The organism is Aliiglaciecola sp. M165, from assembly GCF_007197995.1.
Taxonomy (GTDB): Bacteria; Pseudomonadota; Gammaproteobacteria; order Enterobacterales; family Alteromonadaceae; genus Aliiglaciecola.
This window is the reverse complement of sequence record NZ_VKKH01000006.1, coordinates 346,028-403,698: the sequence shown is the minus strand read 5'-3', so window position 1 is coordinate 403,698 and position 57,671 is coordinate 346,028. Positions and strand designations below refer to the sequence as shown.

Genomic DNA, 57,671 nt, shown 5'->3' with positions numbered 1-57,671 from the left:
AGAGTGAGCGGGACTCCCTACGAATTGGGCCATTAATTTCAGAAACACTACCTCCTGGCTTTAATTTCCCATGCGTATCTGAATTATCCTAATAGCTGCAGCGCTGACTGAGGACGCTGATTAGCCTGAGACAATACGGTTAAGCTTGCCTGTTGGATGATCTGATTACGTGTTAACTCAGCAGTTTCAGTTGCAAAGTCAGTATCTTTGATACGTGAACGCGCACCTGCAACATTTTCAGAAATATTACTTAGGTTTCTGATAGTGGATTGGAAACGATTCTGCAATGCACCTAAATCAGCACGCTGCGCACCAATAGTTGAAATCGCAGCTGTGATAGATGTCAAAGCAGCTGAAGCATCGGCAATGTTCTCTACACTAAGCGAACCGATACTCAAACCCGAAGCTCCAAAGCCGCCGCTACGAGATAGGTTGACAGAGATAGTCTGACCACCGTTAGCACCAACAAGGAAAGCTGCAGAGAAAGTTCCGGTAAGAATATCTACACCACCAAACTGAGAATCTGTGGCGATACGCGAGATTTCAGATTTAAGTGCAGAGACTTCTGCTTGCAAGGCTGTGCGGTCGGCAGATGTATTGATACCGTTTTGTGATTGAACGGCTAAGGTACGAATACGCTGTAGCGAATTAGTCACTTCTGATAACGCGCCTTCCGCGGTTTGCGCAAGTGAAATCGCATCGTTAGCGTTACGAACAGCTTGGTTAAGACCTTGAACCTGAGTGGTTAAACGGTCAGTAATTTGAAGACCAGCCGCATCATCTGCAGCACGGTTTATACGAAAACCGGAAGACAAACGCTCGAACGACGTGCCTAATCGGTTAGATGAATCAAAAAGTTGACGTTGCGCATTTAAAGACGAAACGTTGGTATTTACGAATAATCCCATGGGACCTCTCCTACACTCTCTGTCCAGCGTTTCGCTGGCAACCGAAAAACTCGGCGGTTAAAAAACACATTCAAGAACATCAACTTAAAAATGCATAAGTTGGTGTTACTGGCTCTCTCGAATTAGGGTATCGACGATTTCAAAAAACCCTTTAACAAAAAATCACGAAAAAAATCATAAAGAGGCAAATGATTGCCGCTTTGCATTCTGTAATCATTTGAGATTCAATGGTTTTTTAGCGATAGGATTTTTTATAAAAAATGACACTTTTGTGGACAAAAACGCTTTATAAAAGCCATAAACATGCGGCATTTACTGACTTGATCAGTTTTGACGACAAACTTTTTTGCTCGTTTCGTGTTGCCTATGATCACATGAGTCAAGATGGTCAGATTCGAGTTTGCTGTTTAGATCGAGCATCAAATGTGCTTTTCTCTACACAGCTTGCTATGCGTCACTACGACCTAAGAGATCCAAAACTCAGTATCATGCCAGACGGAAAATTATTGATGAATGCTTATGCCAGGTGTTATGACAAATCGGGCAAGTGGACACATAGTCGCAGTTTGTGCTGGTTTTCCGACAATGGAAAAAGTTGGTCAAGTCCCCATTGGTTCGGTGAACATAATTGGTGGATTTGGCGATTGACCTGGCAAAACAGCAATGCTTTGGGCATTGCATATAATCGTCATCAACAAGCGCTTAACCTATACCAAGGTAATCCACTACGGAGTTTCCATTGTACTGACCGTTCAATATTGGGGTTAGCCTCTCATGATTTAGGCTATCCCAATGAAACGGATATTTGTACAGATGATAATGGGACAATTTATGCGATTGCTCGTCGGGATGCAGATAGTTTTACGGCTCAGTTCGGCACCTCGTCGCCGCCTTATAAAAAATGGCAATGGCATGATTTGGGTTGCTATATTGGCGGGCCCGCGATGATCGCATTAGATGATTCCAAATATTTAATCTGCGGTCGAATTTGGACAAAAAAACGTTTTAAAACTGCGTTAATGGAATTTGATCTCGCTACAAAAAGGCTCAAACTGTTATCGATGTTGCCATCTGGAGGAGATACCAGTTATCCGGGTATGGTGAAGGAAGCTGAACATCTTTGGATAAGCTACTATTCAAGTCACATAGACAATACTAGCGCCATCTATTTGAGCAAAGTTTTATTGCCAACCTAACGAATAAAGTCGAACAGGGTTAATCCCGTGACTCGTGAAAAGGTTGCCTGTGCTGCCTGTAATGCTGTTTCCTGTTTACTCAATTCCGACACCGCTTCGGCATAGTCAACGTCTTCGATAACCGAACGCGCAGACTTATGAGCAATTTCCAGATCTAAATTGGACTCCAAAACCGATTGGGCGACGTTAATTCTTCCCCCTAACGAAGACGTTGCATTGGCTAGGGATTTTGAACCATTGTCCAAAGCGACCAGTGCGTCAGCAATGGATTCTTGAAAATCCGCATCAGACAAACTTTCATCGTTTAATGCTTCAAAGAATTGGTTTAGTGTTTCGGCGACATTATTTTTTTCAGGTTCGTTTAACTCAAAATCAAAGGAATCTCCGACTCCACCAGAGACGGTAAATTCGATCCCCTCAAACACGAAGGGTTGTCCGGATTCAAAGCTCAGTGTATCGACAGTCGTACCCAGTCCAATATTATCAATTTGGATTTGATTGCCGGCTAGTATGGTCGCCCGATAATCGTTGTTTGCTGGGGTCACAGCATCATAATTTTGTGTAAAAAACCGGTCAAACGCTGCTTGCTCGGATATCCGCGAATCAACAGAGGTGGTCCCGGCTTGAGCAGTAATCGAAACATTGAACCGAGCCAGCACATCTTCAAAAACGCTTTTTCCTGAACTATTGCTCTGGATAGAAACAGCATCGGATACTTGAATGCGTTTTACCCCATCATCGCCAGAAAATGTGTATTTCTTCCCTGTCGAAGATGGATCAAAACTGAAAGCTTGGGTTTGAGATTGGTAGCCCGCAAATATATATTCGCCATTGGAGTTTTGCGTGTTCATCAATCCAAAGACTTCGTCTCGAATCGAACCAATCTCTATACCTATGGCCTGCAAGTCCGTTTTGTCATAAACACCATTCCCCGATTGGATCATCAACACCCGAGCGCGATCTAACGCGTTATTGATATTTTGCAATACCACTTCTTCTTGCTCCAACGAATTTTGCAGCAAATCATTGTTGCGTTGATATTGAGTAATTTTGTCTAATTCTTCTGTTAGACGAACCACTTGCGCCGCACCAACAGGATCATCAGAAGGCCGAAGCAACTTTTTACCCGACGATAACTGCTGCTGGATATCTGAAAGGTCGCCCTGATTACGGGTGATTGCGTCAATACTTCGATCAAAAATCTGATTGGTGGATATTCGAGTCATGATGAATAATTACCTTGTTGCACTGAAGATAGTGTCAAACAATGATTGGGCAGTTGTCAAAATTCTAGCCGCAGCAGAGTATGTTTGTTGATACCTAACCAGATTGGCCGCTTCCTCATCCAAGTTCACTCCGGACACCGATTGGAACCAATTTTCAGATTGAGATTGCATGGCTTCTGCGGCAGTTAACGAAATATCAGCCGAAGCAGTTTTTGCACCGATGTCGCTAACGATATTAGCGTAAGATTCTTGGAACGAAATGAGCGTAGTACCATTATTATTCTGCAACATCGAATCTTCATTTTGCAATGCTGCCAGTTCCAATCCATTGCGGTTGTCATCAACACCATTGGTATTGTAACCGATGGTAAAAGCGTCTCCAGCGACCGGCGTTCCTTGAAGACTGAAGTCAAATCCGGGGAAGTCCGTTTGTGCACCAAAAGGCCAACCTGCTGCGTTGGCGGCTTGGTTCATTAAATCGGTGTAATTTGTCACCCCAGACACGGTAACAAGCAAGTTATTTGCTTCATCATATAACGCAAACTCCGTTTCACTATTAAACTCTATTCTTGCTGGGCTGCCAGCAACAAAGCCTCCCGCCCCGTCAAAGGCAGAAGCATCTGGATCTGTCAACGTCGTATCAACAAAGGTGTTAGTGACAGAAGATGCAGTAAGCACCGCATCACCGAGGTTGGCGAGTTCACTGTCCACGCGAAATGGTGATGCCAGCGCAATATCTTCGGGCCTTGTCATGATCACATCAATCCGCTGAGCACCCGATTTTGTTGGCTGTATAACAAACCGGTCTCCCGCTGCGTAGGTTGCGCCATCGGGAAAATCCAATTCCAATCCACCAATAACTTCGGTGAACGTGCCGCTTGCTGCTTCGACTCCAGTGTAAGTCTGGGTGATGACATTCCCACTGGTGTCCGTCACTTCAGTACCATCAGGGTTAACTAAGGTTACGGTAAAATCAACCGTATCGGGCGCACCGGCGGTTGTACCCGTGATCTCGACAAGGTAATCAGCACTTGTGATTTGTGATGCTGCGGATTCAGTCATACGCCCATTAATGGTAAGCGCCAAGTTTGAGTTTGCGGCATAATTGAGGCCCTGAAACTCTGGATTGGAGAATACATTGCCGCCAAGTTGTAGATCGAAGTCCATGCCCAATCGATTTTGTTCGTTAACGGCAGAAGTTAGAGCCAAAGCAATTTGCCCTAGTTCTCTTTGTCCTTCAGCCAGGATCTCGTCCCTATAACGAAATAACCCGCCGATCTCACCGCCCAGATTCATTTCCGGCAAACGCAAGGTAGTCGGTTTACCAGTGCTAGCGAGATAAAGATTGCGATAAGCCGGATCGGGATCGCCACTGAGTTGAAATAAGTTAAACGAACCATCCTCTAACACCAATGATTCACCGGATGACAAATTCACCATTACCGAACCGTCTTCACGTCCATTGTCTCTTGTCTCAATCGACATCATTTTGGAGAGTTCCAAAATCGCCTGATCACGCTCGTTTTTTAAAACGCCGGGTTCATCAAATAAATTATTCCCTTCTGCAACAACGATGTTTTTGTTCAAATCAGCGATCGTTTGAATAAGGTTATTGGCACGATCAGTCATCGCATCCATTTCAAGATTGAGTTCTCTTTCTTTGTCGTCCATAAACCGTGAGAGTGTGCTTACCTGGCCAATAAGAGCGTTGGCTTCACCTAACACCAATTGTCTGGCGGCCATATTAGTCGGCTCGTCTGTTGCGGTCTGAAGCGAGCTAAAAAAGCGGCTCATGCTGCTGGAAAAACTATTTGCTTCGCTGGCAAAGATGTTGTCAAGCACTGACGCCCGCTGAAAGTAGGTTTCAAACTCTCCGACTTGGGTGGTGTCCCGACGCAATTGATTTTGTGCAAAGGTATTGATGACCCGCTCCGTCATACCGCGACCGACACCGCCCACAAGTTGGCTCTCGAAGGTAGTTCGCTCGCGCACATAGCCTTCGGTATTCACGTTGGCAATATTATTACTGGTTGTCGACAAAAGTTGGTTACTAGCTCTAACGCCACTTGTTGCAATGGTGAATAAATCTGCTGCACGGATCATGACAAAAACTTCCAATCAGACATATTATTCGCCTCCGCCGCTGCCAAACGAAAGTGCTGATTTGAAGGTGTCACTGTTCAACACAGACATAATTTTTTCAGCATAATTTGGATCCGTAGCGTATCCAGCGCCCTGTAAATGCTCAAAGTAGCTTTTAGGGTCGGTTGTGTTTTGCAAGGCCTCTTTGTAACGCGGGTTTTCTGTGACAAATGACACATAGTCTTTTAATGCGTCAGTAAAAGAGTCGTAACTTCTAAAGCTGGCTTTTTGCTGCTTTGCTACACCTTGTTCAAACTCAATAGTATTGATTGAAGTTTTTTCGCCATCCCAACGACTATCTGCTTTGATACCAAAGAGATTGTGAGAATTTTCGCCTTTGGCATCATGGATCATGTAACGCCCCCAGCCAGTTTCCACCGCTGCCTGCGCCAACAGAGCTTTGGCGTCTATACCAATTTGTTTGGCGAAGTTTTGTGCATGCGGCAATAACGTGGCAATAAATTCAGAAGGTGACGAAAAAGCAGCCTGTTTGCTGGCGTTTTGATTAACCTGCTTCTCTGCTCCTTCGGCGGTAGTAGGCGTTTGATATTGCATACTTTCCTGACGGCTTAAACCGGCCAGGTTGGCGTTTTCACGCAGTGCACTGGCGGGCATAAAACCATCTTTGCCAGGGCTGAGCTGTTGAACAATCAGTTCGGCAATGCCCATATTGCCGCGAGTGGATAAATCTACCGCGAGCTGCTGATCGTGCATGTCTCGATAAAATTTAACTTGTTGAGAATTAAACGGACTATTTTCATCAGCGAGTGCGTCTTGCGCTTTACGCATAGACTTGAGCATCATTTGTACAAATATCGCTTCAAATTGCTTGGCAGCCTCTTGCAAGGCGTCTTTGTCACCGCTTTGAGCCGCCTGACGCAATTTATCAATGCCTTGCATGTCATGCACATTTCGTGACATTTCCATTTGGCTATTGATGTGATTTTTCATATCCATGGTAATGAAATATCCTGGGCCTAAATGACCACAAGCTCGCCCTGAAGTGCTCCCGCTTCGCGCAGCGCCTCTAAGATTGCCATTAAATCACCCGGTGCAGCGCCCACTTCATTCACCGCTCTTACGAGTTGATCAAGGGTGACTCCCGGATCGAATTTAAACATCCGGCTGTCATCCAAATTAACGTCAACGATAGACTGGTTAGTGACCACGGTTTCCCCTTCTGCCAACGCATTGGGCTGAGAAACGGTTTGGTATTCAGATATTGTTACTGTCAGACCGCCATGGGTGATCGCGGCAGGTAATAGCCTTACATCTTTACCGATGACGATGGTTCCCGTTCGACTGTTTATGATCACTCTTGCCGGCGCATCGGCTGGGGTGAATTCAAAATTCTCTAGGGTGGCAACAAATCCTACTCTTTGTCCCACGTCTCGTGGGGCTGTCACCCGAACAGAGGCAGCGTCTATGGGCGTTGCAATCGCAAAACCATTGCTTGGCTCTGCACCCAAACGCATGTTAATGGTGTCGGCGAGTGCTTTTGCCGTGGAAAAATCTGGAGAGTCCAGGTTCAGTGTCAAAAAGTCGTTTTGCATTAAACCACTAGGTACAGCACGCTCGACTAACGCACCATTGGCAATTCGGCCTACGGTAGGGGTATTGGATACGATCCGTGAGCCATCAGCCCCTTCAACACCAAAACCACTGACTACCAAACTTCCTTGGGCAATAGCATAAACATTGCCGTCTAATCCTTTCAAAAATGTTTGCAAAAGCGTTCCACCTTGCAAGCTGGCAGCTTCTCCTACAGAAGAAACCGTTACATCAATTTTTTGCCCAGGTTTGATAAAAGCAGGAAGCTCTGCATGCACGGCTACGGCTGCGACATTTTTAATCTTGGGTTTAATGTTAGAAGCTAAACTAATACCAAAATTTGACAACATAGTCCGAAAACTTTGCTCTGTGAAAGGGCTTTGTTCGCCCGTACCTGGTAGACCGACGACCAAGCCATAACCGACTAACTGGTTGCTTCGAACACCTTGAATTGAGACCAGGTCTTTTATGCGCTGAGCTTGACTAAACGGGCTGCACAATATCAAGATTAATGTGTAAACCAAAACAGTTTGGCGCTTAAATAATTGCATTAAAATGGCCACCATTCAGAAGAGAAAAATTTTGTTAACCAGCCTTGTTGTTGTGCGCTGGCGAAGGTTCCTGTTCCGCTATATTGAATCCGTGCATTGGCTATTTTTGTTGAGACAATTTCGTTGGTTGGGCTGATGTCTGCCGGGCGTACAATACCTGTTAAGCGGATGTATTCGTCACCATTGTTTAAAGTAATCCACTTTTCACCGCGTACCAGCAGGTTTTGATTGGACAATACTTGGATCACAGTTACAGAGATATTGCCACTCAAATTGTTACTTTGATTGGCTTGAGCGTCACCAGCAAAATCGCTTTCAGATTCCAAATCAAATTGAATACCTCTGCCACCAATATTTACTACATTGCCGCCAAGTCCCAATAAAGGATCAACGCTAACTTCAGTTTCACGTGAAGTTGTCGTGCCTGCGGATTTTGTCGCGCTGGTGTTTTCCCTCAAATTAACAGTAATGATGTCCCCTACTCGTCTGGCTTTTACATCTGAATAGATGCTATTTGCCATATCAGCCTGAAAAATCGATCCATCTTCGGCAAGATTTTGCCGTGGCATGTCCGGTATTACCGGAGCATAAAACGGATCATTGGGCAAAGGCCCAACATGCTGATTTGACGCGCACCCAGAAAGTCCACATAGCGCGATAACAACGAATAGAAAAAGCTGTTTGCTCATGACAAACCTCGTTAAAGTTGCTGAATAACCTGACCCAACATTTGATCCACTGACGAAATAACCTTTGAATTCATTTCATATAAACGCTGGCTCTCGATTAAGTTAACCAGTTCCTCGGTCACATTAACATTGGATGTTTCCAGAGCGCCTTGCACAATAGACCCCAAACCTTCTAATCCCGGTACACCTTGTAATGGCGCACCACTCACAGCGGTTTCAACATATAGATTTTGACCGATTGGCTGCAAGCCAGTTGGGTTGATAAAATCTGATAAGCTAATTTGGCCCAAAACTGCCGGGTCGGCCTGACCACGCAATGTAGCTGAGACTTCGCCATCTTGAGAAATAGTGATCTGTTGAGCATCTTCAGGAACAGTGATATTTGGCTGTAACAAAAAGCCCGCACCGGGTGTGACAATTTGCCCCTGATCATCTAAGGTGAACTGCCCATTTCGGGTATAGGCTAAGGTGCCATCTGGTTGTAAAATCTCAAAAAATCCGCGGCCTTGAATTGACATATCCAGAGAGTTTTCGGTTGTGAGCATATTGCCTTGCGTATGGGATTTCTGTGTAGCAACAACCTTACTCCCTGCGCCTAGCATCAAGCCTGAAGGTAATTCAGTATCCGCTGACGAGCGACCACCGGGCTGATTGATGTTTTGATATAACAAGTCTTCAAAAACGGCTCGATCTTTTTTAAAACCAACCGTGCTGGCATTCGCCAGGTTGTTCGATATCACGGCAACATCAGTTTGTGCCGCATCGAGTCCGGTTTTGCTAATCCATAATGCTGGGTGCATTGTTCACCTCCGCTAATTAATTCTGAAAATAACTTAAATAATTCTGAGTAACATGTTGCCGCGCATGTCCATGGTGTCGGCTTTTTTCATCAATTTGACTTGCATCTCGTAGTGCCGTTGTAGGCTGATCATGTTGACCATTTCTTCAATCGCATTGACGTTGCTGCCTTCTAACATACCGGTACGTACCCGGACATTGATGTCTTCATCAGCTTGCTGACCATCTTTAAGACGAAATAAGCCATCCTCTCCGCGTTCCATGTTGCGAACATTAGGATTGACAAACTTTAGCCGCCCAACTTCTTCTAAAACGGTTTCTGGCGCGCCCTGGGGACGAACTGAGATAGTGCCATCATTGGCAATATTGATGTTTGATAGCGGTATAGGTAGAAAAATAGCACCGACATCACCTACCACAGTATTACCGTGCGCATCTTCCAGACTGCCATCGGCGCCCATTTGCAAGCTACCGGCACGGGTATAGGCCTCGTTACCTTGTGAGTCTAAAACACTGAACCAACCGTCACCTTGAATAGCAACATCTAATTCACGATTAGTTTGGATCATGGCTCCGCCTTCATAGTTATTTGAAGGCGACTCTGTCATTGAAAATACCCGTGAAGGCGTACCCTCACCATATGCCGGCATGGCACGAGCATTTTCCAGCATAGCTTTAAAGCCAGTGGTTTGCGCATTGGCCAAATTATTCGCGCGAACTGCAGTCCCTAATAGATCTTGTTTAGCACCGCTTGCCGCAATATAAAGTAGCTTGTCCATGACATCTTATTGACGTTGATGATTCATGCTTAAATCTTTGCAATAAAGGTGCCAGAAACTGCCTAATTGTGTGGATTTTTAGGTGAGGATAATTTTGATATGAGGTATGGCTTAGACATGGCATTAAAAAGACCGCAATAGCGGCCTTTATCATCGTTTTATACTTTAGCGATTATCGGATGTTCAGTATTGTCTGGTTCAACTGGTTGTTGACTTCCAACGCTCGAGAATTCGCTTGGAAGTTTCGCTGAGCAATGATCAAATCAATCAGCTCTGTGGTCAAGTTAACATTGGCTTGCTCCAGGGCTGAGGAGTTGATATCACCGAAAGTCCCCGTTGTCGCTTCACCCGCTAAGGCTTCACCTGACAGAATACTTTCCTGCCATTGGGTATTACTTTGCTGGGTCAACCCTTGCTCATTGGAAAAACGCACTAGCGCAACACGAACAACAGGTTCAGACGTACCATTTGAAAAGGTTGCTCGAACCAATCCATCAGGGCCAATATCGATGCCGGTTAATCGCCCTACTGGCAAACCGTCTTGCTCTAGCGAGGTGACTTCAAATGCTGAGGCAAACTGTGTAGGCTCATCTGGCGTAGCGTTAGTTCCATCTAGGGCAAAATTGGTGGTAATAGTTTGCGTTGCATCCGAGCCGTTGGTAAGCGGTGGATTACCCAATTCAACGGTGGAGATATCGCCCGTAGCGACGGCGGTACCATCGCCATTTTCAATACCAATAAAATCTCCACCACTGCTAAATTGCATTCTAAATCCTGATACTGCGTCGGCACCCAATGATGTTGCACCGGCGATGTTATCTGGATCAGCTCCGGCCACGTTTGCTGTATCACCAGCCGTATCAATAGGCGTATCGTCAATATAGGTTACAACCACCCATTCGTTAGTGACAGCAGGATCCGCGTCTTTCATAAAGTAATAGGTCATGACATGACTATCACCTAACGAATCGTATACAGTGATAGAAGTTGCTGCGTTATAAGTAAGTGGGTCATTTGGATCGAATAAATCTACATCTACCGCATCATCGCCTGCTGGTAGGTTAAATCGAGGCGACACTTCAGATGTAGGCTGCGGAGAACCCGACGAATCAGGTATACGCACAGGCACAGTCGTACTGAGTGCGACAGAAGCGGATGTACCATCTGAATTAACAGGGAACCCCATTAAGTTGTCGCCGTTTGAATTGACCACAAAGTTGTCTTGGTCTAGCTTGAATTGACCTGCGCGAGTAAAGGAAAAATCACGTGAGGTAATTTCTGGCGTAGTGGCAAAAAAACCATTACCGGTAATGGCCAAATCCAATGCCGTATTGGTAAATTGTAGGCTACCTTGAGAAAACTGCTGAGCGACCTCTTGGGTCAACACACCATCACCGACTTTGGTTCGTCCACCAGAAAGCAAGGATGCGGCATAAACGTCGCCAAACTCGGCACGGGACTCTTTAAAACCAACAGTGTTCACGTTGGCAATATTGTTTGCGGTGACATCTAAGTCTCTTTGTGCGGCGGAAACACCACTTAATGCTATATTAAAAGACATTGCTTATTCTCTCCTAAACTAATCGGACTAACATGTTGGCATTAGCCCCCGATTTGAATGACTTCACTCAAATTGACACTGGTTTCGCCATCCAAATTTAAAATGACACCTTGGTTATTGCCTGCAAGGCTCACACTATCCACATGGCGATTAACCGCTGTGGGTAAGGTTGTTGACTCGCCAAATTGACTGCCCTGCGCTTTGATTATGTAATTGCCGGGAGGCAACGGATTGCCGTTGGCATCTTTACCATCCCAATTAAACTCAATATTACCGGCAGGCTGTGTGCCTACATCAAAGGTTCTCAAAATTTCACCAATCTCACTTTCAATGGTAATTTGCAGATCTTGTGTAGACTTGTCGGTTATCACGACACCTGAAACGTTCTGTTCGGCGCCGCTTAGGTATCCCACATTTCCTGGAAGCAGCACATCTTGTCCAATCAGACTCGATGCTTGAAGGGCTTGATTGGAGGTCATTGACGAAGCGAACCCTTCAAACTGAACATTGAGTTCATCTATGCCTTCTGAAATGCTAAAGCTTGTCATTTGCGATACCATCTGATCATTATCCACCGGCTTAGTCGGATCCTGATTGGCTAACTGCTCTGTTAACAGGGCAAAGAAATCTTCCTGAGTTAGGCGCTGGTTACTACCATCATCAATAGGCTTGCCTTCAGGTTGTAAATATAAATTAGGATCTAAACCGGTGTTTTTTGTTAGTTCCACGCTGTTATCCTCAATGAATTCTAGACTTATTGGCCTTGGCCTAGCTGCAGAACACGACGGAATATCCGTTTTGTTGTGTCAGCAAGTTGTACGTTTGTTTCATACGCTTTGGACGCAGACATCATGTCTGCCATCTCTTCAATGACATTGACGTTGGGCTTATAAATGTAACCATTCTCGTCGGCCATTGGGTGACCCGGGCTATACTCCACTTGTAGTGGTTTTTGGCTCTCTACAATGCCTAAAACCTGTACGCCTGACCCTTCAGAGTATTTTTCAGTCGCTTTTTGTAATTCGGCAGCAAATACTGGATGTCTTGCTTTGTAGGTGGCGTCATAGCTGCTGCTGACACTGTTAGCATTAGCTATGTTACTTGCCGTAGTATTCAGACGAACGCTCTGAGCGCCCATACCAGTGCTCGCAATATCCATGACTCTAAATAAACTCATCCGCCTTGACCTCCAGGACCTAGTGCTTTTTTCATACCTTTAATTTTACCGTTTAGAAACTGCAAACTCGCTTGATAACGCATACCGTTGTCGAGAAAAGCGTTACGTTCGGCTTGAACTTCAACTGTGTTACCGTCACCTGTATCAGGCTGCTGCGGAATTCTGTATTCCAGATTTGCTTGGGATTGCATGCGCCCTTCAAAGTGTTTTTCATGGGTGCGCGTCATATGCTGCTGACGGTCTTGTTGCGCAGATTGCATGGCTTTTTGAAAATCTAATCCCTTAGCCTTATAGCCGGGTGTGTTCGCATTGGCCAAGTTGCCAGCGATCACCTCCATCGCGTTGGTTCTTACTTGAACCGCACGATGATGTAACCCTACTAATTTGTCTAAGCTGATTGCCATCTTTTGCCTGTTTCCAAAAAATCGTTATCGAACACTATCGGAAAATTAGCAAGCTATATGCCAAAAAATTAGAAAGTGACTTGATTGTGTTTGAATGTAGGCTTAAGGCCGCGGATTAACTGGTGTTTTTTTGGTAATACAATCCGGGATTGTTACGTACCAGGGTGAAAGATTTGCTCAGATCGGCAATAGATTCGGAAGCACCCAAAAACAAAATCCCCTCTTTTTGCAGGCAGGCGGCAATTTGTTGCAGGATTTTTGCCTTGTTTTTTGGCGAGAAGTAAATCAATACGTTTCGGCAAAATACAATATCAAACTGACCTAATGCGGTGTAGCTGTCGAGTAAATTAATGAGTTTGAATGTCACCATTTTTGCAACATTTGGGACAAGCTCCATGTGCTTGTCAGCTGCAACTTTAAAAAAACGTTGTTTGCGCTCTTCAGATAAACCTCGGCCAATGGACAGTGGGTCATAACAAGCTTTTTGAGCCCGAGCCAACATGTCAGTAGAAATATCCGTTGCGACAATCTCAACACCTGCGGGAAAGGCCCCTGGATTGCGCTGCTTGTATTCCTGAACCAACATTGCAATGGAATAAGGTTCTTGACCTGAAGAACAAGCAGCACTCCAAATTCTCACTCTTTTTCGACTCTTCGCATAGCGCTCAAACAAGGTATTGGAGAGAATATCGAAAGGGTATTTGTCTCTGAACCACAGAGTTTCATTGGTGGTCATCGCGTCCACAACACGATCTCTGAGCCTGGCCTGCCCATTTGAAATGGTGCTTTTTATTAGTTCGGAGAGTGTGCCAAAATTTCCTTCGCGGACCAATGGCATTAATCGACTTTTCACCAGATAACTTTTATTCTGGCTAAGCAAAATACCACATTGGCGCTCTAGAAATTGCGCAAACTGAGAAAACTCGTGATGGGTCAACTCATCCTTATTCAAGCTATCCTTCCGCCCCAGATTTATTTATCAAACCATTTCTGTACGGCAGTCGCCAATTCATCAGGATGAAATTTAGCAATAAAATCGTCTGCACCGACTTTCTTCACCATTGCCTGATTGAAAACGCCACTCAAGGAAGTATGCAATACAACTTTCAAGTTCTGTAATTCGGGGGTGTTTTTAATCTCGGCGGTTAAGGTATATCCGTCCATTTCTGGCATTTCAATATCAGATACAATTACTCCAACTTTATCCGTGACATCACCAGTCTCAGCAGCGATCTCTTTCAATCGGTTGAGTGCCTCAAGACCATTCTTGGCCGCCTCAATTTTCAATCCAAGCGCGGTAAGGGCCTTCTTGACTTGGTTTCTAGCAACTGATGAATCATCCGCAATGAAGATAATCTTGTCATGCTGCGCATCCTCGGACATATCCAAATCTGCAGCTAGGTCTTCACTCACTGTGGTATTCAGCGGAGAAATTTCGTTTAGGATTTTTTCTACATCAAGGATTTCGATTAACTCGTTTTCTACCTCTGTTACCGCTGTCAGGTAACTTGCTTTGCCCGTTCCTTGCGGCGGGGGCATTATTGCGTCCCAGTTAGTATTGATAATGCGTTCAACTGAACCCACTAAAAAGCCCTGAACAGAGCGGTTGTATTCCGCAATAATAATGAATGCATCACTTACGTTTTCAATTTTTCTTCCACCAGTGGCCATGCTCAGATCGATAACTGAAATGGTTTGCCCGCGAATATGTGCAACCCCTCTAACTAAGTGGTTTTGCTTTGGAATAGATGTTAAGGGCGGGCATTGAAGTACCTCGCGGACTTTAAACACGTTGATCCCGAAACGCTGACGTCCATTGAGCTTAAACAAAAGCAGTTCAAGTCGATTTTGCCCAACGAGCTGTGTTCGTTGATTAACTGAGTCAAGAATTCCTGACATAGACCACCCCAATAAATATTTAAAACAGGCACAAATATTGCGTTACAGCCCTCATCAGAGCAGAAATTGTGCACGATTGTGCAACATTCCTAAGATGGCGACTGAATATTGACGCATATCCATGTGATTACTTTCAATTTCTAAGCATAGACAAAATGGCGGCAACTGAACATGAAAAAATTAACAATTGAGTTAACTATTAGAAGATTATCCATTGCAACGGCATTCTGTTCATTGTTTCTTTCACTGAATGTAACGGCATCCGAGGAAAAAAATTTAGCTCATCAGTCACTTACTTCAGCAGTTGAAGAGTATGTATTTCAACAATTAAGCGATGGAGATATTACGCTGGGCAACCAACTAACGGTTAAGGCTACGCCATTGGACGACCGTATTCAGGTACCCAATTGTGCCAGTCCATTTATCATTTCTGCCAGTCAAGAAGCGCTTAAACAAAGTAACATCACTGTTCGCGCTAGTTGCCCAGATAACAACTGGTATCTGTACTTGATGGTCAAAGCTTCTCGAGTGCAGCCCGTTGTCGTCCTCACCCGTGCTGTCGGTCCTGGTACGGTGCTAAATGAACAAAATGTCAAAATTGTCATGATGGATAAGAATTTAATCCGTACCAGCACTTATTCAAACATTGATACTATTGTCGGTGCCAGAATGAAAAAACGCAGCCGCCCAGGCTCGCCAATCGTTCCAGGGCAACTGTGTTTTGTTTGCAAAGGGGACAACATAGCCATAACGGCCGACGCCGGTGGGGTGAACATAAGAACATCAGGCATAGCTCAACAAGACGGAAATTTAGGCGATACAATAGCCGTTAAAAACAGTAAATCGAAGAAGCTTGTGCATGCGCAAGTGGTTGATACACGTCAAGTAAAGGTGCAGATTTAGATTATTTAGCGTAACATATTAAATACGTCGATATTATTCGTAGAAAAAATCGTAATTTTTATAAATTTATACTAAAGATGCTGGTTGCGCTGCCGATAAGTTAGGTGAGGAAAATTAGGTATTCGAGGTCATTATGGCAATTAACAACATAAATAACGGCAATCAAAAGCCGCCAGTAGATAATCAGAGGCTTAATCAACAACAAGCCCAAAACCAAAATAATGCGCAGTCTGCGAGCAGTCAAGCGCAAGCAGCCACGACAGCGCCACGTCAGGATTCTGTTTCTTTAACTCAGTCTGCGCAGCAGTTAAGCCAGGTTCAAAAGAAATCAAATGACGCTCCTGTGAACCAGGAAAAAGTCGACAAACTCAAAAAAGCCATACAGAATGGTGAGTATCGTGTTAACCCTGAAGTGTTAGCACAAAAGATTAGCAAACTCGAAGCACAAATATTTGGTATCAAAAGTTAGTCACATACCTTTGCACCTATGACATTTGGCTTCAAATAACAAAAGCAAAGCTAAATGAATGACTTAATTTCTCTCCTCGAAACGCAGAAAGAACAACTCGACTCCTTAGCTGGAATGCTGGAGTCGGAACTCCACTTAATCAGTACTAGAGATGCAGAAGCTTTAACAAGAGTATTGCAGGACAAGACTGATTTGTTAGACAAAATTAGCGTCACGGACCAGACTCTCAAAACTACTTTTGAGAGGCAAAACGACCCAATGAGCAATGATGATGTCGCTGGGTTATTCGAGCAGATTAACCATTCCCTTGCACAGTGTAAATTCAGAACAGAAATCAACCAAAAAGCCGTTGAGCAGGGTCAACTCAGACTAGAGCACTTACGTTCATTACTTCTCGAATCTCGTGCTAAGGAAACCATGACTTACGACAAAAGTGGCAAACCGAAAGGGGGAACCGCTGGCAAAGGGATTAGTGCATAAACAACAATCCCTGCACTGATTAAGATAGCGAATATATTTGGTTAGGTGTTAAAAAAGCAGGTTCAAAGTTCCTATCTTAAATTAGGCAGCTGATATTGCGTCAATCCTGTTTAGTAATATCTTACTTTTTTCACTTTCTTAGGTTTTGCCGTACTTAAATAGATATCGTGAACGAGGGCAAAATCCAGCTCCAATTCCGTCGCATAGGAATCCTCACCAACTGGATAAGATTTAATCACTTTTGCGCCTCTAATCACTCCTTGCACCGTTGCTTCAAGTTGGTCATCCCGCAACACGAGATTAGCCAGAGATTGCTCACCGTCAATTTTTTGGCCATAGACTTGCTCAGTCAGTTCACGATAAGCGTCCAATTTCGAAGCTTTTATCGCCATTAACATTTTACTTGATCGATTTGCTCCCTGTTGAGCGTCGATTGGCGCATAACCAATAGACCGAATAACTGGATAAGTCTCAGGTTCGATGGTCTCCCACTCTACTTGTTTGTCGACAAGGCTCTGACAACCACTCAACATCGACATAAGCAAGATGATAAATAGGGTATTGAACTTTTTCATTGGCCTTCTCTATTGTAATTGAACAAGTCATTCGCTTGGTTAAGTGAGCTATCTGCCAACTATTAGCAAATTGTCTACAATCTATCTGCAAAATTTGTTCCCGCTTTAAGAGTTACTACGACAGAACCTAAGTAGAATGTCCAAATTATGCCTACCAGAGGCTAGGTTAGCCGTGAAACACCTTTTCTTTATTTGACTACTTGTCACCTTCCCTGCGTTATTTAAAAGACACTGAATAGTGTCGGTACGAATGATGCATTGCGATACCATTAGTAATATTGCTGTCAAGGTTTCAACGCTATGCTGTAGGCCAGTTGTTGAGTGAATTGACAGGAGAATTTAGACCTGACGAGAGTAAAATGCGGGAAGAAATCACCTTATGCATATGAAAAACAACCTATTTCCATACGGGCATCGCGGCTTGATATTAGTGTTAATAACGCTTTTTTTGCGTGCTGGTCATGTGTCGGCAGCTTGGTTCGAATCGTCAGGCCAAGCGGCAATCAGAGATGGCAATATTGAGCATGCCCGGCAAATTGCTACCCAAGAGGCAATTAGACAAGCATTGTTGTTTGCCGGTGCATCGGTTAAGAGTGTGCAAAAAATGGCAAATGGTGTTTTACGAAATGATGATCTTGAAATTAGGGCTTCAGGGGAAGTCAACAGTATTGAATTGATTGATGAAGTACACGCCGATGGGATAATAAGCGTGTCGATTCGAGCCGATATATTTTCACAACAACGCACTTGCAAGGCGTCTGATTATCACAAATCTATCGTCACTGCCTGGCAACCTTTGATGAATCGAATGCAGGCGACAACGGGCGGTTTGTTTGACTTAGGTGCTGTTATACCGCTAAAACTTATGAAAAGTTTCGAAACCTATTCTCAACATAGCAATATCGATAAAGTGGAGCCTCGCTATGTTTTTGATTCACTGCAACCAGTGTCCAATCAAGCTGTTGAACTTGCAAAGATTTCCGGTGCTCAATATGTTGTTTTAGCAAACATCAATGACCTCAGTATTTCGCAACCGCAGGTATCCAAGTGGCAGCCATGGAAAGACAGCACGCCTAGCAGAGCATTTGGCTATCACGTTTCACTCTATGACGGTTTTACAGGTACACAAATCTGGCAAAAGCACTATCAAGTCACAGCACCCTGGCAATTTGATTTGTACCAACAATTGGACCCCAACAGTAACGCGTTTTGGGAAAGTACTTATGGGTTTGAAGTGCAAAACGTATTGCATGACGCCGCACAAAATATTGATGAAGCGCTTGCCTGCTCTCCCGCCTATGGCCGCATACTGCAAGTTAGAAATGAGCAAATCTTGCTTAATATTGGACAAAACCACGGTATGCAGATCGGTGATCAGTTGACACTTTTCCAAGTTCAACAAGTTCATGACACCAGAGGTCAAATTCATTCAAGATTTAACCTACACCCCATGACCGTCACCGTCAGAGAACTTCATCCAAACTCGGCACTTGCCGTCTCGACAGATGGCAGCCTTTTGGCGAATATTCAAGCAAACGATTTTGTTTCGCGACAATAGAGGTTTTAATGTTGAATTGCCTACGTCATAATCGTTTTGTTAGTTAATTTCCAATAGAAATAATTTCATAAATACGCTGTCCCTGTAGCTCAGCTGGATAGAGCAAGCGCCTCCTAAGCGCTAGGTCGGATGTTCGAATCATCTCAGGGACGCCACTTTACCTTATTTTCGTCGCTCAATATTTGGCCACGCTTCGGCAAGAATTAGACTGACTATTTTCCAATCTGCCTTAGGCTCTATCTTTGTGTTGGAGGTAAACATGTATATTTTATTGTTGGTATCAAAAGCACAAAGTTTCAGCAATTTGTCATCATACTTTTGATTGTAGTCCTCAATCGTGAAGCTGTCTGACAACCGTGTGGTTTTAATGGTTGCACCTTTGGCCACCCAACTGGCAAGCTTTCCATAGGTTATGTTGTCACCAAAAAGGTTAAGCGTCTTAGCATAGGATTCAGAAACTTGGTGGCTAGGACGCTGTTGCTGTTCATTGTTTGTCAATGCCAATACAGTCCCTTTACCTAATTCATCTTCGAAATGAAACGTCACCATCGGATTGAGTTGACGATAAGGTGACATGACAAGCACATTACCAATCAACGAGAAATCGAGCGTTCGAGCAGCGTGCTCAGACATTGGGTTGCCAAAATAAGTCGGAATATTTTCCATTCTTGCAGCACTTATTGAATCCCAGTTGGTATCTGCCATACACACCTCAATATTGTGCTCCTGTAATTCTTTGGCAAACATCCGACAAAATGGACTACCACCAAAAATCAAATAACCATTTGGAACCGCGGCTCTTTGCCCCAACAATTTGGCGACAGGGACAGATGTAAGGCTTTGTAAAACAACGGTAGAAATGATGACTAGAAATACCAGTGGCACGAGGAGCTCGATTTGAGGATATCCTAAGGTCTCAAGCTTTAAAGAGAATAAAGCAGAAACCGCAGCGGCAACAATGCCTCTTGGCGCGATCCAACTCAATAGCGCCATTTCTTTAATATTTAACCCGGTTTTAAACGAGGAGAATAATACCGACAGGGGCCGAGCAACAAACATGATGGCTAATAAAACGACGATCGCGCCCAAACCAACGTTCATAATGGAGGCAAGTTCAATTCGTGAAGCCAACAAGATAAACAAACCAGAAATCAGTAATACGCTGAGCGTTTCTTTAAATTCCAGAATATCGTCGACTTCGACATTTTTCATATTCGCCAGCCATATTCCCATAATGGTAACCGTCAACAGGCCAGATTCGTGGGCGATCATATTCGAGACTGCAAATGCACCAAGCATCAATGTCAACACCGCGGTGTTACGCAAGTAATGAGGCAACCAATTATTTCTGAGCATCAGACCGAGTAAATACCCCATGATCGCACCGATCCCCAAACCAACGGTAACGGTCAAACCAAAAGCAAACATCGTTTGGCTTATGGCATCTTTTGTCGAAATGATATATTCGAAAACCAGTACCGCTAACAGAGCCCCAATGGGGTCAATCACGATCCCTTCCCACCTTAAAATATTGGCGATTTTTGAACTGGGTCTGACAGTTCTTAACATAGGAACAATGACAGTAGGTCCGGTTACGGTCACGATAGCACCAAATAAGAACGCCAGTTCCCAGGGAATACCTAACGCATATTTAGCGGCCAGTGCAGCGACCATCCAGGTTACCAAGGTACCTACCGTGCAGAGGTTTCGAACCATTGAACCATGACCACGTAGATCATCGAAGCGCAACGTCAACGCACCTTCAAACAGTATTATCGCCACCGAAAGCGAGACCACAGGGAATAGCAAATCTCCAAACAATGCATCGGCGTCAATTACCCCCGTTACAGGACCGGCAACTATACCCACAATTAATAGCGGTAATATGGCAGGAAGTTTAATTTTGTATGCCAGATACTGACATGCAATGGATAGGATACCAACTAAGACGAGTATAGCTGTGATATCAATCAAATGGACTCCTTGTAAACGTGATCTCAAAAGCAATGCGATAAAGCGATACTGTGACCTAGATAGTAGACAGCTTCAAGGGGGTTGCAAACTTCTTTTATAATTTGAGCAACAACAATTTAATGTCTTTAGCCCCTAACCCAAGATAAGAACTAGGCTTTACCGATGTTTTAAGCTCAGAATTCTGTTTCACTTTTACTGGCCTAAAAGTTCTTAGGTCATATCGTCAATTTTTTGCTGATCTAAATCAATCAAAGTCTAATCGGCAATGCAGCCGTTAGTTATCCCGTCTAGACTGTAATCTAGTCCCCCAAACACGAGAAGATGCGATGCAAACTCCGGAAAATACCAGTACTGACAATGTCAAAGCCATTAAAAATAGTGACTCTGTTGTTCCGTTGGAACAAGAACACAGTCGTGGTGAAACCCTGCATGAATTGGCCGAACATCGTCATGATCCCGAGTTTATCGCGCGTTCATTTCGCTCTGGTGAATATCCCTACAAATCAAAGATTTCTAAGTCTGTATACGAGCAGCGCAAAAAAGAATTGCAGGTAGAGCTGTTAAAAGTCCAAAAATGGGTGAAAGATACTGGGCAAAAAGTGGTTATCTTGTTTGAAGGTCGCGATGCAGCGGGGAAAGGTGGCACGATAAAACGATTCATGGAACATATGAATCCTCGTGGAGCAAGAGTTGTAGCGTTAGAAAAACCCTCAGATAGTGAACGTGGGCAATGGTATTTTCAACGATATATTAAACATTTACCGACCAACGGCGAGATCGTGTTGTTTGACCGCTCCTGGTACAACCGAGCGGGCGTTGAAAGGGTCATGGATTTTTGTGAACCCAATGAGTATCTGGAGTTTATGCGACAAACGCCTGACCTGGAACGTATGTTGGTTAGAAGTGGGATTCGCCTATTCAAATACTGGTTTTCTGTCACCTCAGAAGAACAACATTTACGCTTTAAAAAACGTGAAACTGATCCATTGAAGCAATGGAAACTCAGCCCGATTGACAAATTAGCGATCGAAAAATGGGATGAATACACTGAAGCCAAAGAAGCGATGTTTTTTTATACCGATACAGCAGACGCGCCTTGGTATGTTGTCAAATCAGATGATAAAAAACGTGCGCGATTGAATTGCATGCGCCACTTTCTATACACTTTACCTTACGATAATAAAAATACTCATTTAGTGAGGGGGGCCGATCCGTTGATCGTAGGCCAGGCCTCTACTGTTATCAGCACCGACAGTCATATTTTAGGGAAGTCATTGCATCCAAACCAAAAAAAACGGGATGATTAATCCCGTTTCCTTTACTTTTAATGATTATGCTATTCCACATAACCTTGGTTAGCTTTAACAGTGAGTGGGTGATAACCCGGCTTCGCCTGCTCAAAAGCACGCTTGGCAAAGGCTTTCCCATCTGGCGTTTTTGATAATTCTCTGTACAGAGGCCTAACCAATTTGTTTCGACCAATTGAAGTTAAGTAATCGAATAAACGTTCGTAAGCAGGCTGATATTGGTTTTTAACCGCCATCATTAACCAGCTATGCGCAATCTCATTGTTCTTGCTTTGCGTTAGGCCAAATGCGCTGTCTAGTTCTACCATTTGCGCTTCAGATAATGTTTCCGGCATGTTGTTTAAGAAGTACAACCACTGGTGCACTGTCCATTGTTCAGTGTCAATTTCATTAGCGGTGATAGTCGCTTCCAACCATTGTGTTCTGAAATTGTCCACGGAACTAAACGCATCAGATTCAGGAACAGGTGCCCCCTCAGGGATACCCGGTGCAAAAATCCATTGTTCAATACGGCTTTTATCAAGAGCACCTGCGTAGTCTTTTAGTAACGTTGTTTCAAGATAGGCAATGAATTCATCAGTGGTAATACTCTTAAACGCAAACTCGTCAAAATAATCCAGTAAAAACTTATCAAAGTTTTCTCGGCCGACTTTTTGCTCCAGTTCTCTTAAGAACAAAGCACCTTTTTCATACGGAATATTAGAGAACACATCATCAGGATTACGACCACGTAAATCTATAGCGAGGATCTGATCGTTTGCAGGTAAAGACGCGATGTCAGCCTGCAAATCTTGGTAGCCTAACACGGCTTCCATCTTGTAACGGTCGGTACCAAAGATCATTTCCATGATCCGGTAAGTTAGATAGGTTGTGAACCCTTCATTCAACCACAAATCTCGCCATGTTGCGTTGGTCACAGTATTTCCTGACCAACTATGCGCTAATTCGTGAGCAATCAGCGCAACTAAACTTTTATCTCCAGCGATGACTGTAGGTGTGATAAAGGATAAACGAGGGTTTTCCATCCCACCAAAGGGGAACGAAGGCGGAAGAATAAGTAAATCATAGCGGTCCCAGCTATACGGGCCATAGGTCTTTTCTGTTACTTCAAGCATACTTTCGGTATCACTGAATTCCGCAGCAGCAGATTCAAGTAATGCAGGTTCTGCGTAGACCCCTGTTCTTTGCCCCATCGCTTTAAATTGTAAATCGCCAATAGCCAAAGCAATCAAATAGGAAGGTACAGATTGCGGCATCGTAAACTCATAAACGCCATCACGTTCTGTATCCGGATCATTTGCCGCACTCATCACAGCCAATAAATCTTCTGGTGTACGAATAACGGCATCATAGGTCACTCTCACTTGAGGAGAGTCTTGCAGAGGAATAAAACTTCTTGCGTGGACCGCTTGAGCTTGAGTAAACAAAAACGGATGCTTTTTGCCGGCAGTTTGCGCAGGGGTAAGCCATTGTACACCTGAAGCATCTTCTGAAGTACGATAATGAACATCAATAATATTGCCGTCGCTTGGCAGTGTAATTGATAATGCAGCACCAAGCTCCGCATCAGGTTCCGCAAGTTCAAACCCCAACTCTTGTCCATTAGCCAGCACTTTCTCTATCACCAGTCCGCGTGTATCAAGCACTAAGGTCGTCGCCGTTTCATCGACTCTGGTAATCGTTAATTTGGCAACACCAATTAACTGTTTTAACGAAAAATCAGCCGTCAAATCCAAGCTAATATGTTGCACCAAGACTTCAGCAGGGTTAGCAAAAGAATGATAATCTTTTCCTACTTCAATCACATCATTAGCGAGAGATGGTTGCTCTACTGCTTTTTCAGGCTGACTTGTTTCTTCGAACTGCGAACAACCGCTCAACCCTAATAAACATAGCGCCGCAATACTGGAGATAAACTTCATGAAATTCCTTAGTGAACCTTCTTATATTTATTTACGCGATTGTGACATAAAAACCAATTACAACCCAAGGATTGGATAGTGATAATTGAGGAAGTGAGTCAACACATAGTAAACTAATCGACACTAACACCTCGAGGAGCAACAAATGAATGATGAGACATTAGAAACCGGCATGTCATTCTTGGAGGCGATGGCTGATGTGAAGCCGTTACCCAAAGCAGATACCGTTGCTGCCCAAAAACCACAACACACGCTTGCACAAAAGCTCAAACGAGAAGCTTTAGAAAAACAATCCCTATTTGGTCAAAACTATCTTAGCGCGGAATACGCAGAGCCAGTGGCCCCCCATGACATACTCGAGTACAAAAAAGACGGAGTACAAGAAGGTGTGTTTAAAAACCTCAGGTTGGGTAAATATAAAATCGACAAACGTTTGGTGTTGCAAAAAATAAAATTTGAAGCGGCAAAACAAGCGATGTTTGAAACAATATTAGAGGCTAATCAAAAGGGCTTGCGGGTTATTCTTGTTCAACATGGATTAGGGTTAAACAGCCAACCTTTCCCTGCTTTTATGAAAAGTTACGTAAACAAGTGGTTAAAACAAATGCCACAAGTATTGGCCTTTCACAGTGCACAGCGTCAACATGGTGGTGCGGGGGCAACGTACGTGTTAATTAAAAAAAGTGATGAACAGCGTCTAGCCAATAAAGAGCTGCATAGAAGACGTTAGGCAATGTCACCTGCACAGGAAACAACCCATAGCGAATTAACTTAACTGAGTGAGCTATTTTTGATTGTGTTGAGTTTGAATTTCAGATTGTACTGCATTGGCAGAAGAACTCATTACCGCAGTGACCACTAAAAATAACACCGTGGCTAGCACGCCTGCCAATCCAAAACCTTTTGAAGAACGATTCATGATTTTTCTCTTTTTATTATTATGTATTTTTTGAGTCTTAAAAATCTGACAAATTTTCCATTCAGCTATTGCTAACATTGGGGTGCAGCAAAGTGCTAAATGTTTTTAGTCGAAAAATAGTGTAATCCTGTAATTTTTAATTGACAAGCACTTTTTTCAATTAAATCAACGATCTAATTAGCGATCGGTAAAATTAACAGCGATCTGGGAGAAAATTCATGAAAGAGGTAAAAAAAGCGCCCGGAGTTGGGCGCTAAAAAAATGAGCTTCTTGCTCGAAGGAAACCACTTGAGTCATCAAGGGATTAATAACTCACACAACTACACAGACCTTGCGCCCCATATAAATATTTCACTTCGCGTTAATTTAACCGACAAACACCCGTGCGTTTCTGAACATACGCATCCAGGGACCGTCTTCTTGCCATTCATCTGCCTGCCACGAATTACAGACAGCTCTGAAAACCCTTTCAGGATGAGGCATCATAATGGTTGCTCTGCCGTCAGTAGATGTCAGCCCACTTATTCCGTCTGGCGAACCATTTGGATTAGCTGGGTATTGTTCTGTTACCTGGCCGTAGTTATCAACATATTTTAACGCAATACTGCCATTGTTTTGTACCTGGCGAAGCTGGCCAGTATGTTTAAATTCTGCGCGCCCTTCACCATGGGATACCGCGATGGGCATTCTGGATCCTTGCATGCCTTTGAAGAATATGGATTCGCTTTGCTGAACCTCCAACATGGCTACCCTTGCCTCAAAACGCTCAGATCGGTTTGTAACAAAATGCGGCCAATGTTGCGCGCCAGGGATCAGTGACTTCAAATTAGACATCATCTGACAACCATTACACACGCCTAAACTGAACGTATCATTGCGGTGGAAAAAGGTTTCAAATTGCTCTTTGGCAAATTCGTTGAACAAAATGGATTTCGCCCAGCCCTCTCCGGCCCCCAAAACGTCTCCGTAAGAGAAGCCACCACAAGCAACCAATCCAGCAAATTGGTCAAAATCCACTTTCTTACCCAGTACATCACTCATGTGCACATCGATAGCGTTAAAACCTGCACGATCAAACGCAGCAGCCATTTCTGACTGTGAGTTAACCCCTTGCTCTCGTAATATGGCAACTTTGGGCTTAATACCTTTGGCAATATAAGGTGCAGCAACATCTTGGTTGATGTCATAAGAAAGTTGACTGTGCAGACCAGGATCTTTGTCATCAGACTTAATTTGCCATTCCTGCTCAACACAATCAGGGTTGTCTCGTAATCGTTGCATTTGGTCGGTCGTTTCCGCCCAGGTCATGCGATAAGTGCCACGTGGCTGATCAATGATTGTATTGCCTGCATGGGTAATAACTATGTGATCTCGACTATTTAAGGTGCCTATCGTGGAGGTTAAATCTGCTAACTCATACTCTGCTAATACAGACATCACATCATTTAAATCTGCTTCTTTAACCTGTATTACGGCACCCAATTCTTCGTTAAACAATATTGACTGACTATCGCCTTGTAACACGTCTAAACATATATCGACCCCAGTATTACCGGCAAAGGCCATTTCCACTATTGTGGTAAAGAGCCCACCATCGGAGCGATCGTGATAGGCCAGCAATTGCTTGTTATTAACAAGTGCTTGTATGGCGTAAAAGAAGTTGCTCAATTGTTTAGCCGAATCAACATCGGGTGCTTTGTTTCCTAGTGCACCGTAGACCTGTGCTAAACATGATGCACCCATGCGATTTTTACCTGCGCCGAGGTCTATACACAACAAAACAGATTCGCCTTTATCAGTTCGCAGCTGCGGCGTTACTGTATTGCGAACGTCTCGCACGGCACCAAAAGCGCTGATCACCAAAGACAAAGGCGCGGTTACCGATTTGTCTAGAACACCCTCTTGCCAGCGTGTTTTCATTGACATTGAGTCTTTCCCAACCGGGATCGTGAGCCCCATTTCTGGGCACAATTCTTCACCAACAGCCTTAACCGCTTCATACAAACCTGCGTCTTCGCCTGGATGCCCAGCAGCAGCCATCCAGTTGGCGGACAATTTAATACGATTCATATCACCTATGTCTGCAGCAGCAATATTAGTGATTGCCTCGCCAACCGCCATCCTGGCTGACGCACCATGGTTTAGGAGCGCGATGGGAGTACGTTCACCTATCGACATGGCTTCACCTTGATAACTATCAAATGATGCTGCCGTAACCGCTACGTCTGCAACAGGTACCTGCCAAGGACCAACCATTTGATCACGGGTCACTAAACCTGTCACTGTGCGATCACCAATGGTGATCAAAAAGGTTTTTTCAGCCACCGCAGGCAATCGCAATAGTCGCAGGCCAGCTTCATTAATATCGATAGCTTGGGGTTCAAAATCATCCCCTTTTGCACAGGTCGATGTCACATCTCTATGCATTTTTGGCGGCTTACCTAACAAAACATCGAGCGGTAAATCGATAGGCTTGTTGTCAAAGTGCTTATCGTTAAGCGTTAGATGAGGTGCTTCAGTTGCCTCACCCACAACAGCAAAAGGCGCGCGCTCGCGCAAGCAGATTGCTTCAAAAATTGGCAGTTTCTCTGGCGCGACAGACAGTACATATCTTTCTTGCGACTCGTTACACCAAATTTCATGGGGAGCCATTCCTGGTTCGTCATTGGGCACATTGCGAAGTTCAAAGTTTCCTCCACGACCGCCGTCATTGACAAGTTCAGGAAATGCGTTGGACAGCCCACCCGCCCCTACGTCATGGATAAACTGTATAGGGTTGTCATCACCCAATTGCCAGCAGCGGTCAATGACTTCCTGACATCGTCTTTCCATTTCTGGGTTGTCACGTTGAACAGAAGCGAAATCTAAATCTTCACTGGATTGGCCTGATGTCATTGACGAGGCAGCACCGCCGCCCAAGCCGATGTTCATGGCAGGTCCGCCCAATGCGATCAACTTTGCACCCACGGTAATTTCACCTTTTTGGGTGTGAGATGCGCGGATATTGCCCAATCCACCAGCCAGCATGATTGGCTTGTGATAACCACGCACCTCCAGACCGTTGAAACTGTTTACCTGTTGTTCATAAGTTCGGAAATAACCCAAAATATTAGGGCGACCAAATTCATTATTAAATGCGGCGCCGCCCAGTGGACCTTGTTGCATTATCTCTAGCGCACTGACAATTCGCCCAGGTTTACCATATTCGCTTTCCCAAGGTTGTTTGAAACCGGGAATATTCAAATTTGAAACACTGAATCCAACCAACCCTGCTTTGGGTTTGGAGCCTCTGCCGGTCGCCCCTTCGTCGCGGATTTCTCCACCGGATCCGGTTGCAGCGCCTGCAAAAGGTGATATCGCTGTTGGGTGATTATGGGTCTCGACTTTCATAAGAATATCAATATTCTCATGGTGATAATGGTATTCTAGCGACTCTGGATTTGGGAAAAAACGCCCCGCTTTCCAGCCTTCCATAACTGCTGCGTTGTCTTTGTAAGCAGAGTGTACGTTGTCAGGATTATGTTCGAAGGTGTTTTTGATCATTTTGAACAGCGACTTGGGCTGTTCAATACCATCGATAGTCCAATCAGCATTAAAAATTTTATGCCGACAATGCTCTGAATTAGCCTGAGCAAACATGTAAAGTTCTATGTCGTTAGGATTTCGGCCCAAACGCACAAAATTTTCTACCAGGTAATCAATCTCATCGTCCGCCAAAGCCAGTCCCATGGAAACATTCGCCTCAGCCAAAGCCTCTTTTCCGCCTTGCAACACATCAACGCTGTTGAATGCTTTGGGTTGTTCTTCCACAAACAACATTTGTGCTTGTTGAATTTCGGTCAGTACAGCTTCAGTCATTCGGTCATGAATAACTTGCAGCACCTCAAGGCGTTGCTGTTCATCAAGCGGTTGCGATAACGTCAGGTAGTATGCACAGCCCCTTTCGATGCGTTTAATTTTGGTTAAACCACAATTGTGTGCAATGTCTGTTGCTTTAGACGACCATGGCGAAATCGTTCCAGGACGCGGAACCACCAGCATTAATTCCCCTTTTGGCTCATGGGGCGTAATATCTGGACCATAGGTTAATAGTTGGGCCAAAACCGCTTCTTGCTCAGAATCGAGGGATTCTGACAGGTTGCTGAAGTGCATAAACTCAGCGTAAACATCTGAAACGGGTAATTGTTGTGCTGCAAAGCGTTGAAGTAACTTTTCGATACGAAAATCAGAGAGCGCAGGTGCACCGCGAAGGACTAGCATAAGGCTATCACCAAGGTTACTGGAGCTTAACAAATAAGGCTGCAAAAGCTCACGGTTTCAATAAGATTTTGAGGCGCGAATTATAGAGTAAAATCAAGCTGTTGATAAGCGTCATTCGAACTGATTTCCAACTTTTATTGCACAAATGAATTTTTCTCCTAGATGAACGCTAATATTTTGTTCACAATAAGAGTGCGGCTAGCTTTTTTGCATGGTTTTTTGTTATAGACTCACCAAACCTGCATGACCCGCTGCGAGTGTTAGGTGAATAGCCTTGACAAGCACGATGCAGTAACGGTCGAAGCGCCCTACTCAGCAGTAACGCAAAGGTAACATGTGAAAAGAATTCTCGGCACATTCATACTGGTCATCGCACTGTGTTTAATTAGCGCATGCGAACAGCCCAAACATAGCAGTACTCTAGAAAGGATCCTTGATAATGGTGTACTCAAGGTTGGCACTAACTATGGGCTGACGACATACTATCACGGCGCTACTGGTCCTGAGGGCTTTGAATATGAATTGGCAGAAGGCTTTGCAGACTATCTCGGCGTGCGCCTAGAAATATTTCCATATTACACGTTAAATGAACTCTTTCCGCAATTAAGCAGCCACCACCTTGATCTCATCGCTGCAGGGATTAGCGTGACGCAAGAACGGGAGTCCAAGTTTAGATTTGGACCTGCCTACCAAAGCGTGAGTCAAAAAATTGTATTTAAACAGGGCAATGTTCGGCCAAGAAGCGCGGTCGATTTGACCGAAAAAATGATGGTCATTGCCGGAAGCAGTCATGCTGAAACCTTGCGTAACTTTAAAGAGTTTCACCAACACCTGGAATGGCAGGAAACCGACGAAAAAGACGCCGAAGAACTTATGGAAATGGTGTTAAATGACGAACTTGCTTACACCATTGTCGACTCAAATATACTTGCGTTATTGCGCCGAAGGCATCCAGATTTAAGCATAGGCTTTACCATTAATGCGGAGCAAGGGGTAGCCTGGGCACTTGACCAAACTCAAGATGACTCGTTGCTTGCTGCACTTATCGAATATTTCGGTCTAATTCAAAAAGATGGACGATTAGCCGCATTAGAAGACAAGTATTTTGGCCACGTAAGGCAATTTAATTATGTCGACACCCGAGAATTCATTCGGTCTGCACGCACTAAACTTGACGAGTACAGGCCTTGGTTTGAACAGTACGCTGAAGATATTGATTGGCGATTGCTCGCTGCGATGAGTTATCAAGAGAGCCATTGGGATCCAAAAGCTAAATCTCCCACTGGGGTAAGAGGAATGATGATGCTGACCCTGGCAACAGCAAAAGAAATGGGCGTGAAATCCAGGCTAGATCCAGAACAAAGCATCCGAGGCGGTTCTCAGTACTTTGAAAAGTTAGTAAAACGTATCCCCGCTCGTATCCAAGAACCAGATAGAATATGGTTCGCTTTAGCGGCCTATAACATTGGGTTGGGTCACCTGGAAGATGCAAGAGTACTGACAGAAAAACAAGGCGGAAACCCTGATATGTGGATAGACGTTAAACAACGCTTACCGCAATTACGCCAGAAAAAGTACTACAAAACCACACGATATGGCTACGCCAGAGGCGATGAAGCAGTCACCTATGTTGACAATATTCGTAGATACTATGATACACTCGTGTGGTTAGACGGGCAGGATGCCGACACTCTCGACGAAGCAGAAGACGCCGCACAAACCGTAGCTGACTGATCGCCCCCTTGCAAAAAACTTTATTACTGTCATAAATCCTACACAAAACCTTGTCACTATTTGGTTAGTGACAGTAAATGAAACTTTTTGCGACATCCACCTGTCTACTAAAAAGCAATGTTTGCAAATAAATATGAGGAGCAATCTTCCACATTAAGGAGAAACTATGAAACGAAGAAATCTTCTTTCACGAAAAGGCCGCGCTGCTAATGGCAATCGCAGACGTTTGATGTTGAAACGTTTACACCAAAAAGTATTGTTGCGCCGCCAGCAATTTCAACAATTCGATATGCAAGACACCTTCGCAGAAGCCAGCTAACTTTCTTTATTAGATTGTTTGCTTGCTTTTTTCTGCAGGCGACGCATTTTAAAAAATGCTGATAGTTTTTCAGCACAGTCTTCACCCAGCACCCCCCTTGTTACCGCAACCTGATGATTGAGTCGTTGATCATCCAACAAATTGGTAAGGCTACCTGCAAATCCCGTTTTATAGTCTGCTGCGCCAAACACTAAACGTTTGATTCGGCTATGAATTAACAAACCAGCACACATAGGACAAGGTTCAAGGGTCACATACAAGGTTGCATCAACTAGACGATAGTTTTGAACCTTTTCACCAGCCTGGCGAATTGCCAGCATTTCAGCGTGAGCGGATGGATCATGGCGGGAAATAGACTGATTCCACCCCTCTCCTACAATCTGTTCGTCAACCACTAACACAGCCCCGACAGGAACTTCTCCTGCATCCCAAGCCTTGTCAGCTAGTGCCAATGCCTTGCGCATCCAAAACTCATCTTGAGTTTGTTGAAGCGACAAATTGTTGTTCTTCGCCTTATCTTGCATAACGCTTGGTTAAATCCATCATTTTTTGGTAAAAACCACTAAAAAAAATCAAAGCCACAAATGATCAAAACGAATAAGCCTTTGATTTTATTGAAATAAAAATATTGGTTAAATTTATGCTATACCTAAAGTATCAAGCATACAGCGTGTCTAAACTGTTTACCATAGGAGCACTATCATGAACTTAACTGCTATTTTTGTTATCGGGATTATTTGTTGGACAATCGTGAAATTAACAGGCAAAGATAAAAAATCGATTAAACAAAGCCCTGATCAGATTGAAGAAAATAATCAACTCAAAAATGAAGTGGCGGCATTAAAAGAACGTGTTGCCACACTTGAAGCCATTGTCACCGACGACAAATACAATCTTAGAAGAGAGATCGATAGCTTGGGAAAGAATAGAGCTGCGTAATTAATACCGTTCTGAAAAATACAGGGCAAGCGACATGGCTTGCCCTAGTCGTGTCTATCCCTACTCCCACTCAATAGTAGCTGGCGGCTTGCCAGATATATCATAGACAACTCTGGATATTCCATCGATTTCATTGATGATTCGATTCGAGACTTTGCCTAAGAAGTCGTATGGAAGATGGGCCCAATGGGCAGTCATAAAATCAATAGTTTCGACAGCTCGTAAGGAAACAACCCAGTCGTATTTACGTGCATCTCCCATTACCCCAACTGAACGAACGGGCAAAAATACGGTGAATGCCTGGCTAACTTTGTGATAAAGCTCGGCGTTATGTAATTCTTCGATAAAAATGGCATCAGCGCGACGTAACAAATCACAATATTCTTTTTTGATCTCGCCCAAAACGCGCACGCCAAGTCCTGGTCCCGGAAATGGGTGGCGATAAAGCATATCGTAAGGTAAGCCCAATTCCAGACCAATCTTACGCACTTCATCTTTAAATAATTCGCGAAGAGGTTCAACAAGTCCCATTTCCATGTCATCCGGCAGCCCACCTACATTGTGGTGAGATTTAATGACATGTGCTTTGCCTGTCGCAGAGCCAGCCGATTCAATCACATCGGGATAAATTGTCCCTTGGGCTAACCATTTTGCATTGCTTAACTTTTTAGATTCTTCATCAAACACCGCAACAAATTCGTGACCAATAATCTTACGCTTGGCTTCTGGATCATGCTCGCCTTTTAACGCAGCAAGGAAACGCTGTTCAGCTTCTATTTTGATAATATTAAGTCCAAAATGGTCACCAAACATATCCATAACCTGTTGGCCTTCGTTTAGCCTAAGCAGACCATTGTCAACAAACACACAGGTTAGGTTTTTACCGATTGCACGATGTAACAACATAGCAGTGACGGATGAATCAACACCACCGGATAGCCCAAGAATGACTTCATCATCTCCAACCTGCTGCTTGATCCGCTCAACCGCGTCTTCAATGATATTCGCCGCTGTCCATAATTTTTCGCATCCACAAATGTCCATCACAAAATGGGATAAAATTCTTAGGCCCTGACGAGTGTGTGTTACCTCTGGATGGAACTGCACACCATAAAAGTGTCTTGATGCATCATACATGGCAGCATGAGGACAACTGGGTGTTTGCGCCGAGGTAACAAACCCAGGTGGAATTTCGCGAACTTTGTCACCATGACTCATCCAAACATCCAACAAACCGTTGCCATTGTCGCCAATGTGATCTTCTATATTTGCCAATAATGGCATGTCGTCGATAACTTCTACCTGGGCGTAACCAAATTCACGTTTGTCCGACCCTAAAACACTTCCACCGAGCTGTTCTGCCATGGTTTGCATGCCGTAGCAGATGCCTAACACTGGCACGCCCGCATCAAATACATATTGAGGTGCACGCGGAGAATTATCTTCGGTAACCGATTCAGGACCACCGGATAATATAATCCCATTGGGATTAAATTCACGAATTTGCTCTTCGCTGACATCCCAAGCCCAAAGCTCACAATAAACACCTATTTCTCTCACACGTCTGGCAATTAGTTGTGTGTACTGTGAACCAAAATCTAAGATAAGGATCCGTTGCTCGTGGATATTCGTGGTCATTGCTGTTCTCATCGTAAGAAAAATAAAAAGACGTTGGTGAATTCACCAACGCCTGTATCGATATTCGCTAAAGATTAACCTAAACGGTAATTAGGTGCTTCTTTGGTAATGCTCACGTCGTGCACGTGAGATTCACCCATCCCTGCTGCAGTCACTTTGACAAATTGCGGCTTGGTACGTAACACTTCTATGGTGGCCGATCCGGTCAAGCCCATGGCAGAGCGTAATCCGCCCATCTGCTGATGGATAATATTGGAAATCGGACCTTTATACGCCACTCGCCCTTCAATACCTTCTGGAACCAATTTTTCTTCGCTTTTACTGTCTTGGAAATAGCGATCCGAAGAGCCATGGCTTTGGTTCATAGCCCCCAAAGAGCCCATTCCGCGATAAGACTTGTAATAGCGTCCCTGATATAGTTCAACTTCACCTGGCGCTTCCTCGGTTCCAGCCAACATACTACCAACCATGACACAACTTGCACCGGCGACCAGCGCCTTAGCGATGTCGCCAGAAAAGCGAATACCGCCATCAGCAATCACTGGAATATCACGATCTTTTAACGCTTCTACAGCATCGGCAATTGCAGTAATTTGAGGCACACCACAGCCCGTTACGATACGAGTTGTACAAATAGAACCTGGGCCGATCCCCACTTTAACCGCATCAACGCCAGCATCAGCTAGTGCTAAGGCACCTTCTGCTGTTGCGACATTACCGGCAATAATCTGAATATCTGGAAATTGTTTGCGCGTTTGCGAAACTCGCTCAATAACCCCTTGAGAGTGGCCGTGAGAGGTATCAATCAGCAATACATCTACACCGGCTTCAACTAAGGCGGCGATCCGTTCTTCAGTACCCAACCCAACGCCAACAGCAGCACCTACGCGTAGACGACCTAATTCGTCTTTACATGCATTAGGCTTACTTTCCGCTTTTTGAAAGTCTTTAACTGTGATCATACCTTTGAGTTTAAAGGCATCATCAACAACCAGAATTTTTTCAACGCGATGTTCATGCATCAGGGATAACACTTCATCAGACGCTGCGCCTTCAGGAACAGTTACCAAACGCTCTTTTGGCGTCATGACACTAGAAACCGGCTGATCAAGTTTATTTTCAAAACGTAAATCGCGGCCGGTGACGATCCCAATCAGGTTTTTATCGTCGTCAACAACCGGAAAGCCAGAGAAACCATGGTGAGTGGCTAAAGCGTTGATTTCACCGATGGTGGCATTAGCGCTGACCGTAACCGGATCGGAAACCACACCGCTTTCATACTTTTTAACAGCACGAACATGATTGGCCTGATCTTCGATGGTCATATTTTTATGAATGAATCCCATACCGCCTTCTTGCGCCAACGCGATAGCGAGACGAGCTTCGGAAACGGTGTCCATAGCGGCGGAGATTAATGGGATATTTAGTGATACACTGCGAGTCAATCTGGTGCGCAGATCGGCAGTGTGAGGTAACACAGTGGAGTGTCCTGGGACCAATAAAACATCATCAAAGGTCAGGGCTTCTTTAGCAATCCTCAACATGCAACAACACCTATAGTTAGCGGGCTTTAGTTGCGGCGCAATTGTAGCCGTTTTGCCTATTCAGGTAAACTGAATTTGTTGTAAATTTTCAAAAGTTTTAAGGCATTCATGTTTAGTCAGTCGAGTACATCAAAAAACATCTTTTCTGTCAGCCAATTGAACCGTATGGCGCGTTCTGTTTTAGAATCAGAAATTGGACAAATATGGCTCTCTGCAGAAATTTCTAATTTCGTTGCAGCAAGTTCTGGACATTGGTATTTCACACTGAAAGACAGCCGGGCACAAATTAAAGCTGCAATGTTTCGCGGTGCCAACATGCGAATAAAGATGCGTCCAAAGGAAGGCGATAAAATTTTAGTCCGCGCGACAGTAGGAATATACGAAGCCCGTGGTGATTATCAGTTGGTCGTCGATTTTATGGAACCCGAGGGCGAAGGACAGCTTAAACAACAGTTTGAACAACTTAAAATCAAATTGGCGGCAGAAGGGTTGTTTTCTACCGATCACAAACTGTCTTTACCGAGCACGATCAAGACCGTTGGTGTGGTGACGTCAGCGACAGGTGCTGCACTTCACGACATTTTAACTGTTTTAAATCGGCGTAGTCCCAACACGTCAGTAATTGTATATCCGTCTCAAGTGCAAGGCGATACGGCCGCATCACAAATTGTTAAAGCCATCGATAAAGCGATTGCTCGTAGAGAAGTCGATGTGCTCATTGTCGGGCGCGGAGGAGGATCACTTGAAGATCTCTGGTGCTTTAATGATGAAACCTTAGCGCGAAAACTATATCACTGCCCTATTCCTACGGTCAGTGCTGTCGGTCATGAAGTGGACGTCACCATCTGTGATTTTGTCGCCGATGTCCGTGCCCCTACCCCTTCAGCGGCTGCTGAATTGGTGAGTACAGATAAACAAGAACTCATGCAGATGATTGATGGCTTGGAAAAAATGCTCAATCAGGCGATGCAAACTCGTTTGCAAATACACCAACATGCTTTGCAAATTATTGATCACAAGCTCGTTCAAACGCACCCTGAAATTAAGATCAAACAACAACTCCAAATTATCAACGGCTTGAGGCTTCATATTTCTGCTTCGTTTGAACGAACACTTGCAGCGCAACAGAAACGCTTTGATAATCTGCAACGCCGATTAGTGCAAAAGAATCCAGAGCAATTGATCCAACGACAACAACAGCAACAACAAAACTTGTCTGTACAACTTGGCAAAAATCTACAAAATCTTCTACAAAACAAGCAGTACCAACTTGCCAAAGCCAGCGAGCTATTGGAAACCGTAAGCCCTTTATCTACGCTTGCCAGAGGTTACAGCATCACTTACAAAGAAAAAAACATTATAAAGAGTGTCAGCGACCTCAAAGATGGAGATGTAATTACAACACAACTGCATGATGGGCAGGTAAACAGCAAAGTTCAATTCAATCAATCCCAATAATTAACCTGTGGTCAATTAGACCTATCCAGGCAGCAAAAATATACAATCCTGTAATCTTGGCTAAGTCTTCTTGTGCTTTTGCACAAAAACCGATTATGGTTATCAAATGAAGATTTTATTAGTTGAAGACAACGAGGAAACCGCTGCATTCATTCAACATGGTTTCATTAAGGAAGGCCATGAAGTAATGCATACTACCCGCGGCGATGTTGGCTACGAGCAAGCGATAAATGGAAACTATGATATTTTGGTTTTTGATCGCATGCTCCCAGAATTAGACGGAATGACAGCGGTAGCCAGGATACGCAAAGCGGGGCTGGATGTTCCCATTATTATGTTAACGGCTATGTCTGGTATCAACGACCGGGTCGAGGGTTTAAATGCTGGTGCCGACGACTATGTCGTCAAACCATTCGCTTTTGAAGAGCTATATGCCCGAGTTCTCGCACAGCTCAGACGTAGGCAAATGGATAACGCAAGCAACGTTCTTCGTGTGGGGGATTTAGTCCTGGATCGCACCACTCAAGATGTCACCCGTGGCGGCCAAACCATCGATTTACTGCCAAGAGAATACAAAATACTCGAGTACTTGATGCAGCATGCGGGACAAATTGTGACCCGAAAAATGTTGCTTGAACATGTTTGGGGTTACAAGTTTGACCCTAAAACCAGTTTAGTACAAACCCACGTGAGCAGACTTCGTAATAGGTTGGACAAGCCTTTTGAGCAAGATATGATCACCACACATCGAGGAGAGGGTTATGTCATCAACGCCCTCAACTAGCGTTTTCCGTTCAGCCGTTTTCAAACTGATCATTGTTTCCTCAGCGTCTTTCGTTTTAGTCATGTTGTTCATCATTTGGCTATTGGGTGCTCTGGCACTAAATACTGAAGAGCAACGCCAAAAAGATCAAATCCTCGCCGAACAGGCTTGGATTGAAGAATTGTATAAGCAACAGGGTGCGCAAGCCATTGCCAGGGAACTCGCGGACGGAGGGCCTTTTTTTATGTCAGAGGACAAATACCAGTCTCGTCTCAAAAAGGGAGAGTTGATTTATCAAATCCAACTGGCATCAGGCACCATAATCGGTGGCTACCCTTCCCTAAAAGCGACATCAGGTTGGTCATTATTGCCAATAGATATTGATGGACATACACGTCAATTAGTTGTCCACAAAGCCACGTCTGAATTAGGTGATCACCTGATCCTTGGTAAAATTCGCGCCCAAGGTTACGATGGTATAAAGCAACTAAGACGAATTAGTACGTTCTTTCTATTGGTCATTGCGTTCCCGCTTGCCATCGTCACTGGCTATTTTGTCAGCAGAAAGGTGTTCAAACGTTTGCAGACGATTTCCAATACCGCTGAGGCGGTGGGGCAAGGGGAATTTGAGCAACGTTTGACCATCAGCAAAAAATCTGATGAATTTGACCGTTTGTCCTCTTCAATCAATGACATGTTAGACAATTTGCAAGATCTTCAACGTAATATCGAAAGTGTTTCTGTGGGTATTGCTCACGACCTAAAAACGCCGCTGACACAATTAGATGCGCGATTACAAATGATAAAACAAGACACCGACTCACCAGACAAAGTAGAAAAACATGCTGATGCAGCACGGCGAAGTGTCAACAAAATACTCACTACGTTTTCAGCCCTACTGCGATTGGGTGAAATCGAGGCGGGAAAGCGCAAAACTGATTTCGCACAATTTAATCTTTCGACGTTAGCGCTAGATATTGCAGAAAGCTACGAGCCTGTATTTGCTGACGTAGGGAAATCATTGGATATTTCTATATTGCCAAACATTAAAATTAATGGCGACCAGGACTTGTTTGCCCAATTGATCATTAATCTGTTGGAAAACATCATCGAACACAGCCATCAAGGTGCTGAAGCATGGATAAGACTGCAATTGAACCAACACGGCGCAGTATTGCAAATCGGCGATGATGGTCCTGGAATTCCTGAGCAGCATAGAGATCGGATTTTCGAACGCTTTTATCGCGTTGATCAAAGCCGCAGCAAACAAGGAAATGGTCTTGGATTAAGCTTGGTCAAGTCCATCTGCAATTTGCATGACGCGCAAATCGTGTTACTCACTCAACAATCGGGAACAGTTTTCGATATTTACATTTCTGTAAACTAACATCATAACCCTACCACCTTCATATCTATTTGTTTTAACTATCTTTTTTCAGTTTCCGTCGATGTATACATATTTGTAATCTTGTCAGCGCTTTTTTGACATGCAATTCGGACTATAGTGAAGTTGTATCGTGAAAAAGAGAGCAAGTTTATGCAACCCAAACTTAATCAATCTGTTTTTACTCATTTACTGCTAGCAATGACATTAGTTCTTTGCGGATGTGGAGGGGGAAGCAGTGATAGCACTTCTCCTGTACCTACCCAACCAACACCTCCCCCAACCACTGCGCCGCCTCCTCCGGATCCGATTGAGCAAAACAATGCCTTTGCCGATCAAAGCAAAACCGCACGCTTTTTAACTCAGGCGACCTTTGGACCATCGTTGACGCAAATTGAGCAGTTAACCGACACCTCTGCCTCTCAGTGGTTTGTGAACCAGTTAGCACAACCTGTTAATCCTGCGATACCCAGGATCCAAGACTTTATTGAATTAAATAATGCCGAGTTTCTCAACCCATTTGACGCATCTGCGCCAACCTTTATTTTTTGGCGAGATGCTGTCTTAGCAGAGGATCAGCTTCGCCAACGCATGGCGTTTGCTTTGTCCCAATTGATCGTTGTTTCCAGTTTTGGCAGCGATTTACTCAACGACCAACCCCAAGGGATGGGTTACTACATGGACATATTGTCGCGCAACGCTTTGGGAAATTATCGCGACTTGATAGAAGAAATCACCTACTCACCGGCAATGGGTTATTACCTTACTTATCGTGGTAATCGCCGAGCCGATCCGTTGACTGGGCGTATGCCAGATGAAAATTATGCTCGCGAAATATTGCAATTATTTACTATAGGTTTACTTGAAATCAATGCCGATGGAACCGTTAAAACCGATATTGAAGGCAACCCTATTGAACTGTTCACCAATGAGGATATTACCGGGTTAGCGAAAGTCTTTACTGGGCTTGAATTTAATGTCTCCAGAGTACCTGAAGAAGAGGGTTTTGAAGATCAGCTTGCCAGCGCAATGGTACAGCCTATGCAGATCATCGAGTCTTTTCATTCAACCGAGGAAAAGTCATTTTTAGGCCTGACAATTCCAGCTAATACACCGGCCAGAGAAAGTATTACCTTGGCACTAGACCATATTATGTCGTTACCATCTGTTGCCCCGTTCATTAGCCGACAATTAATCCAGCGTTTTGTCAGCAGCAACCCCTCTGATCCCTATGTTGCTAGGGTTAGCCATGCATTTGAATCGGGCCAATTTGAACTCCCCGATGCAACGCTTGTAGGCGATGGCCGAAAAGGCGATCTAGCGGCGACTTTAGCAGCAATTTTGTTTGACCAAGAGGCTAGAAATCCTGATGACGAGGTCAATTTTGTTGGTAAAATTCGCGAACCAATTCTGCGCTTTACCAATTGGGCCCGCGCATTTGATTTAGCATTGATTGCACCTGAACTTAGTCCAATTTTGTGGGACACAAGCGGTCAACTGGCGCTGGCACAACACCCGTTTCGTTCGAAATCAGTATTTAACTTTTATCGACCTGGTTACATTGCGCCAGGCACCCAAAGCGGTGTGCAGAACGTCACAGCACCCGAGCTACAGATCATGAATGCAACCAGCACACCGGGTTACATTAATTTTATGAGCTATTTTATTGGCCAAGGTCCTGCAGATTTCGAATTTTCACAACTACGTCAGGAGTTTCTTGAAGAAAATATCAATATCGATTTTAGTCAGGCCAATCGAAGTTTTCTAGTTGATTATTCGCGAGAACTCGCTCTGGCAAATAACCCTCAGGCGCTAGTTGATCATCTTAATTTATTGCTGACCTTCAACACCTTAAGTACAACTACTCAAAACGCTATCATCGATGCCTTAACACTGATCCCAGAAGAACAAAGCGAAGAATTCGATGGCCTAACCTTTCGTATCATTGTCGCGACGTTGATGGTGATGTCTTCCCCAGATTATTTAGTTCAACAATAGAGGTGCTCCATGACCATTACTCGTAGAAGATTTATTCAGGGATTAAGCGCTTCTTCCGTTGCAGTTGCTAGCATGGGCACTACCCTTTCAACACTGAACGCGTTTAATAGTTATGCAATGCCTGCGGAGGATTATAAGGCCTTGGTCTGTGTATTCTTCTTAGGTGGTATGGATACTCACGACATGCTTTTACCCTACGACCAAGGGTCTTATTTACAATTTTCTACCTTGAGACAATCACTTATTAGTGCTCAAGGAAGCAACAGATTGCGCGAAAATCTGTTACCGTTGTCGCCAATTAATGAGGCGATGTTTGGTGGCAGACAATTCGCACTGCCACCCGAAATGCCTGAATTACATCAACTTTTTGAACAGGGCAACGCTACCATTATTGGCAATGTGGGACCTTTAATAGAACCAACAAATAAGTTAGCGTTTGAAAATCAAAGTGCTCGATTACCGGCCAGATTGTTCTCCCACAATGATCAGCAGGCAACATGGCAATCAAGCGCCCCTGAAGGCGCGCAATATGGATGGGGCGGGCTTTTTGCCGATGCAGCGTTAGCCAGCAACCCGCAATCTGCTGCCCAGTTCAGCACGATCACAGGCAGTGGGAATGAATTATTTCTTACTGGCCAAATTGCCCAGCCTTATCAAATTAGCACCGAAGGTGCAGCACAAATTGCACTTTTGCAGGAATTGTCTAACGCCGAAGATGGCTCGATCGAACAACAAATTTATCAACAACTTCGCGCCCACTTTCAACCCCGAGCAAGTGACCATACTGGGGTTCTGAAAAAAGACGTTGCGAATGTGTTTTCAAAAGCCTATCAATCCAATCTTCAATACAATCAGGCCAGCGAAAATGCGATGACGTTGCAAACGGTATTTCCGATGAGCCCTATGGGCTCGCAGTTACAAGCCGTGGCGAAAACCATCTCTATTCGCAATGAATTGAATGTTAATCGTCAAATCTTTTTTGTCGGCATTGGCGGTTTTGACACTCATTCCGATCAAGCTCAAGATTTACCATCGTTACAGGCTCAAATCGATGGAGGCGTGGGCGCATTTTTCCGAGCCATGGAGGAAATGGGGTTAACAGACAATGTAACCTTGTTTAGTGCTTCTGATTTTGGTCGAACATTAGCGGTCAATGGAGACGGAACAGATCACGGATGGGGATCGCACCACTTTGCAGTAGGTGGTGCGGTGAACGGTAAACAAATATTGGGCTCTGTGCCGCCACCTACACTGGGTCACAGCGCTGACGCAGGAAGCGGCCGTCTTATCCCATCCGTTGCCGTGGAACAGCTCGCTGCACCATTGGGACGATGGTTTGGATTAACTGACGCGCAAATCGCAGCATCACTGCCAAATTTGGCCAACTTCTCTGATCCTGAGTTGACCTTGATGATGACATAGACGCCAACCTTTCTAACGCAGGCGTCAATATCAGGTCATCTTTTTTTATGGTGAGACATTAATCGCTTGCGCTTACGTTCTTGCGAAAGCGTCAGCTTATTGGTCTTACCCTCAAATGGGTTAGCACCTTCTTTAAATTCAATACGAATGGGTGTACCCATGGTTTGCAGAGATTTACGGTAATAATTCATCATGTAACGTTTGTAGGCATCGGGTAAATCTTCAACCTGGTTACCATGAATGACCACAACGGGAGGATTGTATCCACCGGCATGGGCATATTTCATCTTCACCCGACGTCCACGCACCATTGGCGGCTGATGGTCTTCCTGAGCCATCTCCATAATACGCGTCAGCATCGAGGTATTGATGCGTTTGGTTGCAGAAGCATAAGCTTCTTGGACTGATTCGAAAAGGTGACCAACACCGGTGCCGTGTAACGCTGAGATAAAGTGAATTCGGGCGAAGTCGACAAATCCTAATCTACGATCAAGCTCTCGTTTGATGTCTTCTTTGACGTCTTTATCCAATCCGTCCCATTTATTCACAGCGATAACTAAAGAACGTCCTGCATTTAAGACGAAGCCCAACAAACTGAGATCCTGATCGGTTATCCCTTCTCTTGCATCAATACATAGCAGCACTACGTTTGCTTCTTCGATTGCCTGCAGTGTTTTGATGATTGAAAACTTCTCAACGGTATCCGACACTTTCTTGCGCTTGCGAACACCAGCCGTATCAATCAGGATATATTCCCGTTCATCGCGCTCCATCGGGATAAAAATACTGTCTCGGGTGGTGCCTGGCATATCAAATACAACCACTCTCTCCTCGCCCAATATTCGATTAGTCAAGGTCGATTTGCCCACGTTAGGTTTTCCGACAATCGCCAATTTTATTGGTAAGTTGAGTAGCTTGTCTAATTGTGCCTGGGCGTCGTCGTCATCGTCATTACGTGTTTTTTCAACCACGTGCATGTCGGGGAAATCTTCCGCCAGAGGATGTAAGGTTTTTTCTAGAAGCTGCGTAACACCGCGTCCATGGGTCGCTGCAATTTGTGAAATATCACCCAATCCCACTGAAAAGAATTCAGCGGTTTCACTGTCGCCATCAATGCCATCAACTTTGTTGGCAACAAGATATACTTTCTTTTCAGATTTTCTCAGGTAGTTGGCGATACCAATGTCGCCGGGGGTCAGGCCAGCGCGAGCGTCAACTAAAAATAAGACAACATCAGCCTCGTCAATTGCTAGCAGAGACTGCTCAGCCATTTCTGCATCAATGCCCTGTTCGTCTCCGCTTATTCCGCCGGTATCAACAACGATAAATTGCAATCTATCGTATTTCGCTTGGCCGTACTTACGGTCCCGAGTGAGTCCAGGGTAATCAGCAACCAGCGCATCACGGCTGTTTGTCAGGCGGTTAAAAAGTGTTGATTTACCAACGTTGGGACGGCCAACCAGGGCTACTACCGGTAACATAATTCTCTTCCATTCAAAACAATCACGGCTCAAGTCCCACAGATGAGACTTGAGCCGTTATAACTATAGCTAGATATTCGACTATCAGATCGAATTTTTGCGGTTGGACTAATTAGAGGACTGGAACCTCAATCGCCACCAATTCGCCTTCACGTGTCTGGGTGTACAAGGTAGTACCAATCGCCAAAGGCGCTGCGAATATACCTTCGTCTTCATCATCGCCGCCTAAATCATAGCGTGACACTATTGCACCGTCTGACTTATTTAGCCAATGCAAGTAGCCAAATTTATCGCCAACAACGATATGATTACCAACCGGCTCAGGTGAAGTAAGATTACGTTTTTTCAGGCTATTTTGGCTCCAAAGCTCGACACCATTGCGACGATCAATTGCATAAATATTGCTATTAACATCGGTCACAAATAACGTGTTTCCATCGACATTCACACGTCGGTAGGAACTATACTCGCGCTTCCAAATCACCCGTCCGGTGCGCAACTCGACTGATGCCAAAGTACCATCAAATGAAATCACATAAATGTTGGGACCGACGATTAAGGGCTTGCTGTCGATATCAACGATCCGCTCAAGCTCTGTGGCTCCCGAAGGCGCTGCAATGGTTTGCTCCCAGGCTGTTTGCCCAGTGCCAAGAACATTGACAACAAGTTTACCCGTTGCAGTACCGACGATAGCGCCACCATTGGCCGCAATTGGAGCTGAGATCCCACGCAAACTCAATGGAGGCACGTCAGATTCATAGCTCCAAAGCTCTTCACCGGTACTTGAGTCAAGGGCAAACATCAGTCCCGAGCTCGTATTAACTACTACAACATTTTCATCAACGGCCGGCGCTGCGATGACTTCTCCGCGCACAGACGAACGCCACTTGGTCTCACCGGTATTGGCATCAAGTGCTATCACTTCACCATCTTCGGTACCAAAAAACACGCTTTCGTATATTACTGTGACGCCACCAGAAATCTTCGCGGAAACACCATCAGACCACAAATTACCTACGAAGCTGAACCAGCCATCATTTTGGTAGATGGCAAAGTCACGTTCCCAGACCTGCTTACCTGATTGTTGCTCAAACGCTGCCACAATGCCTTGCCGACTTGCTGCATAAACTTTGTCGTAAGCCACTGCTGGACGCAAACGCGAATAATAAAAATCAACGCCGCCAGAAAGGTGTTGCGACCAAAGCTTCTGTGCTTCAAATTGCGACTCAATGGGATCTAAACGACGAATTTCTAATTCTTCGTCGTCGGTGAACCACCCTGAAATGGTGGAACATCCACCCAAGACCAGCGCGCCACTTAAGGTGATAGCTTTAACCCATCTAAGCGGGTGCCATTGCTTAACCATTGGCAGCAACCGCTAGGTTATCCAGCTTCATTTGCACTAAACGGTTGTCACCATCTGCTTGTAAAGATTCGGTATACGCAGTTTTTGCCTGTTCGAATTGGCCTAAGCTGGTGTAAATATCACCTTTGATGTCTTCAACTTGCGCAACAAAAGACTCTAGCGTAACAAGAGCCAGCGTTGCGAGTGCCGCGTCATGCTCGCCCTTTGCTGTTTGAATTCGTGCAATACGAATATTCGCAATACTTTTAAACGAGGCATCACTAGCGTGAGTGGCAACATGGCGAAGGTGTTTCTCGGCACTTTCCAGATCGTTTTTATCAACAGCAAACTTCGCCAACTGCAATGCTGTTAATACAGAATAACCGTCTTGATTGTTGTCAACAAAGGCTTCTGCTTGGGCAGTATTTTCAGCACTAAGTGTTGTCACCACCGTTTCGTAAGCCGTTGACGCAGCTTCTTTTTCCGCAATTTGAGTATCATTGTAATAGCGCCAGCCATACAAACCGCCAATCCCCAAAACAACACCGACTGCGATAGCAAGGCCATTCTCACGCCAAAATCGCTTTATCGCTTCTACCTGTTGTTCTTCTGTTGCAAATTCGTCCATCTAACATTCCTCGTACTGCATACGCTATTCACACGCGTGTCGTTAATCTTTAAAGTAACTATTCAAGAAGGCCACTAAATCTGACCGGTTAATCTGTTCTTGCGGCATGTCGTCGCGTAAATATTTTACGACAACCTGTTGGGCTTGCATTTCGCTTTCGCCCAATACCAATGCCAAGGATGCGGTACTTTTATCCGCACGTTTCATTTGTTTTTTAAGGTTGCCACCGCCACAATGCATCAGCACTCGCAACCCTTCTATTGAATCTCTCAGTTCCTCAGACAATTTCATTGAGTAAAGTTCCGTTGATTCGCCTAATGCGGTGACATAAACATCGACAGGTTTAGGCACTTCATCGGTTAAATCCAGGGTTTGCAGCATCAGTACCAGTCTCTCAATACCCATTGCAAAACCAACTGCAGGACTTGCTTTACCACCAAGTTGCTCAACTAGGCCATCATAGCGGCCACCAGCACAGACTGTTCCTTGAGCGCCCAGGCTATCCGTCACCCACTCAAACACTGTGCGGTTATAATAATCCAGACCGCGCACCAACTTGGGATTGATTCGATATTGAATACCCAACGCATCGAGTTTTTGACACAAGGCTTCAAAGTGCTGTTTAGATTCATCATCTAAATAATCGATAAGCTTGGGTGCATCGTGAATAGCTGCTTGGACCTCAGGATTTTTACTATCCAGCACACGCAGAGGGTTACTCTCCAGTCGACGAATACTGTCTTCGTCAAGCTGATCTTTTCGTTCTGTTAGATAAGCGACTAACGCGTCGCGATAGATCGCTCTGGCTTGATTAGAGCCTAAGGAATTCAATTCTAAAGTGACATGTTCACTGATGCCGAATTCTTTCCATAACCGCGCACTCAACATGATCACTTCTGCATCGACATCTGGTCCATTGATCCCAAAGGTCTCAATGCCAAATTGGTGAAATTGTCGATAACGCCCTTTTTGCGGCCGTTCATGTCGAAACATTGGCCCCATGTACCAAATTCGCTGCTGCTGATTATAAATTAAACCGTGTTCGTTGCCCGCTCTCACACAACTTGCTGTGTTCTCAGGGCGCAAGGTCAAACTGTCTCCGTTGCGATCGGCAAAAGTGTACATTTCTTTTTCGACGATATCGGTCACTTCACCGATCGAACGTTTAAACAAATCAGTACTTTCAACGATTGGGGTACGCAATTCTTCATAGCCGTAACTGGCAACAACCTGGCGAAGTTTGTTCTCCACCCACTGCCAAATCCCTGAATCTGCGGGTAGGCAATCATTCATACCGCGAATGGCTTGGATCTGTTTACTCACTTATTTGTATTCTCTACGATTTGATGAAGCGCATCATTGCGCGAAAAAGCCCCGTATTATAGGGGCTTTGCAGGGCTTGTTACAAGGCTTGAATGATACTTTATCCGACTTGTTTTACGTCTATTTTACGGTTTTCGTCTAACTGCGAAGCTTTGGCACGAATTCGTTTTTCCAACTGGTCAACTAAGTCGTCGTTAGACAGCCTTTCTTTTTGCCGCTTACCGTCCAAATAGAATCCGCTCATATTGCGAGCACCGGTTAATCCAAGATCGGAAACTTCCGCTTCACCTGGCCCGTTAACCACGCAACCAATGATAGAAACGTCCATTGGTGTAAGAATATCCTCTACTCTCTGCTCTAGAGCATTGACTGTGCCAATTACATCAAACTCTTGCCTTGAACAACTTGGGCAAGCAATGAAATTGATACCTCTGGAGCGGATGCGCAGCGATTTAAGGATGTCAAAACCCACCTTAATCTCTTCGACGGGATCGGCTGCTAAAGAAATTCGAATCGTATCGCCGATCCCTTCAGCCAATAACATTCCCAAGCCAACTGCACTTTTCACTGCGCCTGAACGAAAACCACCGGCTTCGGTGATCCCAAGATGCAGTGGTTGGTCAATCTGTTTGGCAAGTTCGCGATATGCCCCAACAGCGAGGAATACATCTGACGCTTTCACACTGACTTTAAATTGATCGAAATTTAACTTATCTAGAATATCGACGTGGCGCATCGCCGATTCAACCAAAGCTTCTGGCGTTGGTTCGCCATATTTTTCCTGTAATTCTTTTTCCAGAGAGCCACCGTTAACACCGATGCGAATAGGTATATTTTTATCTTTGGCACAATCCACTACGGCTCTGACGCGCTCCATGCTGCCAATGTTGCCAGGATTGATACGCAAACAATCCACACCGTATTCGGCGACCTTAAGTGCTATTCGATAATCAAAGTGAATATCCGCAATGAGGGGAACCTCGACTTGCTGGCGGATCTGCTTAAAGGCTTCTGCAGCATCCATAGTGGGCACAGACACACGCACTATTTCGCCGCCCACTCCAACAATACGGTTAATTTGCGCGACGGTAGCCGCCACGTCCGTTGTATTGGTGTTGGTCATAGACTGCACAGCAATCGGCGCACCATCACCGATGGGCACACTGCCAACATTGATGCGTGTTGATTTGCGTCGTTTTATAGGAGTTTCAGAAAACATAATTAATCACCTAGGCTATTGCCCAAACGGCAAGGAAAATTTGGCTGTTTGGCCAGCTGCAAAACCCGACATGTCAACCGCGACACCGTCATAACTGATTTGCACAACTTGGGGAGCACCCAGCGTGACTTCAAAGGGTGCCACACCAGAAACTGTCATTACACGGCCTGCTTTTTTCACGCCGTAGGCAATGGCTTCGCCTGTTGAGTCTGTTAGGTTCATCCAGCAATTGTCAGCAAATTCAAACACCAATTCAATGGTTTGGCCTTGTTCACGTTCAACGACAGTTAGCGGCAATGCTGCCTCAACTTCTTCAAGATTCGTTTCTGTATCAAGTGCTGATTCATTCGCATTTAAAAGGCTGGTATCTGCTGATGTGGCCTGTGTTACAGGTGGTTCAAGTTCACCCTGTTGATTGAGCGCCTCGGCTTCTCGCTGGGCACTTACAATCAAATCGTCTGAGGTTGGTGCAAGTTCTGCTTCGACTTGCTGTTCTGGCACAATCAATCCGCCTTCTTCAGCTGTCTGAACACGATTTATTGCGGTTTCGTTGTCAGAGCCACTTTGCTGAAACCACCAGATAACCACCATAGCTGCTAGTACCGCGACAATTAAGTAGGTCAGTAACATAAGTCGATCATCATTGGCCTGTTTGGCGACACGTTTAGAGAAGCTCTGCAATTTAGCAGGCTCTTTCTCCTCGACATGCAGCGATGCAAATGCATCAAGCACGGTTTGTTCCGTAACATTAACCTGTTTGGCGTAGAGCTTAAGATAACCTTTGGTAAAGGTTACCGAAATATTGGCGTCATAATTGTCTGCTTCAATCGCTTCGATATTTACCAGCTTCAAATGAAGCTTAGTCGCAATATCTGCAGCAGATAAACCTAGCCTTTCTCTGGCCGCTTTCAATATTGCGCCAGGGCCCTGAGTATCTGTTTGTGTTTCTTGTAGTTCGTCCGACATTACTGCTCTACCGACTTAGGTTCTGTAACTAATAATTCCATTCCAACAAATATCGCCTGACCTTCTTGTAGATCATTCCACTCCATTAGACTTTTCATTTTGACGTTATACTTTAGGGATATGCGATACAAATTTTCGCCTTTTAATACTGTATGATACTGGGGAACACTCGACGCCTGTGCAACCGCTTCCGCAGACGTTGCAGCTTCTGATAGTTCGTTTTCGTTGCGTTGCAAAGATTGTTCGGCTTGACGTTGATCCGCCACTTTTTCTACTGATTGCTCAACAGGATCGTCTATTTTTCGGTCATTGCTTGCAGCGGAATCCACAACATCTTTAGCCTCTGCCACTTTTTGTTCAACCTCAGCTTGGGCACTTTGAATTCCTTGCCTAACACCTGCGGGCGAATCCGATTCAGTAACGGGTTGTTCTGTTCTTGCTGTTTCAACAGCTGATTGCGCAGGTAGCTCAGGTTCAGTTACGGATTGCGCTGGCGCTTTTTCTGACACCACCTGTGATGTAGGGATAGGCTCAGGTGTTGGAGTCTGCTTTTCTGGCGTCAAAGATGATGCAGTGGCAATGGATGCACTGGGTTTTAGCTGTCTAAGTATTTTCCCAGACTCATCGACTTTAGTGAATTGGTCGCGGCTTTTTACATATTCAATCGTACGGGGATGGGACGGATACATGCGTATCAGCATGTCACCGTAACCTTTTGCCAATTCTATATTGTTCAGCTCCCGCTCTAATGTAATGGCCAACCATAGTGTTTCAGGCGTTACTCTCGCCAGTTTTTCATAGCGTCTTAAATTGTCTTTAGCTTGTTGCCATTGTTGCTTTTGCATCTGTAACTCGACCAGCAATAACAGACTCTTGGCGCGAGAAGGCTGATGATTTAGGGCGTTTTGAACATAGGTAAGAGCATCGTCAATTTGCCCCTGGCTCTGGCTACACAGCGCCAAATTTTCATAGGTTTCGGCAGACGAAATATAGTTATTACTATTTACCGCTTTTAAAAAGTATTTTTTGGCATTGTCATACTGGCCGTTCTGACACAAGAACGCTCCATAAGAATTGGCGATATCGGCGTTTCTTGGTTCAAAATCCAGTGCACGCTGGTAAGATTCATCCGCCCGTTCAATTTCACCCACTTGTTGGTAATAAAATGCAATGCTGTAGTGCGCATCGGCTAGACGTGGGGCAAATTGAAGGGCTTTATCCAAATTAAATTTGGCTTGGCTATAGTTTCCATTTTGCAGGTAAGTCAGGCCCAATGAAATTCGGTTTTTTGCTGCTGCAATTTGGTCAAAATCATCGCTTCCTTTAAATCCGTCGGGTAAAGGTTCGCTGACACATGCACTAAGCAATAACACTGTGACGATTAATAAACTGCGCATAAAACTCACTTGGTAAACATCCTCTAGGTTTATGCTAACTGCTTGTTAGTCTTGATTCCAACTAGTTCGCCATTTTTACTGAAATTTGTTCGCCTTTTAGCTGTTTTTTGAGCATTCTTTTGGTTCTGTCTACGACATCGCCCACTAATTGTCCGCAAGCAGCGTCAATATCATCACCACGGGTTTTTCTAACGACAGTGGTGAAACCATACTCCATAAGCACTTTTGCAAATCGATCGATACGCGAATTACTCGAACAAGTATATGGTGAACCAGGGTAAGGATTAAACGGGATCAAGTTGATTTTACTTGGTGTATCTTTTAGTACCTTGGCTAATTGATGCGCTTGGTCTGTGCTGTCGTTGATACCGTTAAGCATCACATACTCAACGGTCACCCTGCCCTGATTGGCATTAGACTTACTCAGATAACGACGAACACCTGCAAGGAATTCTTCAATCGGATATTTTTTATTGACCGGCACAATTTCATCACGCAAATCATCGGTCGGTGCGTGCAACGAAATAGCTAAGGCTACATCAATCATATCGCCGAGCTTATCCAGTGCAGGAACAACACCTGAGGTACTGAGTGTTACGCGACGCTTAGACAAGCCAAAACCAAAATCATCCAGCATGATGTCCATTGCCGGGACAACATTCTTTAAATTAAGCAGTGGTTCACCCATGCCCATCATCACTACATTGGTGATGGGTCGTTTAGCGGTATCTTTAGATAGTCCAATCGTTGTGGCAACGCGCCAGACTTGTCCAATAATTTCGCCCACGGTCAAGTTTCGGTTAAAACCCTGCTGGGCCGTTGAGCAAAACGTACATTCCAACGCACAACCAACCTGTGATGATACACACAAGGTGGCCCTATCGGCTTCTGGGATCCACACGGTTTCGACTTCTTGACCACCTTCTAGTCGAAGGGCAAACTTAATGGTGCCGTCGCTAGCTTGTTGTTGAACAGCAATTTCAGGCGCGCGGATTTCGCACTTTTCTTGCAACTTTGCGCGCAAGGTTTTGTTCAAGTTGGTCATTTTTTCAAAGTCAGATTCACCCTGTTGATAAATCCATTTCATCAACTGATCAGCACGAAAAGGTTTTTCATCGATAGATTTGAAAAACTCACGCAATCCTTGGCGATTAAAATCCAATAAATTGGTTTTCACAGTTTGACCGACAGCTGACATAACTTGATAAGACCTCTATTTGCAATGCGCCGAATTGTACAGTTTTTAGGCGCCCTTTACTACGACAAAAGGGGAGCTGACGCTCCCCTTCCTTGGAACTTTTACTGCTTAGCGTGTGCGTGGGCAGATTTCTTCGTCTGAGAAGAAGTAAGCGATTTCACGTGCTGCAGATTCTGGAGCGTCTGAACCGTGAACAGCGTTCTCGTCAATTGAAGCTGCGTAGTCGGCACGAAGTGTACCAGCTAGTGCTTCTGCTGGGTTAGTTGCGCCCATGATTTCGCGATTGCGCAATACAGCATTTTCACCTTCAAGCACTTGAACCATAACAGGACCAGAAGTCATGAAAGATACCAAAGCACTAAAGAAAGGACGCTCGCTGTGCTCAGCATAAAAACCTTCAGCCTGTTCTTTGCTAAGGTGAACCATTTTTGACGCAACGATGCGTAGACCCGCAGACTCGAAACGATTATAGATCGCACCGATAACATTTTTTGCTACAGCGTCTGGTTTGATAATTGAAAAAGTACGTTCTAAGGCCATTTACAGGTCTCCGATTACATAAATTGAGTTAACTAAAAAATTTTCGCGCGGATTATATGCAAAATCGCGCGTAAAACCTAATTTATCTGTGTTTGTTTACAGATTAATTTGTTATAGAACCCATTAAGCCTGGCCCAATGCCAGGCTTAATTTAGTTAACCACTTGTATTTATTCAATATTTCCCAATTTCAAAAGTTGAATTTCACCGCTATTGTCGTCTACACCATCGTTGTCGTTAACAATATAGGTTTCACCGTCAATTGTACGGGCCAACCCTTCGACTTTTTCCGCTATCAAACCATTTGGCCCAGCAAGATCAGCCATCAAATCCCTAACTAACGTCTTTGTTAATAGATCACCATCACTGGCTGTGGACGTATCAATTTCGTAAATACGTTTGATTGCAGCATCGGGGCCACCTTGATTGTCTCGCTCAAGCACCCAGAATTTCCCTTCGCCAATTGAGGTGATATCGGATAAACCTACCCAACCACCATTTTGTGATTCAACAGCATCCAACGGATAAAACAAGAATGACCATGAGGCATTTGCAACATCGTAAATACCGATCCGTACATTGTCGTCACCTGCCCAAACTCGTTGGAACGCTACATAAGCCTTACCGTCATATTCAGCGATCCCTTCAAATCCAAATCTAATTTGCTGCGCGTTCACTGCATCGGGCAAGGTGACAACAGATTCAATCACCCCTTGGGCATCTGTTTTAAAGATGAAGTTTAAACTGTTAATTGGGCGGTCAGCATCTCCCACGGTACCAGAGCCTTCAGAAGCAACCCAAAAACCACCATCACTGGCCTGTGCAATACCCTCAGGGTCAATGTTGATCGTTTTATCATCATTGATCATGGCGGCGAGGTCTGCTTCGTCAAATACACCAACACGTGTCGCATCATCTGCATCAACAGTCGCATCCGCCAGCGCGCTAGCAGCAAACCCTGCAAATACATCATTGCTATCAACGATAGTAATTTCTTCGATCAATGTTGCGGGTGATTGTTCAACATCAATTTTGAAAATACGATTGCTCAAGTAAAAACTGTCTTCGATGGAATAAATAATATTTTCATCGTTGTTGTCGGCTGCCAAACCAGACAATGCCGCATAGGGGATCGGTGTACCGTCATTTCTGTCGGCTGACAACAGCGTTGGATACTGAGCTTCGCTTTGGGTGTAACTATAGATATTCAACACAGAGCGGATTTTATCGCCTCGGTTGTCTTCTTCACTGGCAACTACCAGTAAATTACGTGACGGAATGGCTAGTGCACCCTCTGGCGCTGCTCCGGCAGGAAGTGCTTGTTTAAATGCGGGTTTGGTAAAATCAGCAACGTCATAGACGAACACTAAACTTGAACGTTCTGAATTGACAAACAAGTAGCGCTGGTTGCCATATACTCCATATTCAGCATTTTCAGGCTCATTTCCTTTGTTGCCCGAGCGTTCATCAGGATAGTGTCCCAATCTGGCAGTGTGGTGATCCATAAAATTACCTGACGAATAGACCACTTCACCTTGGGTGTTGAAGATGGTGAAACCTCTTGAACCGCCGTCCAAATCGCCTTCATCAGCCGTTGCAAAATACTTAGTGGATAACCAAGTCACTCCATCAGGCTCTCTTAATACACCGTCTAAAGATTCAGTTTGGGAGATTAATGCACCTTCTTCGCTACCATCGACCTGAGTTAAATCCACTGCACCTGCAGAAAAGTCATTGACGATTGAACCGTCTGACAAATCAACCAATACAATGTGGTTGTTTTCCTGCAATGTTACGACGGCAATATTGTCTACATTGATATCAACATATTCCGGCTCTGGATCCTCTGCATAAAGATCGGCCAACCCCGTCAATTGTAAGGGTGTCGCCGCCCAAGTGTCAGGCTCTCCAGTAAGCGAAATAATTTGAATTAACCCTGCTGGCACTTGCGGTGGAACGCCGTCACCTAAATCTTCATCACGCTCGTTTTCAATGACTGCAACGGCGTATGTACCGTCTGGACTTACCGCAACAGAATCTGGTTGACCACCTAAATCGATACTTGCTACGATTGCTTGTGTAGCAATATCAACGATTTCTAAACTTCCGGCAACGTTGACAAAATCGGTAGAAGAATTCACTCCTACTAACGCATAGTTCCCCTGTACAGCAACAGAAGTCGGTTCTCCGGGGAGGGCCAAAATCCCCATCGCCATAGGGTTGGCAGGATCATTGATGTTAACGAAACCTATTTGATCGTTAGGACTATCTGAGTAAATTAGCACTGTACCATCAGAGTTGGCGGCAACAATTTCCGCTGCGGTTTCAGTATCATCATTACAGTTCGTATCGATTTGAGAACACACTAGAAAAGAAGCAATTCGATTAAAGTTCCGGTCTTCATTGATTTGCGTAGGCGCACAAATAGCGTTCGATTGGGTTACCTCATCGTCCGCCAAAGTACCATCGGCGTTATTGTCAACACCAGAGGCGACGAGCGTTCCTCCTGCAAAACATTGAGCACTGCCAGAAAATAATGTTGTTTGTCTTACCAAACTTGTCAAGCCCGCAGCGCCATCTGCACCTGCAGGACCGGTTGCACCATCGTCCCCATCATCGAAACACCCTGATAAAGTGAGTGGCATCGCTATGGCTAACGTCAATAGGCTTAGGCGTTTATTTATTCTCATTTTTTTCCCTTAGTAGGTTTCTCTAGTCATACATTCGCGGAGAATAGTGAACACAAGGGATGACAGCGCGTTGACAGTTTTATGGCAATTAAGTTGCAGTTTTTAGACAAAAATATGACGAGCGGTGATTAATCAACTGAAACAAAAACTCAGTATTTAAGAAGGTGCCTGTAGGTAGAGGTAAAACATTTTAACAAGTTGTTCAGACGTGTCCTGTGCATCTAATTCTGAGGCAACCGCTGGTGTTAGATTTGGGTATACCACTTTCTCAAGTAGCGCACTGACCAACATAAAAATCACTAATTGCGTTGCCTCAATAGGATTGGATACATGCATGTCAGCTTTGTGGCGCTGCAGCACAGCAGCAAGGCGGCTATAAACCTCCTTACGATTAAGCAATGTGTTCTGGTCGAGCAAATCAGGCTGCAACCTTGCATTAAGATGCAAGGTCCTGAAAACACTTTTGTGTCGCTGTAAAAAGTTAAGGGTTTGATGAGACACCTCTGATAGTGCCGAGAGTAGATCCGAGTGGCGACAACTTTCGATCTCTTCCAACCAATTTGATAGATCTTCGCCAAAGGCTTTGTACAAAATAGGCAGCAAAGACTCTTTGTCTTTGAAGCGACGATAAAAGGTGCCCACAGACACCCCCGCTTCGTCGGCTATTTCTTTAATACTTATTTGCTCAAACACCTTACGTTGCAAACACCGGTGGAGCGCGCTCAAAAGTTTATTTTGGGTCGCGCGGCTCCGAGATTGCTTGGCCTGAATAATCGGTTCTTGCTGTTTTTCTGTCATCTAATTGCCATGCTATCAATGCAACCCTACGACAGATTTAGTTTTTTCAATTAACTTCTGACTATCATAACCAATACCCTGCTTAAAAACGGTTTGCATATTTCTTATGGATTCAATGTCAGTTGATAGATCACCGTCAACGAGCACAAGGTCAGCACGTTTTCCCTGTTCAATACTGCCTATCGTGTCATCACGGTCGAGATACTGAGCCGCATTTAATGATGCAATCTTGATCGTTTGTTCAATGCTAAAGCCCGCTTCATAGAGCAATTCAATGGCCCGTTGATTAGAAAAACCAGCAATCACACCACCATAACCAGTTGGGTCAGTGCCCACCATTAATCGGCCACCGGCTTCGACAAACTTCTTCTCTAGCGTACGCATTTTGTTATAAACCACTGGCCACGTAGCATTTTCTTGTTTGGAGATGGCTTCCCACCGAGATTCATATTGATCTCTTACTTGGGGAATTAGCGCTTGCAACGCCGTTTCCCTTGCTTTCGGACGCCCTTTTGTAAAGGTTTCAAACACAGTAAGCGTTGACGTCAAGGTCACGTCTTTTTCCACCAAATATGCGATAAGATCATTCACTTCTTGCGAGTCAATATCGAGATCATGGAGCGACTGGTGAGTGTCTTTCCCTGATGGACAAACATCCTTGTGTTTATCTTTGACAAAGTCGCTTGCCGCAAAAAACCCATGCTCGAGATTATCGATGCCCAGTTGGGCCGCTTCTCGATACGTTACTGAGCACAAATGCCCTGTCACTTTATGATTTTGCGCATGAGCTTGTTTTAATACTTCTTTCATCTCGTCTTGTCGGATATGCATATACGCCTTGTAAGATGTTACACCTTCGGCGTTCCAATATTGCATCATGCGCTTTGCATTCTGTGCATCTTGCAAGGCTTTGATTTTCAAAATTGGCAGACCCGGACCGTTGAGATAAGGGGCAGTTACATCTATGTCAGGCCCGATCGAATCGCCATTAGTGATCGCATCTCGTAGATTCAAATCGGCATAAGGTGCGGTTGTGCCGGCAGTACGAATAGTGGTAGCGCCCCCCGCGAGATACAGGCGCGGAAAGCTATATAACATTTCGGTGTAGTTACGCTTCCCTGTGGGGTAAAACATGTGCTCGTGCATCATGATTAAGCCTGGGATCAGCGATTTACCCTGACCATCAATGACCTTAGCCGAGCTAGGAATGTCTACTGAGCCTGCTTGGCCAACCTGCGTTATCACACCATCAACGACCACAACTGTTTGCTCCGATTTTGCAGGTTCTCCCGTACCATCAATGAGCAATACGTTTTTAAACGCCAATGCTGGTTGATCATACTGAACGAATTCGTTATCTGCCGCATGACTTCCAAAACCTAATGTCAAAAGGATAGTGAAAAGTGTGAGTAAAAAAGATTTTATGGCAGTTGATGGGTTAGATTGCATGCGCGAAGGCCTCTAATTAGAGCAAAAAGTGCACACAGTATAATCGCCGCAGACAAAATGTAAATCATCATTCACATTTTATCTGCAGCACATTTTTTCAGATGTAAACTTTTGTCACCAGACGAACCCAATCGAGGGTTATCTTGAATATCCTTCGATATGTTCTGATTGCAGCCGAACACATTGAGAAG

At 44.6% G+C, this 57,671-nt stretch carries 50 protein-coding genes and 1 tRNA gene (1 of these 51 cut by a window edge); 16 read left to right on the top strand and 35 right to left on the bottom strand.

Features of this window, described 5'->3' with window-relative positions; genetic code table 11:
* Positions 1-83: 83 nt before the first annotated feature.
* Positions 84-908, bottom strand: a complete 825-nt coding sequence (locus FM019_RS13655) for a flagellin (RefSeq protein WP_143836493.1) — start codon at positions 906-908, stop codon at positions 84-86.
* A gap of 260 nt (positions 909-1,168) precedes the next feature.
* On the opposite strand from FM019_RS13655, the gene FM019_RS13650 reads away from it, so the two are divergent.
* The gene (locus tag FM019_RS13650; protein ID WP_143836492.1) at positions 1,169-2,104 is read left to right on the top strand and encodes a hypothetical protein; all 936 of its coding nucleotides are present in this window, start codon (positions 1,169-1,171) and stop codon (positions 2,102-2,104) included.
* Here the strand turns inward: FM019_RS13650 and flgL are convergent.
* From flgL to FM019_RS13585, 13 genes are all read right to left on the bottom strand, one after another.
* The gene (gene flgL / locus FM019_RS13645; protein WP_143836491.1) at positions 2,101-3,330 is read right to left on the bottom strand and encodes a flagellar hook-associated protein FlgL; all 1,230 of its coding nucleotides are present in this window, start codon (positions 3,328-3,330) and stop codon (positions 2,101-2,103) included. The genes FM019_RS13650 and flgL overlap by 4 nt on opposite strands.
* A 9-nt stretch (positions 3,331-3,339) precedes the next feature.
* A complete protein-coding gene (flgK, locus tag FM019_RS13640) occupies positions 3,340-5,433 on the bottom strand; it encodes a flagellar hook-associated protein FlgK (protein ID WP_143836490.1) in 2,094 nt (697 codons plus the stop codon).
* Between the two features lie 24 nt (positions 5,434-5,457).
* Positions 5,458-6,429, bottom strand: coding sequence for a flagellar assembly peptidoglycan hydrolase FlgJ (gene flgJ, locus FM019_RS13635; protein ID WP_143836489.1), 972 nt, complete (start codon positions 6,427-6,429; stop codon positions 5,458-5,460).
* Between the two features lie 20 nt (positions 6,430-6,449).
* The gene (locus FM019_RS13630) at positions 6,450-7,574 is read right to left on the bottom strand and encodes a flagellar basal body P-ring protein FlgI (protein ID WP_143836488.1); all 1,125 of its coding nucleotides are present in this window, start codon (positions 7,572-7,574) and stop codon (positions 6,450-6,452) included.
* A complete protein-coding gene (flgH, locus tag FM019_RS13625) occupies positions 7,574-8,263 on the bottom strand; it encodes a flagellar basal body L-ring protein FlgH (protein ID WP_143836487.1) in 690 nt (229 codons plus the stop codon). The genes FM019_RS13630 and flgH overlap by 1 nt, the downstream gene beginning before the upstream one ends.
* A gap of 11 nt (positions 8,264-8,274) precedes the next feature.
* Positions 8,275-9,063, bottom strand: a complete 789-nt coding sequence (flgG, locus tag FM019_RS13620; RefSeq protein WP_143836486.1) for a flagellar basal-body rod protein FlgG — start codon at positions 9,061-9,063, stop codon at positions 8,275-8,277.
* A gap of 33 nt (positions 9,064-9,096) precedes the next feature.
* Positions 9,097-9,840, bottom strand: a complete 744-nt coding sequence (flgF, locus tag FM019_RS13615) for a flagellar basal-body rod protein FlgF (RefSeq protein ID WP_143836485.1) — start codon at positions 9,838-9,840, stop codon at positions 9,097-9,099.
* Positions 9,841-10,012: 172 nt separating this feature from the next.
* Positions 10,013-11,401 carry a flagellar hook protein FlgE gene (gene flgE / locus FM019_RS13610; RefSeq protein ID WP_143836484.1) on the bottom strand — a complete coding sequence of 463 codons (1,389 nt, stop codon included), beginning with the start codon at positions 11,399-11,401 and terminating at the stop codon, positions 10,013-10,015.
* 41 nt (positions 11,402-11,442) lie between these two features.
* Positions 11,443-12,129 carry a flagellar hook assembly protein FlgD gene (locus FM019_RS13605; protein WP_143836483.1) on the bottom strand — a complete coding sequence of 229 codons (687 nt, stop codon included), beginning with the start codon at positions 12,127-12,129 and terminating at the stop codon, positions 11,443-11,445.
* Between the two features lie 26 nt (positions 12,130-12,155).
* Positions 12,156-12,578 (bottom strand): flagellar basal body rod protein FlgC, encoded by a 423-nt coding sequence (gene flgC, locus FM019_RS13600; protein WP_143836482.1) that lies wholly within the window; start codon positions 12,576-12,578, stop codon positions 12,156-12,158.
* Positions 12,575-12,982, bottom strand: a complete 408-nt coding sequence (flgB, locus tag FM019_RS13595) for a flagellar basal body rod protein FlgB (RefSeq protein ID WP_143836481.1) — start codon at positions 12,980-12,982, stop codon at positions 12,575-12,577. Before flgB ends, flgC begins: the two co-directional genes overlap by 4 nt.
* 115 nt (positions 12,983-13,097) lie before the next feature.
* Complete coding sequence (locus FM019_RS13590) at positions 13,098-13,934, bottom strand: CheR family methyltransferase (protein ID WP_143836480.1); 837 nt, start codon at positions 13,932-13,934, stop codon at positions 13,098-13,100.
* A 20-nt stretch (positions 13,935-13,954) separates the two neighbouring features.
* On the bottom strand, positions 13,955-14,881 hold the full coding sequence (locus tag FM019_RS13585; protein WP_143836479.1) for a chemotaxis protein CheV: 927 nt from the start codon (positions 14,879-14,881) through the stop codon (positions 13,955-13,957).
* A gap of 171 nt (positions 14,882-15,052) precedes the next feature.
* Between FM019_RS13585 and flgA the strand changes: the two genes are divergently transcribed.
* The 3 genes from flgA (at position 15,053) to flgN (ending at position 16,733) form a co-directional block, all read left to right on the top strand.
* Complete coding sequence (gene flgA, locus FM019_RS13580; protein WP_143836478.1) at positions 15,053-15,784, top strand: flagellar basal body P-ring formation chaperone FlgA; 732 nt, start codon at positions 15,053-15,055, stop codon at positions 15,782-15,784.
* A gap of 133 nt (positions 15,785-15,917) precedes the next feature.
* Positions 15,918-16,253 (top strand): flagellar biosynthesis anti-sigma factor FlgM, encoded by a 336-nt coding sequence (flgM, locus tag FM019_RS13575; RefSeq protein ID WP_143836477.1) that lies wholly within the window; start codon positions 15,918-15,920, stop codon positions 16,251-16,253.
* A gap of 54 nt (positions 16,254-16,307) precedes the next feature.
* On the top strand, positions 16,308-16,733 hold the full coding sequence (gene flgN / locus FM019_RS13570; protein ID WP_143836476.1) for a flagellar protein FlgN: 426 nt from the start codon (positions 16,308-16,310) through the stop codon (positions 16,731-16,733).
* Between the two features lie 110 nt (positions 16,734-16,843).
* Here the strand turns inward: flgN and FM019_RS13565 are convergent, their stop codons facing one another.
* Positions 16,844-17,308: an LPP20 family lipoprotein gene (locus FM019_RS13565; RefSeq protein WP_143836475.1), complete on the bottom strand. Its 465-nt coding sequence runs from the start codon at positions 17,306-17,308 to the stop codon at positions 16,844-16,846.
* A gap of 379 nt (positions 17,309-17,687) precedes the next feature.
* Here FM019_RS13565 and FM019_RS13560 point away from each other — a divergent pair, with 379 nt between their 5' ends.
* Together FM019_RS13560 and FM019_RS13555 are read left to right on the top strand one after the other, a co-directional pair.
* Positions 17,688-18,866: a flagellar assembly protein T N-terminal domain-containing protein gene (locus tag FM019_RS13560; RefSeq protein ID WP_143836474.1), complete on the top strand. Its 1,179-nt coding sequence runs from the start codon at positions 17,688-17,690 to the stop codon at positions 18,864-18,866.
* A gap of 78 nt (positions 18,867-18,944) precedes the next feature.
* Positions 18,945-19,021: transfer RNA gene (locus FM019_RS13555), tRNA-Arg, on the top strand.
* A gap of 7 nt (positions 19,022-19,028) precedes the next feature.
* On the opposite strand, the gene FM019_RS13550 is transcribed toward FM019_RS13555, so the two are convergent.
* Positions 19,029-20,840, bottom strand: a complete 1,812-nt coding sequence (locus FM019_RS13550; protein ID WP_143836473.1) for a cation:proton antiporter — start codon at positions 20,838-20,840, stop codon at positions 19,029-19,031.
* Positions 20,841-21,166: 326 nt separating this feature from the next.
* On the opposite strand from FM019_RS13550, the gene ppk2 reads away from it, so the two are divergent.
* Complete coding sequence (ppk2, locus tag FM019_RS13545) at positions 21,167-22,147, top strand: polyphosphate kinase 2 (protein ID WP_143836472.1); 981 nt, start codon at positions 21,167-21,169, stop codon at positions 22,145-22,147.
* A gap of 29 nt (positions 22,148-22,176) precedes the next feature.
* On the opposite strand, the gene FM019_RS13540 is transcribed toward ppk2, so the two are convergent.
* On the bottom strand, positions 22,177-24,069 hold the full coding sequence (locus FM019_RS13540) for a M1 family metallopeptidase (protein WP_143836471.1): 1,893 nt from the start codon (positions 24,067-24,069) through the stop codon (positions 22,177-22,179).
* A gap of 145 nt (positions 24,070-24,214) precedes the next feature.
* Here FM019_RS13540 and smrA point away from each other — a divergent pair, with 145 nt between their 5' ends.
* Entirely contained in the window at positions 24,215-24,799 is a 585-nt protein-coding gene (gene smrA, locus FM019_RS13535; RefSeq protein WP_143836470.1) for a DNA endonuclease SmrA, read from the top strand.
* 54 nt (positions 24,800-24,853) lie between these two features.
* On the opposite strand, the gene FM019_RS21020 is transcribed toward smrA, so the two are convergent.
* Together FM019_RS21020 and purL are read right to left on the bottom strand one after the other, a co-directional pair.
* Positions 24,854-24,988, bottom strand: a complete 135-nt coding sequence (locus tag FM019_RS21020) for a hypothetical protein (RefSeq protein WP_260681628.1) — start codon at positions 24,986-24,988, stop codon at positions 24,854-24,856.
* 366 nt (positions 24,989-25,354) lie between these two features.
* Entirely contained in the window at positions 25,355-29,248 is a 3,894-nt protein-coding gene (purL, locus tag FM019_RS13530; protein WP_143836469.1) for a phosphoribosylformylglycinamidine synthase, read from the bottom strand.
* A 336-nt stretch (positions 29,249-29,584) separates the two neighbouring features.
* Between purL and mltF the strand changes: the two genes are divergently transcribed.
* A complete protein-coding gene (gene mltF / locus FM019_RS13525; RefSeq protein ID WP_260681627.1) occupies positions 29,585-30,982 on the top strand; it encodes a membrane-bound lytic murein transglycosylase MltF in 1,398 nt (465 codons plus the stop codon).
* A 166-nt stretch (positions 30,983-31,148) separates the two neighbouring features.
* The gene (locus tag FM019_RS20830) at positions 31,149-31,301 is read left to right on the top strand and encodes a hypothetical protein (protein WP_185969287.1); all 153 of its coding nucleotides are present in this window, start codon (positions 31,149-31,151) and stop codon (positions 31,299-31,301) included.
* Here FM019_RS20830 and tadA read toward each other — a convergent pair.
* Positions 31,298-31,825, bottom strand: a complete 528-nt coding sequence (gene tadA, locus FM019_RS13520) for a tRNA adenosine(34) deaminase TadA (protein WP_143836468.1) — start codon at positions 31,823-31,825, stop codon at positions 31,298-31,300. The two genes, FM019_RS20830 and tadA, sit on opposite strands and share 4 nt — an antisense overlap.
* Before the next feature lie 178 nt (positions 31,826-32,003).
* On the opposite strand from tadA, the gene FM019_RS13515 reads away from it, so the two are divergent.
* Positions 32,004-32,240 (top strand): hypothetical protein, encoded by a 237-nt coding sequence (locus FM019_RS13515; RefSeq protein WP_143836467.1) that lies wholly within the window; start codon positions 32,004-32,006, stop codon positions 32,238-32,240.
* Positions 32,241-32,300: 60 nt separating this feature from the next.
* Here FM019_RS13515 and guaA read toward each other — a convergent pair whose 3' ends face one another.
* Both guaA and guaB read right to left on the bottom strand, forming a co-directional pair.
* Complete coding sequence (gene guaA, locus FM019_RS13510) at positions 32,301-33,878, bottom strand: glutamine-hydrolyzing GMP synthase (RefSeq protein ID WP_143836466.1); 1,578 nt, start codon at positions 33,876-33,878, stop codon at positions 32,301-32,303.
* Positions 33,879-33,952: 74 nt separating this feature from the next.
* Entirely contained in the window at positions 33,953-35,422 is a 1,470-nt protein-coding gene (gene guaB, locus FM019_RS13505; protein WP_143836465.1) for an IMP dehydrogenase, read from the bottom strand.
* 108 nt (positions 35,423-35,530) lie between these two features.
* Here guaB and xseA point away from each other — a divergent pair, with 108 nt between their 5' ends.
* The 5 genes from xseA to FM019_RS13480 all read left to right on the top strand — a co-directional run bounded on the left by xseA (position 35,531) and on the right by FM019_RS13480 (position 42,447).
* Positions 35,531-36,880, top strand: a complete 1,350-nt coding sequence (xseA, locus tag FM019_RS13500; protein ID WP_143836464.1) for an exodeoxyribonuclease VII large subunit — start codon at positions 35,531-35,533, stop codon at positions 36,878-36,880.
* Positions 36,881-36,986: 106 nt separating this feature from the next.
* Positions 36,987-37,664, top strand: a complete 678-nt coding sequence (locus FM019_RS13495; protein ID WP_143836463.1) for a response regulator transcription factor — start codon at positions 36,987-36,989, stop codon at positions 37,662-37,664.
* Positions 37,642-39,030, top strand: coding sequence for a sensor histidine kinase (locus FM019_RS13490; protein WP_143836462.1), 1,389 nt, complete (start codon positions 37,642-37,644; stop codon positions 39,028-39,030). The genes FM019_RS13495 and FM019_RS13490 overlap by 23 nt, the downstream gene beginning before the upstream one ends.
* 150 nt (positions 39,031-39,180) lie before the next feature.
* Positions 39,181-41,025, top strand: a complete 1,845-nt coding sequence (locus FM019_RS13485) for a DUF1800 family protein (RefSeq protein WP_143836461.1) — start codon at positions 39,181-39,183, stop codon at positions 41,023-41,025.
* 9 nt (positions 41,026-41,034) lie between these two features.
* Positions 41,035-42,447: a DUF1501 domain-containing protein gene (locus FM019_RS13480; protein ID WP_143836460.1), complete on the top strand. Its 1,413-nt coding sequence runs from the start codon at positions 41,035-41,037 to the stop codon at positions 42,445-42,447.
* 35 nt (positions 42,448-42,482) lie between these two features.
* On the opposite strand, the gene der is transcribed toward FM019_RS13480, so the two are convergent.
* From der to FM019_RS13415, 13 genes are all read right to left on the bottom strand, one after another.
* Positions 42,483-43,928: a ribosome biogenesis GTPase Der gene (gene der, locus FM019_RS13475; RefSeq protein ID WP_143836459.1), complete on the bottom strand. Its 1,446-nt coding sequence runs from the start codon at positions 43,926-43,928 to the stop codon at positions 42,483-42,485.
* A gap of 112 nt (positions 43,929-44,040) precedes the next feature.
* Entirely contained in the window at positions 44,041-45,294 is a 1,254-nt protein-coding gene (bamB, locus tag FM019_RS13470) for an outer membrane protein assembly factor BamB (RefSeq protein ID WP_143836458.1), read from the bottom strand.
* Positions 45,287-45,901 (bottom strand): YfgM family protein, encoded by a 615-nt coding sequence (locus FM019_RS13465; protein WP_143836457.1) that lies wholly within the window; start codon positions 45,899-45,901, stop codon positions 45,287-45,289. Before FM019_RS13465 ends, bamB begins: the two co-directional genes overlap by 8 nt.
* A gap of 42 nt (positions 45,902-45,943) precedes the next feature.
* Positions 45,944-47,224: a histidine--tRNA ligase gene (gene hisS / locus FM019_RS13460; protein ID WP_143836456.1), complete on the bottom strand. Its 1,281-nt coding sequence runs from the start codon at positions 47,222-47,224 to the stop codon at positions 45,944-45,946.
* Between the two features lie 100 nt (positions 47,225-47,324).
* Positions 47,325-48,443 (bottom strand): flavodoxin-dependent (E)-4-hydroxy-3-methylbut-2-enyl-diphosphate synthase, encoded by a 1,119-nt coding sequence (gene ispG, locus FM019_RS13455; protein WP_143836455.1) that lies wholly within the window; start codon positions 48,441-48,443, stop codon positions 47,325-47,327.
* Positions 48,444-48,458: 15 nt separating this feature from the next.
* Positions 48,459-49,409, bottom strand: a complete 951-nt coding sequence (locus tag FM019_RS13450) for a RodZ domain-containing protein (protein WP_143836454.1) — start codon at positions 49,407-49,409, stop codon at positions 48,459-48,461.
* Positions 49,409-50,806 carry a type IV pilus biogenesis/stability protein PilW gene (gene pilW, locus FM019_RS13445; RefSeq protein ID WP_143836453.1) on the bottom strand — a complete coding sequence of 466 codons (1,398 nt, stop codon included), beginning with the start codon at positions 50,804-50,806 and terminating at the stop codon, positions 49,409-49,411. The genes FM019_RS13450 and pilW overlap by 1 nt, the downstream gene beginning before the upstream one ends.
* Before the next feature lie 61 nt (positions 50,807-50,867).
* Positions 50,868-52,004, bottom strand: coding sequence for a bifunctional tRNA (adenosine(37)-C2)-methyltransferase TrmG/ribosomal RNA large subunit methyltransferase RlmN (locus FM019_RS13440; protein WP_143836452.1), 1,137 nt, complete (start codon positions 52,002-52,004; stop codon positions 50,868-50,870).
* A 108-nt stretch (positions 52,005-52,112) separates the two neighbouring features.
* Positions 52,113-52,544: a nucleoside-diphosphate kinase gene (ndk, locus tag FM019_RS13435; protein WP_143836451.1), complete on the bottom strand. Its 432-nt coding sequence runs from the start codon at positions 52,542-52,544 to the stop codon at positions 52,113-52,115.
* A 169-nt stretch (positions 52,545-52,713) separates the two neighbouring features.
* Positions 52,714-55,233 carry an esterase-like activity of phytase family protein gene (locus FM019_RS13430; RefSeq protein WP_143836450.1) on the bottom strand — a complete coding sequence of 840 codons (2,520 nt, stop codon included), beginning with the start codon at positions 55,231-55,233 and terminating at the stop codon, positions 52,714-52,716.
* A gap of 156 nt (positions 55,234-55,389) precedes the next feature.
* Positions 55,390-56,031, bottom strand: coding sequence for a TetR/AcrR family transcriptional regulator (locus FM019_RS13425; RefSeq protein ID WP_143836449.1), 642 nt, complete (start codon positions 56,029-56,031; stop codon positions 55,390-55,392).
* A 15-nt stretch (positions 56,032-56,046) separates the two neighbouring features.
* Positions 56,047-57,480 carry an amidohydrolase family protein gene (locus FM019_RS13420; protein ID WP_143836448.1) on the bottom strand — a complete coding sequence of 478 codons (1,434 nt, stop codon included), beginning with the start codon at positions 57,478-57,480 and terminating at the stop codon, positions 56,047-56,049.
* 138 nt (positions 57,481-57,618) lie between these two features.
* Positions 57,619-57,671 carry the final stretch of an aspartyl protease family protein gene (locus tag FM019_RS13415; RefSeq protein WP_185969286.1) on the bottom strand. 1,180 nt of this gene lie beyond the right edge of the window, so the window shows 53 of its 1,233 coding nt (coding positions 1,181-1,233); the start codon falls outside the window, past its right edge — the gene reads right to left on this strand; its stop codon occupies positions 57,619-57,621.

Excerpts from the sequence above, each read along its gene's own strand:
- FM019_RS13655 (WP_143836493.1), bottom strand. The coding sequence starts at position 908 with ATGGGATTATTCGTAAATACCAACGTTTCGTCTTTAAATGCGCAACGT.
- FM019_RS13650 (WP_143836492.1), top strand. The coding sequence starts at position 1,169 with ATGACACTTTTGTGGACAAAAACGCTTTATAAAAGCCATAAACATGCG.
- flgL (WP_143836491.1), bottom strand. The coding sequence starts at position 3,330 with ATGACTCGAATATCCACCAATCAGATTTTTGATCGAAGTATTGACGCA.
- flgK (WP_143836490.1), bottom strand. The coding sequence starts at position 5,433 with ATGATCCGTGCAGCAGATTTATTCACCATTGCAACAAGTGGCGTTAGA.
- flgJ (WP_143836489.1), bottom strand. The coding sequence starts at position 6,429 with ATGGATATGAAAAATCACATCAATAGCCAAATGGAAATGTCACGAAAT.
- FM019_RS13630 (WP_143836488.1), bottom strand. The coding sequence starts at position 7,574 with ATGCAATTATTTAAGCGCCAAACTGTTTTGGTTTACACATTAATCTTG.
- flgH (WP_143836487.1), bottom strand. The coding sequence starts at position 8,263 with ATGAGCAAACAGCTTTTTCTATTCGTTGTTATCGCGCTATGTGGACTT.
- flgG (WP_143836486.1), bottom strand. The coding sequence starts at position 9,063 with ATGCACCCAGCATTATGGATTAGCAAAACCGGACTCGATGCGGCACAA.
- flgF (WP_143836485.1), bottom strand. The coding sequence starts at position 9,840 with ATGGACAAGCTACTTTATATTGCGGCAAGCGGTGCTAAACAAGATCTA.
- flgE (WP_143836484.1), bottom strand. The coding sequence starts at position 11,401 with ATGTCTTTTAATATAGCATTAAGTGGTGTTTCCGCCGCACAAAGAGAC.
- flgC (WP_143836482.1), bottom strand. The coding sequence starts at position 12,578 with ATGAGTTTATTTAGAGTCATGGATATTGCGAGCACTGGTATGGGCGCT.
- flgB (WP_143836481.1), bottom strand. The coding sequence starts at position 12,982 with ATGGCAATCAGCTTAGACAAATTAGTAGGGTTACATCATCGTGCGGTT.
- FM019_RS13585 (WP_143836479.1), bottom strand. The coding sequence starts at position 14,881 with ATGTCAGGAATTCTTGACTCAGTTAATCAACGAACACAGCTCGTTGGG.
- flgA (WP_143836478.1), top strand. The coding sequence starts at position 15,053 with ATGAAAAAATTAACAATTGAGTTAACTATTAGAAGATTATCCATTGCA.
- flgM (WP_143836477.1), top strand. The coding sequence starts at position 15,918 with ATGGCAATTAACAACATAAATAACGGCAATCAAAAGCCGCCAGTAGAT.
- flgN (WP_143836476.1), top strand. The coding sequence starts at position 16,308 with ATGAATGACTTAATTTCTCTCCTCGAAACGCAGAAAGAACAACTCGAC.
- FM019_RS13565 (WP_143836475.1), bottom strand. The coding sequence starts at position 17,308 with ATGAAAAAGTTCAATACCCTATTTATCATCTTGCTTATGTCGATGTTG.
- FM019_RS13560 (WP_143836474.1), top strand. The coding sequence starts at position 17,688 with ATGCATATGAAAAACAACCTATTTCCATACGGGCATCGCGGCTTGATA.
- ppk2 (WP_143836472.1), top strand. The coding sequence starts at position 21,167 with ATGCAAACTCCGGAAAATACCAGTACTGACAATGTCAAAGCCATTAAA.
- FM019_RS13540 (WP_143836471.1), bottom strand. The coding sequence starts at position 24,069 with ATGAAGTTTATCTCCAGTATTGCGGCGCTATGTTTATTAGGGTTGAGC.
- smrA (WP_143836470.1), top strand. The coding sequence starts at position 24,215 with ATGAATGATGAGACATTAGAAACCGGCATGTCATTCTTGGAGGCGATG.
- FM019_RS21020 (WP_260681628.1), bottom strand. The coding sequence starts at position 24,988 with ATGAATCGTTCTTCAAAAGGTTTTGGATTGGCAGGCGTGCTAGCCACG.
- purL (WP_143836469.1), bottom strand. The coding sequence starts at position 29,248 with ATGCTAGTCCTTCGCGGTGCACCTGCGCTCTCTGATTTTCGTATCGAA.
- FM019_RS20830 (WP_185969287.1), top strand. The coding sequence starts at position 31,149 with ATGAAACGAAGAAATCTTCTTTCACGAAAAGGCCGCGCTGCTAATGGC.
- tadA (WP_143836468.1), bottom strand. The coding sequence starts at position 31,825 with ATGCAAGATAAGGCGAAGAACAACAATTTGTCGCTTCAACAAACTCAA.
- FM019_RS13515 (WP_143836467.1), top strand. The coding sequence starts at position 32,004 with ATGAACTTAACTGCTATTTTTGTTATCGGGATTATTTGTTGGACAATC.
- guaA (WP_143836466.1), bottom strand. The coding sequence starts at position 33,878 with ATGACCACGAATATCCACGAGCAACGGATCCTTATCTTAGATTTTGGT.
- guaB (WP_143836465.1), bottom strand. The coding sequence starts at position 35,422 with ATGTTGAGGATTGCTAAAGAAGCCCTGACCTTTGATGATGTTTTATTG.
- xseA (WP_143836464.1), top strand. The coding sequence starts at position 35,531 with ATGTTTAGTCAGTCGAGTACATCAAAAAACATCTTTTCTGTCAGCCAA.
- FM019_RS13495 (WP_143836463.1), top strand. The coding sequence starts at position 36,987 with ATGAAGATTTTATTAGTTGAAGACAACGAGGAAACCGCTGCATTCATT.
- FM019_RS13490 (WP_143836462.1), top strand. The coding sequence starts at position 37,642 with ATGTCATCAACGCCCTCAACTAGCGTTTTCCGTTCAGCCGTTTTCAAA.
- FM019_RS13485 (WP_143836461.1), top strand. The coding sequence starts at position 39,181 with ATGCAACCCAAACTTAATCAATCTGTTTTTACTCATTTACTGCTAGCA.
- FM019_RS13480 (WP_143836460.1), top strand. The coding sequence starts at position 41,035 with ATGACCATTACTCGTAGAAGATTTATTCAGGGATTAAGCGCTTCTTCC.
- der (WP_143836459.1), bottom strand. The coding sequence starts at position 43,928 with ATGTTACCGGTAGTAGCCCTGGTTGGCCGTCCCAACGTTGGTAAATCA.
- bamB (WP_143836458.1), bottom strand. The coding sequence starts at position 45,294 with ATGGTTAAGCAATGGCACCCGCTTAGATGGGTTAAAGCTATCACCTTA.
- FM019_RS13465 (WP_143836457.1), bottom strand. The coding sequence starts at position 45,901 with ATGGACGAATTTGCAACAGAAGAACAACAGGTAGAAGCGATAAAGCGA.
- ispG (WP_143836455.1), bottom strand. The coding sequence starts at position 48,443 with ATGTTTTCTGAAACTCCTATAAAACGACGCAAATCAACACGCATCAAT.
- FM019_RS13450 (WP_143836454.1), bottom strand. The coding sequence starts at position 49,409 with ATGTCGGACGAACTACAAGAAACACAAACAGATACTCAGGGCCCTGGC.
- pilW (WP_143836453.1), bottom strand. The coding sequence starts at position 50,806 with ATGCGCAGTTTATTAATCGTCACAGTGTTATTGCTTAGTGCATGTGTC.
- FM019_RS13440 (WP_143836452.1), bottom strand. The coding sequence starts at position 52,004 with ATGTCAGCTGTCGGTCAAACTGTGAAAACCAATTTATTGGATTTTAAT.
- ndk (WP_143836451.1), bottom strand. The coding sequence starts at position 52,544 with ATGGCCTTAGAACGTACTTTTTCAATTATCAAACCAGACGCTGTAGCA.
- FM019_RS13430 (WP_143836450.1), bottom strand. The coding sequence starts at position 55,233 with ATGAGAATAAATAAACGCCTAAGCCTATTGACGTTAGCCATAGCGATG.
- FM019_RS13425 (WP_143836449.1), bottom strand. The coding sequence starts at position 56,031 with ATGACAGAAAAACAGCAAGAACCGATTATTCAGGCCAAGCAATCTCGG.
- FM019_RS13420 (WP_143836448.1), bottom strand. The coding sequence starts at position 57,480 with ATGCAATCTAACCCATCAACTGCCATAAAATCTTTTTTACTCACACTT.